Below are 57671 nucleotides of genomic sequence, written 5' to 3' on the forward strand. Positions count from 1 at the left end.
CGGACGCGTGGCCGAAACCGTGGCCGGCTCCGCCCGCGACTCGGCCGAGGATCAGAAGCTCGGCCGCAAGGCGAAGCCTGAACCGTGCAGGCTGCCAGCGAAAAAGGGCGCCGCGGGGGAAGTCTCCCCCGCAACCCCTCCAGAGTCGGAGCACGAGAGGCCCGGAGTCCAGCTGAGCAGAGGTCAGGGCTACTCATCAGGGGAAGAACGCAACACCACCCGGAAACCGACGAAGGGGTCGCTATCGGGATGTGCCACGCTGCGATAGGCGCAGCGCGCATCGCTGCGGTCGAAACCCCACGCGCCGCCGCGAACGACCCTGTCACCCTTGGCGGCTGCTTCGAGATCCTCGCGGCCATCGTCGGCCGGCAACCAGAAGCGCTCCTGGTCAAATCGCGGGTCACCCAGGGCCGAAAGCACATCTCCCGCACGCGCGCGAACAACCGGCCTGGCACCGAGCAGCGTCGACTCGTCGCCCAACAGTTCAACGATCCTCCGCGCGCAACCGCCGCGGGTCGCTTCGCCGCATTCGCGCCATTCCAGCGCCGCCGTGCCCGCCAGTTCGGCTGCCGAGAACTGCGCGTTCGGCTCGCCGCCGAACCTGGCCAGCGCTCCGAGAAAATCGCGCGCCGACTTGGCGGCATTGCTCGCCCGGTAGCCAGCCAGCAATAGAATTGGCTCGCGCCACCACGGATCGTCGAGGCGGTCGCCGAGCACGGCAAGGATCGCGTCACGGCCCTCGTCGCCGGTGACTTCGCGCAGGTAGCGCGCCACCAGGAATTCCTGAAAGGCCAGATGAATGAAGCGATAGGCGCCCTGTCGCTCCTCCAGCACGCTGCCGCGCTGACGGGCGTGGCTGAGGAAGCGGTCAATGTGCGGCCGAAATTCGGCCTCCTCACGCAAGACCTTCTGCAAGGCCCGCTCACCGATCTCGCGCCCCTGGTCACGCCCCTGCTGGTGCATGTGAAAAGCGAGATGCTGCGCCATGTCGCGAAACACCTTCCAGTCGCTGGCCAACTCGCGGATGTCGGCCTGCTCGCGTCCGTAGTCGACTTGCAGCAAGGCGCTGATCGCCTTGTCGAAGAGCTCGGCGCGCCCGTCAGGAAGCGTGCGGTTGTTCACCTGCACGATCAGCAACAGGCGCACCATCAGCGGACTATCGACCAGCACCTGCGCATCGTCGCCGAGGCGCGCACGGCGGTCGTCCTCGAGCCGCCGAATGCCACCCAGGAGTTCCTGCACCCGCTCGCTGCGCAAATCGGCGTCCTGCGGGTGAATACAGGCGTACGCCTGGCGCACCATCGGTACGACGTGTTGCTCGAAATCGAGCGGCTGCACGGCAATCTCACGGAACCTCACGCCCAGCGCAGTACCGCCGCTGCGGTAGGCGATGGTGCGACAGGTGACAACGACGCGCATGCGCTCCTGGCCACTGACCAATTCCTCGACCGACGCACGCACTTCGGCGCGCTCTTCTTCATTGGCGACCTCATCGAGCCCGTCGAGCAACAGGATCACCGGCCGCCCGTCCCTGAGGAGTTGTACGAAGAAATCGTCGGGCAGATCGACGTCGGCCTGCTTCCTGATCAGGTGATAGGAGATGAAGTGTGTCAGCGCCCTCTCGCGTGCCGGTGCGTTGGCCGGCAGCTCGCGGCGGAAGCGGGCGAACGACGCGAGCGGCACAAAGATCGGCAAGGGCAGTTCGCTGGTAGCGACCACCGCCAAACCGAGGCGCGACTGCGCCGGCTCTGCCTGCCCGGTGAGCAGCGAAGACGCCAGCGCCCACGCCATGTGCAGCAGTACCGTCGTCTTGCCCGATCCTGGCCCGCCGATGATCACCAGGCGATTACCGAGACCGAGCACCTGGTTGAGGTCAATATCGCTGTCGCGCTCGCGCTCATCGGGTTCTGTTTTCTCGCCAGCGTCACCGCGACTGCGGGGGCGAGGGAGAGACTGCGCTGCCATCTTGTCCTGCGCGTCACCGGGCCGCGGGATCGGTCGGGCACGCAGCGGCACATAGGCCGCCTCCAGCGGCAGGGACACCACCAGCGCGCCCCCCGCACGTTCGATGCCGCGCAGCTCGATGGACTCGGTATGGCTGCGCAGCCAGCGCAGATAGCCGTCGACCGGGTAGGCCCTGCCGGCCGTCGGGCCAGCGTCGACCTTGGGTGACTTTTGCGACTGCTCAGGCTAGTGCGACGCGACTCGGATCGAGCCGCTTGCAAGCAGCTTATCCAATTGTTGATTGAACTCATGCTTCAGCTGGTCGGTGTTCGTGTAACGCGTTGGGAAGTGCTCCACGACCTTCAGCTTGTCCTCGAACGCCCACAGGCTTGCCATATCAGCCCGGTTGACACTGGCAGAGCTGATCTGCACGTCCTTGAAATAGGTGAAGATCAAGGGCCTGCCGGTGGCCTTGAATTGCGCGTGGGCGGTCTCGAATTCTTCGTCGGTGTAGCGACCAGCCTTGCTCCCGACCAACGTTACAAAAAGGTCGCATTCGCGAATCGCCTGGTTGTACTCGTCCTGCAACCGGGTCTTCGACATGGCATTGAGGAAGTCTTCCCAGAGCACCACCTCGATGACGACACCCCGCGGACGTAAAGCCTTGTTCTTGCGGCTGATGCAGAGCTCAAACTCCTTCCGCTCCTCGCAGAATTCGGAGGACGAGGCAAGGAAGAGCTTCGTGGTGATCATCGTGACGGTTTCCAGAAGGCGTGTCGCCGAACAGTATAACCAAGCGTCCGCGAGAAACAGCGGCAACGCCGCCCGCCCACCCGGCGCTGCCGCTTTTGCCGTCTGGAAAGCACTCCCTTACCAAGCACGCTAAATCGCTGCGCCGTAAATCAAGGACAACGGCCATGGATCGCCACACACCCGCAAGCACGGCCAAACTGATTACCAGGATAATCGCCACAAGCTGCACGCCGGCACCCCGGACGCACGACACGGTGAGCACAGCCACGCGGCCCCGCCAACACGCGAGCAGCATGTTCGCCACAGCAAACCGACCACGCCGAAAGCAGCACTAGCCCCTCGCCCCTCGTGGGAGAGGGGTTGGGGAGAGGGGGAGAAAACCAATGCCCAAGCACGACTTCGTCAAATCCCTGCGCCAGAACATGACCGACGCCGAGAATCTCCTCTGGCGCCACCTGCGAGCGCATCGCCTGGGCGGCGTGAAATTCAGGCGCCAGCAGGCGATTGGCCCGTACGTCGTCGATTTCGTGCATTTCGGTGCTCGTGTCGTCGTTGAAGCGGACGGTGGACAGCACAATGAATCGCTGCCCGACGAGACACGCGATGCCTGGTTGACGGCTCAGGGATTCCGAATAATGCGCTTCTGGAACAACGACATACTGACTGACACCGCGGCGGTTCTGGAGGCGGTGATGGCGGAAGTTGAACGTGCTTCCCCCTCTCCCCCAGCCCCTCCCCCGCAAGGGGGAGGGGAGCAGGCAGGTAAATGGCCGCACTGCCGACAACGGCGGGCGCGATGGCCTGGCCGCGCCTTGCTTTGACTATCTGCCCGACGCTGCCGGGGACCCGTTCGCGAGTGCTGTAGTCGAGGCTGGCCAGCCATTCGTCGGGAACGAAGCCGATGATCAGGTCGCGCACCAGCTCCGGAGTGGAGAAGAGAAACTTGTAGCCGCTGTCGTGATCCTTGCGCATCGGCGGATGGCAGCAAGCCAGGACCGGTCGGAAACATCGACCAGAAGTGCCACGGCGAATCGTCGCCCTGAGCGGCTGATGCTCAAAGCTGATACTCCTCCCCCGGCCGCGCACCGGCAATGGCCATATCGACCGCTTTGCGCGTCAGCTGCGGCGCGAAAAGCTCAATGAAGTCGTACTCGAAGCGACGGATGTGATTGCCACGCCGCAAGCCGATGCGCGTGGTGTTCGAGCCAAAGAGATGTTCGGCAGGCAGCGCCTGCAGGCCGGCGTCGCGGGTGGCATCGAAAGCCATGCTGGCGATGATGCCGAGGCCGAGGCCGAGGCTGACGTAGGTCTTGATGACGTCGGCGTCGATGGCGGTGAGCACGACGTTGGGGGTCAACCGGGCGAGTTCGAAAGCCTTGTTGATGCGCGAGCGACCGGCGAAGGCCGAGTCGTAGGTGATCAGTGGCCAGCGCGCCAGGGCAGTCAGGGACAGGGGCTTCTCGCCGAGGATGGCATGCCCGTCGGGAGCGATCACGCAGTGCACCCATTGGTAGCACGGGAGCATCAGGAGCTGCGGGTACTGGTCGAGCGCTTCGGTGGCGATGGCAATGTCGGCCTCGCCTTTCAGCGCCCATTCGGCGATCTGCGTCGGATGCCCCTGGCGCAGCGACAGCCGCACCCGCGGATGGCGGTCGACGAAGCTCTTGACGACGCCGGGCAGCGCGTAGCGTGCCTGCGTGTGCGTCGTGGCGATGACCAGGCTGCCGGAGTCGCCACCGGCGTACTCCTCGCCGACGCGACGGATGTTCTCCGCGTCGCGCAGGATTCGTTCGGCGATTTCGAGCACCGCCCGGCCCGGCTCGGTGACCGCTGTCAGGCGCTTGCCACTGCGCTCGAAAACGATCACCCCCAGTTCGTCTTCGAGCAGCTTGATCTGTTTCGAGATTCCCGGTTGCGAGGTGTACAGCGCTGCCGCGGCTTCCGAAACGTTGAGGCCGCGCTGCGCCACTTCGACGAGATAACGCAGTTGCTGGAGCTTCATCGCCACCCTTAATCACCGTTGGTTATAACAATCTAACTGAATAGTCTTTTTCGATCAAACTCTGTGCTGCTACCATGCGCGCTCATTTTCGCTAGAGCGGATCCTTGATGGACTGGATGTTCACCTTGTCGGGCTTTGTCGTTGGCGCCATCGTCGGGCTCACCGGCGTTGGTGGCGGCTCGCTGATGACCCCACTTCTGGTGCTGGTCTTCGGCATCCACCCGGCAACGGCCGTCGGTACCGATCTCCTGTATGCGGCAATCACCAAGGCTGGCGGCACTTTCGTGCATGCCAAGAAGGACCATGTCGACTGGCGCATCACCCGTCTGCTGGCGACGGGCAGTATTCCCGCCGCGCTGCTGACCATCTGGGCGCTGTCCTTCCTGCCCAAGCAGAGCGACGAGGTTTCGCACGTGATCTCGGTCTCGCTGGGCATCGCCCTGCTGCTCACCGCCGGGGCGATCATTTTCCGCCACAAGCTGCAGAACCACGCCCTGGCCCACGCTGATGACAGCGCCCATACGCAGCTGCGAGCACCGATCACCATTGCCGTCGGCGCACTGCTCGGCGTCCTGGTCACCGTTTCATCGGTCGGCGCCGGGGCGCTCGGCGTCGCCGTGCTGTTCTACCTTTACCCGCGGCTGCCGACACTGCGCATCATCGGCAGCGACCTCGCGCACGCTGTGCCGCTGACCCTGGTCGCCGGCCTCGGGCACTGGCTGCTTGGCAGCATCGACTGGTCGCTGCTTGGCAGCCTGCTGCTCGGCTCGCTGCCCGGAATCTGGCTCGGCAGCCACGCCTCGGCGAAAATCCCGGACCGTATTCTTCGCCCCATCCTGGCCTGCATGCTGCTCGTCATCGGCGGCAAGCTGATCGCCCAGTAGATGCCCGTGCCCGGCCTGATCCAGGGAATGGCAGGCATGACTTCATTCTTATAAGGAGCGACCCATGTATCGCTACGACAGTACTGACCAACAACTGATTGACCAGCGCGTGAGCCAGTATCGCGGCCAGATGGAGCGCCATCTGGCGGGTGAACTCTCGGACGACGAGCTGCGTCCGCTGCGCCTGCAGAACGGCCTTTACATCCAGCGGCACGGTCCGATGCTGCGCATCGCCATCCCCTACGGCATGCTCTCGTCGGCGCAGCTGCGCAAGCTGGCCGAAATATCGCGCCGCTACGACCGTGCCGTCGGGCACTTCACGACCCGCCAGAACATGCAGCTCAACTGGCCGCAGTTCGAGGAAACGCCGGAGATCCTGGCCGAGCTGGCGAGCGTCGAAATGCACGCCGTGCAGACCTCGGGCAACTGCATCCGCAACATCACCAGCGACCACTTTGCCGGCGTCGCGCCGGACGAACTGGTCGACCCGCGCCCGTACTGCGAACTGCTGCGGCAATGGTCGACTTTCCATCCGGAATTCGCCTTCCTGCCGCGCAAGTTCAAGATCGCGGTGAATGCCGCGGCACAGGACCGCGCAGTGATCCGGGCGCACGACATCGGACTCGAGGTGGTCAGCGACGAGCGTGGCGAGATCGGCTTCAAGGTCCTCGTCGGTGGCGGTCTCGGGCGCACGCCGATCCTCGGCAAGGTGGTTCGCGAGTTTCTGCCGCGCCGGCACATCCTCTCCTACCTGGAGGCCATCCTGCGCCTGTATAACCGCTATGGTCGCCGCGACAACATGTACAAGGCGCGTATCAAGATTCTCGTGCAGGCGCTCGGCAGCGAGGAGTTTGCGCGCCAGGTCGAGGCCGAGTGGGCGCATCTGCGCGACGGCGAGACGACGGTCACCGACGCCGAGTTCGAGCGTATCGCCGGCCACTTCGAGCCGCCGGCCTGGGAGACGCTGCCTGCCGAAGACCCCGCGCACAACGCCCGCCTGACTGCCGACAAGGCTTTCGCCAACTGGGTCAAGCGCTGCGTGCACCCTCACAAGACGCCGGGCTATGCCGCCGTGACGCTGTCGCTGAAAGCGCCGGGAGTCGCTCCCGGCGACATCAGCGACACGCAGATGATCGCCGTCGCCGACCTCGCCGACCGCTTCAGCTTCGGCGAACTGCGCGTCAGCCATGAACAGAACCTGATCCTTTCCGACGTCAAGCTCGGCGATCTGCACGAGCTCTGGCAACTCGCCCGCGGCCAGCGCCTGGCGACCGCCAACATCGGTCTGCTGACGGACATGATCTGCTGCCCTGGCGGCGACCTCTGTGCTCTGGCCAATGCGCGCTCGCTACCGATCGCCGAGGCGGTGAACGACAAATTCGACGACCTCGACTATCTCTACGACATCGGCGACATCTCGCTCAACATCTCGGGCTGCATGAACTCCTGTGGTCACCATCATGTCGCCAACATCGGCATTCTCGGCGTCGACAAAAACGACGAGGAGTGGTACCAGATCACCGTCGGCGGCCAACAGGGCAACAGCGCGATCATCGGCAAGGTCATCGGCCCTTCCTTCTACGCCCAGGAAGTGCCGGAGGTCATCGAAGCCCTGATCGCCGTCTATCTCGAACAGCGCACCGCCAGCGAGCGCTTCATCGACACCTGGCAGCGCGTCGGTATCGAGCCCTTCAAGGCACGCGCCTACGCCGGCCGCGACCGGCGCCGCACGGCCAAGGTCGCCGGCAAGGAAAGCCAAGCAAAGGAAATCGTCAATGCCTAGGATCATCAAGAATACGCAGATCGTCGAAGACCACTGGCAGGTGCTGACGCTGGCCGAAGGAGAAACACCGGAAGCCGTCGCCCTGCCTGCCGCGCCGACGCTGCTGCCGCTGGCCGTCTGGCTGGCACGCCGGAACGAGATCGTCGCCGCAGGCCTGGCGCCTGGCGTCTGGCTGGACGCCGGCGAGGGCCCGGAAGCATTGGCCGACGACCTCGACCGATTGGCGGTGATCGGCGTCAATTTCCCGAAATTCACCGACGGCCGCAGCTACTCCAGCGCCCGCCTGCTGCGCGAGCGCTACGCCTACCGCGGCGAGATTCGCGCCCTCGGCGACGTGCAGCAGGACCAGCTGTTTTTCATGCGCCGCTGCGGTATCGACGCCTACGCCCTGCGTGCCGACAAGGACATCGACAAAGCGCTCGCCGGTTTGGCGGTCTTCAGCGACGCCTACCAGGCGGCGGTCGACCAGCCGCAACCGCTGTTCCGCCGGCGCACGGCACGCGGCCAGGAGGCGGCATGAAGCACCTCGGCACACTCGACGACCCCGCGCTGCTCGACGCGCTGGCCAGCAAAGTCGCTGGCGCGCGCCGCCTGTTGCGCGCAATCGCCGACGATTTCTCGCCGGCCGCTTTTGCCAGCAGTCTCGGTGCCGAAGACATGGTGCTCACCGATCTGATCGTCACCGAGCGGCTCGACATCGAGATCTTCTCGCTCGACACCGGCCGCCTGCCGGCCGAGACCTACGCGCTGATCGCCAAGGTCAAGAGCCACTACGGCCTGGCGCTGCGCCTGTATTATCCGCGCCACGATCTGGCCGAGGCATGGACGCGTGAGAACGGCATAAACGCTTTCTACGAGTCGGTCGAGCTGCGCAAGGGCTGCTGCCATTTCCGCAAGGTTGAACCTCTGCAACGCGCGCTGGCTGGCCGCAAGGCCTGGATCACCGGCATGCGCGCGCAGCAATCGGCGACTCGTGAGGACCTGCCGCTGCGCAGTTTCGACGTCGGCAGCGGTGGGCTCGAGAAATTCAACCCGCTCACAGCATGGAGCGAACGCGAAGTCTGGGCCTACCTCAAGCAGCAGCAGGTACCGTACAACGCCTTGCACGACCAGTTCTACCCGAGCATCGGCTGCGCGCCCTGCTCGCGCGCGATCACGCCGGGAGAAGATGTACGCGCCGGCCGCTGGTGGTGGGAGAATCCCGACTCGAAGGAATGCGGCTTGCACCTCAAGCGCACCTGAAACCCGCACCGACAAACAACCGATGAATCACACAGGTCAATCATGAGCAGCACAGCACTTTCTAGTGTCACCCTTTCCCATCTCGACTGGCTCGAATCCGAGGCCATCCACATCATGCGCGAGGTTGCCGGCCAATGCAGCAACCCGGTGCTGCTGTTCTCCGGCGGCAAGGACTCGATCTGCATGCTGCGTATCGCCGAGAAAGCCTTTCGCCCAGGCCGTTTCCCGTTCCCGCTGATGCATATCGATACCGGCCACAACTACCAGGAAGTCACCGACTTCCGCGACCAGCGCGCCGCCGAGCTCGGCGAGCGGCTGATCGTGCGTTCGCTCGAGGACTCGATGGCGCGCGGCACGGTGGTCCTCAAGTCCGCCGACGAACCGCGCAACAAGCACCAGTCGATAACCCTGCTCGAAGCAATCGAGGAATTCGGTTTCGACGCTTGCATTGGTGGTGCGCGCCGCGACGAGGAAAAGGCACGCGCCAAGGAGCGAATTTTTTCCTTCCGCGACGAATTCGGCCAGTGGGACCCCAAGAACCAGCGCCCCGAGCTCTGGGACCTCTATAACGCACGCAGCTTCAAAGGCGAAAACATTCGCGTTTTCCCGATCTCGAACTGGACCGAGATCGACGTCTGGCAGTACATCGAGCGCGAGCGACTGGCCCTGCCATCGATCTACTTCGCGCACCGCCGCCCCATCGTCCGGCGCAGCGGCGGCATGCTGCCGGTCACCGCGGTGACACCGGTCAAGCCCGGTGAGGTGGTGGAAGAAGTGATGGTTCGCTTTCGCACCGTCGGCGATATCACCTGCACGGCGCCGGTCGAGTCAGACGCCGACAGCGTCGCCAAGATCATCGCCGAAACGGCAATCACGACGATCACCGAGCGTGGCGCCACCCGCCTCGACGACCAGACCTCGGACGCGTCGATGGAGCAACGCAAGAAGGAAGGCTATTTCTGATGTCCGCAATCGACACCATTGAACCCATGCAAGCACTCCCCCTCGAAGATGCCCCCGACAACGGCCTGCTGCGCTTTCTGACCTGCGGCAGCGTCGACGACGGCAAGAGCACGCTGATCGGCCGCCTGCTCTACGACAGCAAGACGATTCTCGCCGACACCCTGCACGCCATGCAGCGCACGTCCGAAAAACGCGGGCTGGATGTTGTCGACCTGTCGCTGCTCACCGACGGCCTGCAGGCCGAGCGCGAACAGGGAATCACCATCGACGTCGCCTATCGCTACTTCACCACCGGCACGCGCAAATACATCATCGCCGACGCCCCAGGCCACGAGCAGTACACGCGCAACATGGTCACCGCCGCGTCGACGGCCGACCTGGCGATCATCCTCATCGACGCCCGCAGGGGCGTTCTCGCGCAGACCCGCCGCCACTCGTACATAGCGCACCTGCTCGGCATCCCGCAGGTGGTAGTGGCCGTAAACAAGATGGACCTGGTCGACTACTCGCCAGAAATCTTCGCCCGCATCAAGGCCGACTATCTGGCCTTTGCCGGCAAACTGGGGATCGCGAACATTCGCTTCATGCCGATGTCGGCGCTGCACGGCGACATGATCGTCGAGCGCGGCACGCGACTCGACTGGTACACCGGGCCGAGCCTCATCGAAACCCTCGAAACGGTGCCGGCAGTCCATAGCGCACACGCCGAGAAATTCCGCTTCCCGGTGCAATATGTGTGCCGTCCGCAGGATTCGGCCAATCCGGAACTGCACGATTATCGCGGCTTCATGGGCCGTGTCGAGTCCGGCGAGCTGGCCATCGGCGACGCGGTGACGGTGCTGCCCTCGGGGCTGGAGACGCGCGTCAAGGACATCCAGGTGCTCGCCGAGTCACTGCCCTGTGCCACCGCCGAGCAGTCGGTGACCCTCCTCCTCGAAGACGAGATCGACATCTCGCGCGGCGACATGATCGTCAAGAGCGGCGAACTGCCGACGCTCAGCAAACAGATCGACGCCATGCTCTGCTGGCTGGCCGAAGCAGCGCTCGATCCACGCCGCAAATACCTCATTCGTCACACCACCCGCGATAGCAAGGCGATGCTCGCCGGCATCGATTACCGGATCGACATCAACACCATGGAACAGCAGGCGTGCGAGCGGCTGGTGATGAATGACATTGCCCGCGTGCGCTTCAAACTGGCGCAGCCGATTTTTGCCGACCCCTACGCGGAAAGCCGCGGCACCGGCGCCTTCATCGTCATCGACGAATCTTCGAACAACACCATCGGCGCCGGCATGATTCTCTGATCGGCACGGCCTGCTGTGGTCATGGATATTCACGGAAAGCCAATCGCCGAACGCATAGCCTGGCTGTTCGGCCTGGCCGAGCGCCATGCAGCGATGTACCGCAGCCCGGAAGCCTGGCTGGCACGCCAGCGCTATCAGGCCGAGCACCCGACGGCGATTGCCGTCCTCAAGTGCATGGACGGGCGCATCAACATCCCGGTGGCGACCAACACCCCGGTCGGCCTGCTGATGCCTTTTCGCAACCTCGGTGGGATCTTCGACCTCGGCTGGCCGCACCTCGGCGAAGTGCTCGCGCACCATGTGCAGCGCGTCGTCAACGCCGGACGGCATGTGCTTTTCCTGGTCACCTACCACTACTCGCAGGGCGAGCCACGGCGCGGTTGTGCCGGCTTCGACTACGACACGGCGGCAGCCATCGCCCATACCTACGAGATACGCCGCCAGGTCGAACACATCTTCGGCAGCGACCACGGTACCGTCTATCCGCTGGTTTGCGGTTTCGAAACCGACGAAGACGCACTGGTGATCCACGGCACCACTGGCGAGCAGTTGCACCTGGCGAAACTGACCGCCGCCGACCGGGCAGCGCTCGAACAACGCCTCGCCGCCCTGCTGCCCGACATGCCGGCACAGATGCGCGCCGATCTGCTGCCGCTGCTGCACGGCAATCTCGAACATATCGAGAGCGTACGCTCGCAGATCCGCAGTCGCGAGCGCCTGCTGGACATCGAGCACCGCGAGTGGACGATTTGTCTCGGGCGTGGCTTCGATTTCCTGCACACGCCCAATGTCGCCTTGATCATCGGCCCCTACAGCCCCAATCTCGACGTCCCGATCCGCAAGGCGGCCGGGATCATCGAAGCGAACATGCAGGCCGGACGGATTCCGGATGATGGCTTTCTGCTCCTGGCGTCGGTACCGTACGAGGAAATCGGCGTAGACCGCGCGCGGGCGGAGCTCAAGTCGAGCTTCCTGTCGAGCTTCGCCGCCGACGTCATTCGCCGCGAATTTCCCCGCCTGGGCGAGCAGATGACAACGCGCACGGCGGTCCTCGACTGGCGCTCGCGAACCCTGGAGGCGATCGCCAGCAAGCAGTAGCCGCGTGCGCCAGGCACCTGGTGACAGCCAGCCAAGCGACAGGGCGTGGCGGCAAGCTGTTAGAATCGCGCCCTCTATCTACCGGCCTTGCCTATCATGTCCCAGAATTCACGCCTGATTTTCGGCTTCCATTCGACGCTCGCCAAACTGCGTCACGACCCCGGCGCAATACGTGAAATCTACGTCGACGCCGCGCGCCACGATGCTCGCCTGCGTGATCTGGTTCGCCAGGCGGAGTTCGCCACGGTGCGCATCCTTCCGGTGGACGGCGCGCGACTGCAGGCCATGGCGCCAGGCGCCCGGCACCAGGGAGTGATCGCCACGGTCGATGCGACGCCGCGGCACGTGACTCTCGACGACGTTCTCGACACCCTCGACGAACCAGCCTTCCTGCTGATCCTCGACGGTATTCAGGATCCGCATAACCTCGGCGCCTGCCTGCGGGTTGCCGATGCCGTCGGCGCGCACGCGGTCGTCGCACCCAAGGATCGTGCCGTTGGCTTGACACAGGCGGCCGTGAAAGTGGCCAGTGGTGCCGCCGAGACGGTCCCCTACGTCACGGTCACCAATCTCGCACGCACGCTGCGCGAACTGAAGGAAAGGGAAATCTGGATCGTCGGCACCGATGCCGACGCCAAGGACGATCTCTACAGCGCCCAGTGGCCCACGGCCTGCGCCTGGGTACTCGGCGCCGAAGGCGACGGCCTGCGCCGCCTGACGCGCGAGACCTGTGACCAACTGGTCAACATCCCGATGCTCGGCTCCGTCGCCAGCCTCAATGTCTCGGTCGCCACCGGCGTCTGCCTCTACGAGGCGCGACGACGGCGCGGGCCAGCCAGCAATTCCGGCAATTACTAATCCTTGTACGAGTAGCGGTAGACGTAGCCTTTGTAACCGTAGCGGTAGCGCTGGCGGCTGACATTGAGGTCGTTGAAGACGAAGCCCTTGACTTCGACACCCGCCTGATTGAGGCGCTTGACCGCTTGCTCGAGTTCGCGAATCGGGTGCTTTCCCGAGCGGGCGACCATCAGCGTGGCACCGACATGACGGCCGATGATCGCCGCATCGGAAACGGCCAGCACCGGCGGCGCATCGACGATGACCGTGTCGAAGCGTTCGCCGAGTTGCGTCAGCAAGGTGACAAAGCGCTCGTGCATCAGCAGTTCGGAAGGATTGGGCGGGATCTGGCCGGTAGAGATCACCCACAAGTTGGCGACCGAAGTCGTTTTCAGAATCGCGTCCAGCGAAACCTGCCCGGCAACGTACTCCGAGATTCCCGACGCACGCTCCCTGCCGAACTCTTTGTGGATATGCCCGCGGCGCAGGTCGGCATCGACGATCACCACGCGCTTGCCGACCTGCGCCAGCACGACACCAAGGTTCTTGGAAATGAAGCTCTTGCCGAGGCCGGGGCTCGAACCGGTGATCAACAGCGAGTTGCGTTTTGCGTCGAGCAGGGCAAAGTGCAGCGTCGTGCGCAGGCCGCGCAGGCTCTCGACCGCGTCGTCTTCCGGAAACCCGACGGCCAGCAGCTCGCCGACACCGGATTTTGCCTTGCGGTGCAAATCGACTTCGGTCTTGCTGTGCGGGACCGTTGCATAGACCGGCAGGCCGAGTTGCGACTCGATGATCTCGGGATCTTCGACAACCACACGCAGCGCCCGCAGCAGCCAAATGATGACCATGCTCAGCAATACGCCGAGAAGCAGGGCAATACCCAGAATCGCGGCCGGCCCGGTGCCGACGGGTTGGCGAGCGACTGCCGCCGAATCGATGATGCGCACGTCGCCAACCGTCCCGGCCTTTGACACCCGCAATTGCTGGGCGGTATTAAGCAACTCGGTATAGAGCCTGTTCGAGACTTCGACATCGCGCGCCAGACGTAGAACCGTCTGCTGCGTATCAGGCAAGGCCGCAACATCGGCGTCAAAAGCCTTGCGACGCTCAGCGAGACGCTGCAACTTGTTATCCATCGCCTGAATCCTGGGATGCTCGGGAGTGAAGCGCTGGCGCAATTCATCACGCTCCTGCTTGAGCAACACGGCGGCGTTCTCGACCTCGACCAGGGACTTCAGCACGCCCTGTGTCTCCAGGCTCAAGTCGAGCGAACCACGGCTTTGACGATAGTTGTTGTACGCCGCCTCGGCGCTATCGACCTGTGTTTTGAGAGCGGGAAGCTGGGTTTCGAGAAAGGCCAAGGTCTTCTCGGCTTCGGCCGAACGCCGTTCGACGTTCTGCCGAACATAGGTGTTCATGATGTCGTCGAGAACAATACCAATCTGCCCGGGATCTCCTCCCAAGAGGTTAAGCTCCACGAGGCTGGATTTCTTGCCGCGCTCCTTGACGGAATAGTTCTTGCGCAAACTGGCCACGGCTGTTTCGGCGGAAAGTCTCATCAGCCGAAACTGTGTTCCTGGCCGCGCCTGGAGCTGCGCGACAAAAATCGAGTAATCCTGGTTACTGGCACGCGTCCCCGCTTCACCCTTGAGGACCGGCTGATCCTCCCAATCCAGCACTTCGAAAGCGCCGTCGTCACCCGCGACCAGGGTGAGCCTCTGATCCAGAGCTGGTCGCGGAACGTCGAGCGAATCGACCTGAATGCGGTCACCACCCCATGCAAAACTCGACAGGCCCAGCCATGGCGAATTCGGTTCATCACCTTGGTAGCGCCGGCTGACCGCACCGCCAATCAAGGGCAGGGTTCTGGGAACGGCCACAATGTCCAGCTTCAGCTTGCTGACCACCCGTTCCAGGACCATCCGCGAGCTGAGGATTTCGAGTTCGGCTGAGACCGTTGTGTCGTCACCCAACAGCGGCTGCAGGGCCTTGAGGGAACCCATTCCGGAGCTTTTCTCCTCGACTTGCAAGAGACCATCGGCCCGGTAGACCGGCTTCGCCACCACCACCCAAGCCAGGCCAAGAACGAGTGCCAACAGGCTCACCGCGGCAATCAACCAGCGGTAGTCAATGAGCACGGCAATGATCTCGCCAAGCGCCAGGCCCTCGTCCTCATCTTCCGAGGACATCTGCTGCATCGGCTGCGCTTGCGCCTGAGCGTCTGACCGGCCGGCGACACCGGGCGCGTTGAAAGAGGTCTGTGACTGGTCGTTGTTCATGGATCGTCCGTGATTGCCGCCGCCAGAGTCATGGCTGGGCGGCTCAGCGTGTTAGGCAGGCGTTTGCGGGGGAGCTTAGCCGGCGGCTTGGTCAGCCCCCGACAGGCCTGCGGCGGAAAAAAAACTCGTCGAGATCAGTACGGCGGTTGTCTCGCGCCGAAAAGCGGATACTGCGTCTGGCTGGTAAGATTAAGCATCGTCGCCGTCGGCAGGATATTGGAGATCACGCGCTGCCAGCGAACGACTGCCGCCGCATCGACATAGACAACATCGCGCGGCCGCAGCGGAAAGCGATCGGCGAGCAACATGGCGTCGGGAAGACGGGAATCCAGATGGAAGAGCTCCGGAGTCTCGGTATCGCCGCGCATGACATAGATCCAGCGTGGGTCGGCAGTCGTCTGACTGATATAGCCAGCGTCGCTGAGCGCTTCGGCGAGCGTCGAGCGCTTCTTGTTCATTACTTGCGAACCCGGCCGAACGACTTCGCCGAGCACGAAGATCTTGTTGTAGCTGCGGTCCGCGACATTGATGATGTCGCCGTGCTCCAGCAAGGCATTCTGTGCCGTCGCACCGTAGTCGTACATTGCCTGGATATCGACCAGGTAGGTGCTGCCACGACGAGTCAGCAGCACTCGGCTGTAGTCGGCCTCCGGCGTGAAACCACCGGCGCGGTTGACCGCCTCGATTACCGTCATCGGAATATCGGTCACGGGCTGGATACCCGGTTTGCTCACCTCGCCAACGACATAGACCTGCTGGCTGCGAAAAGCCACCATGCGCACGTCGAGCTGCACCTGCTCGATGAATTTTGCCAACTTTACCGACAAAATCCTGCGCACTTCGCCGGTCGTCTTGCCCTGGACATTGACCACTCCGGCGTACGGAAAGTAGATCGTTCCATCATCGGCGATAACGGTGCCCGCCTGCTCAGCGGTACGGAAGCTGCCGGCCGGGATGGTCAGCTCGGGGTGATCCCAGACGATGATTGAAATGATGTCGCCCGGCCCAAGCTTGTACTCGGGCGTCGGTCCGGAACCCTTGCCGCCGGAACGCGGCGCGCTCTCCGTCGCCTTCCTGGCAACGCTGGTGCCGTCACCGATGGGCGGTCGGGCTGCCTTGAACATGTCGACGATCAGTTCGGCAGTAATCGGCTTGATCTTGATGTGTTCCGGTACCAGAGCGTCTCCCTGCTGGACCGGCAACATCACCGCAGACTCGTCGCGGTCGCTGTAGCTCTGGTTACCGGGCACAAGGCTGCAGCCTGCCAGAGCGCTGACGGCAAGAGCGATCAAGAGGTGCCGGATTCGACCAGGCACCACAGGCGACATTTCCATACTTAGCTCCTCGTTTCCATTCGTTCGTGCTCTCGTCAGCGTCCCTGGGGAACAAAACGCCAGGAAGTTTACATTCCGAACACAGGCACCGCAAATGCAGCCACCCGCTCGGCACCGTGCATAGCTATTGGAGACGCCACGGCCCTTTACACAACACGGCGCCGGAAGTGTTCTTGGTGCTGTGGGAGTCGCGAATCACACCCGCACGATAACGCCGCTCGGGGCGATTGCACGTGCGCTATTTCACGCCCCCGCGCAATAGCGAACGCGGCTTCTCGGCTAGTTCAGCCGAGCTTTTCGACCCAGGGCTTGACTGCGGCTTCGATCAGGCGCAACGCTTCCGCGTGCGCTTCGTCGCCGCGCCGATAGGGGTCAGGGATTTCGGTATTCGTCCAGTGCCCGAGCAGGAAGGTCTTGCCGCGGGCAGCGGGGTCCAGCGCCAGCACCGCGTCGCGATGATGCTGTTCCATCACCAGAACCAGCTCGGCCCAGCGCAGGCGCTCACGGACCAACTGGCGGCCTCGGTGCGCACTGAGGTCGACGCCGCGCGATTGCATCATCGCGCAGGTCGTCTCATCGGCGGGGTGGTTGACCAGCGCACCGATACCCGCTGACTGGGTCTCAACCGGTCGACCGAGGGCTTCAATCCGTTGCCGAAGAAAAAACTCGGCCGCGGGGCTGCGACAAATGTTTCCCGTGCACACGGTGAGAATTCTGTTGAACATCTCAGCGCTCCCTCACGTCGGAGGCACGCTGACTTCGAAGCCCACTGCGCCGCCGTTCATCATCCCGCCGCCGCGCTCCATGGAGTAGATCAGTGTGCTGCGCACGCTACGCCGCTCGTCGTGCCGACGTTGGCTGCCGATCGTCCCGCCTTCGAGCAGCGCATTGGAACGTAAGTCGTTCTCGTCCTGACGGCGTATGAAAAGGCGAACATCGACACCGTGCCACCGAAGGAAGTGTTTCTTCATTGCCGACACATCCCGCTGAACTTTGCCGATCAGGTGCTCATCGCCGTTCGCCGGAACATGCACCACACAATAGACGTTGCGGCCATCGGTCGCCGAGCAGTCAGTCTGGTACACGCTCAGCTGGTAGTCATAGCGGCTGCCACCCAAGCGCTCGCCTATCAAGCCAAGCAGATCAGGAAACTTCTCCCGACGCACGTAGCCAACAAAAATTCCGTGTACATGAACCGAGGGAAGGCCAAGCGCACGATTGATCCGGCGCAGTTCGGGCACCAACCGCCATGGGCGCAGAATCACCAGCAAATAAGCCCCAAAAACGATCAGGAAGAGCCAGAACATCAGATATTCGGGAACCCCCAGCAGCAGGCCAGCGACACCGATCAGACCCAGGGAAAGCTGCGCGAGCGCGGCAAACGCGACGATGTCACAGACCCGATATCCGGCACGAACGAAAAGGTGGTGCAAGTGGTGACGGTCGGCTCGGAAAGGCGACTTGCGCAGCCAGATGCGCCGCAGCATGACGCCAACCGTATCCATCAGCGGCAGCGCAAACAGCCACAAAGCGGTCACCGGGGTCATCGCCGGCGAGTCCCCCTGCGACAGGGCGATGAACAACCAGGCGAACACGAAGCCCAGCACCATGCTGCCGTTATCACCGAGAAACACCCGCGCCCGACATTTTCCCGCATAGCGCAGGTTGTAGTACAGGAAGCCTGCCAAGCCGGCGCCCAGCGCAACGACGAGAACGACATACGCACCCTGGCCCGCGAAAACAGCCACCAGGCCGGTAAGTGCCAGGCTCACCAAGCTTAGCGAGCCCGCCAACCCGTCGATCCCGTCGATCATATTCACCGCATTGATCAGTCCGACAGTGGCGAGAATCGTCAACGGAATGGACAGCCAACCGAGATCGAACCGCAAGCCAGGAAGAAGTTCTCCGAAAGACAGCAACTCGACGCCGCCGACAAAAACCATTGACAGGGCGACCATCGCCTGAACAGCGAAACGCAGCTTGAAGCTGAGGTGCACAATGTCATCGGCAAGACCGGTAACAAAAAGGATCAGAGCACCAATCAAAATGCCTTGCAGCGCGACAAGACCAAGACTGCCAAACAAGGGATCGAACGAAAGGAACAAGCTGAACAGAACGGCGAGGATTCCCACCCCACCGACGAATGGCGTACTGGCTTCGTGTTGCTTATGCCCACCGGGGCGGTCCACGACTCCCAAGTAGTTGGCCAGGCTCGCAGCGAGCCGGATGGCTACGCCAGAAATCAGTACACAGAGAGCAAACAACACGGCCAGTTCCATGGCCACCTCCAGCACTTGCTAGTATCAGCCGGTGTCTCGGCCTGCATCAACATCAGGATGCTCGTGCGGCAACGCCACAAACCTACCCGACCTCAGAAAAGAAGAGCCCTGTCGCGCGGCGCCCTCGCACTCATTTCACGAGCGTCTCTCGCCCTCTCCCGACGAGAGGCGCTCGACTTCCTTCTTTCAGGCGCGGCGACGGCCCAGGCACAGACCGAGCAGGCCGATCCCGAACAAGGCCAGACTTGCCGGTTCGGGGATCACAAGAGCGAAATTGCCACTGTAGGAGCCATCTCTGCTTGCAACATGCGATGGGGTAGCCCAGAACCCGTAAGCGTAGCCAGTCCTACCACCAAACTCGTACTTGACCACCTCGCTAACTTGCAGCCCCTCTTTCAAATCGACGCCAAACACGACCTCAAGAAATGGGGTGGCATTCAGGAACCCAGCCAAGCCGAGGTGCACCTTGGTCGGCAAGATATCGACGTAGGAGATGTTCGGGTCGCTAACCAGCTGCCAGGGGGCCATGCCACCGAGATTGGCATTCGGGGCAAAAAACACCGCAAGGGCATTGTCCATATCAACAGGAGTCAATGTACCCAGCTCAGCCCGATTCGCTGCGCCTTGGATATACTCCTTTGCAAGCGCCTGGTCGCCGCCCGGCTGCCCACCCCAATCGGTCAGCTGCATGCTCATCAGCTTGATGCCGTGGCCAAGCCCGTCGTCACCGGACAGGGTGGTGACAGGCCCAAAACCCGGCACGACATCGCCGCCGAACTTGTTCAGTTCGACGTTACCGTTGGGAGCGGCCGCATTGCCGCCGAGCGCCGCAATGGCGTTCGCCTGCGTGGGGGCTTGCGCCGTCAGAAGCGGAGCGCCGTTCCAAACCAGGAAGCCACCCGGCCCGACCACAACATTCTGAATGGATACAGCCGAAGCGCCGGTCGAAACCGCCAAGGCCGCAACAGCCAGGGCGATCTTTGTCTTGTTGCAAAATGCATTCATAGGAAACTCCTTTGACATCGAGTACCAGCCCTTGTCGGAAACCGGTTGATGAGAATTGAAATGGGCTTCACAAGTCTTGGTTTTTGGGATGCCACACGGGCCCATGCCCGCTTCCCTCAGCAAAACCTGACTCGACAACTTATAAGCAAAAACCATGCCAGAAATCGTAAACCCTTGTATATCATGAGCCAAATCAATCACCCTCGGGAAACCGAGGCGGGAGGTGTAAAAAAAACTCGACACTTTCCGAGTCGCAATGGCAGGGCAGAGGAGCCGAGTATAGCAGCCGACAGCGAAAGGCTTAAGCGAAAACCAGTTCGCCGGGCCCAGGCCCGCAAGTCACTGGCAGCCGTCACACCAATGCTCGAGCGCCGCAAATACAGCGGCAACCAGGGGCCAGTAAACACCGCCGGGTCACTGCACCACCTCCCGCGCCGGTCCGCTGCGCACTTGCGAGCACTGCTGCCAGCGCGCTATAGTTGCGGCGCGAATGGGAGAGGGCGGCAAAACCGCCGCCGAAGGCGCAATCCACCCGGAAACGCTCAGGCAAAAGGACCGTTCGTGCAATGAACTCTGGAGAGCGGCGCGCGCTTGTTTTTAAGTGCAGCGCCCACCGATGGGGCCTGCGGCTGCGATTCACTTTTCGCCTGCAAAATCTCTCAGGTACATGGACAGGGGGGGTGAACTCGATGCGAGTTCGCCCCTTTTTCGTTTCTGGAATCCACTTCAACAATCTCTCACAAAGGTCTGATACGATGCAGAAAACTGTCCTCAACGAAGACCATCGCCGGAGCGGCGCCCGGATGGTCGATTTCGGCGGCTGGGAGATGCCTCTTCACTACGGCTCGCAGATCGAGGAGCACCACGCGGTACGCCGCGACGCCGGCATGTTCGACGTTTCGCACATGTGCGTGGTGGATATCGCGGGAGTTGATAGCGCCGCCTTCCTGCGCCGCCTGATCGCCAACAACATCGACAAGTTGCAGGTCGCGGGCAAGGCGCTGTACAGCGCGATGCTCAACGAAGCCGGCGGCGTGATCGACGACCTGATTGTCTATTACCTCGACGAAAGCAGATACCGGGTGGTCATCAACGCCGGCACTGCGGCCAAGGATCTGCGTTGGATGGCTGACCGCCTCGCCGACTGGCAGCTTGCGGCGACGATCACGCAACGCCGCGAGGGAACTGGCGCCCTGGCGATGATCGCCGTGCAGGGCCCGAACGCCCGCCAGAAAGTCTGGCAGGTATTGCCCGACTGCCGTTCGGCATGCGAATCCCTGCAGCCATTTTTCGCCGCGCGCTGCGAGGATTTTTTTTGTTGCTCGCACCGGCTACACCGGTGAAGACGGTTACGAAATCACTTTACCCGCCGAGCAGGCGAGCAAACTATGGACAGCGCTCGCCGACACCGGCGTCCAGCCCTGCGGTCTCGGTGCCCGCGACACCCTGCGCCTGGAAGCGGGCATGAATCTCTATGGCCAGGACATGGACGAGGATATCTCGCCGCTCGACGCCGGCCTGGCGTGGACCGTCGACCTCGTCGCCCCGCGTGACTTCGTTGGCAAGGCGACGCTGCTCACCAGACCACAGCAGCACCAGTTTCTCGGTCTGCTGCTCAAGGACCGCGGCGTACTGCGTGCTCACCAGAAAGTCGTCACCGGCCAGGGGGCCGGGGAGATTACCAGCGGCAGTTTTTCGCCGACGATGCAGCAATCAATCGCCCTGGCCCGACTACCGCTCGCCGCCGCGATCGGTGACACGGTCGAAGTGTCGATTCGCGACAAGCTCCTCGCTGCCCGGGTGGTCAAGCCTTGCTTTGTGCGCAACGGAAGCATTCTGGTCTGATTCTTTATTGTCAATTTGTCAATTTGTCAATTGGCCGCTTTCATCTAATTTGTCAGGAGTAAAAATGAACATCCCCAGCGACCTCAAGTACACCCGGAATCACGAATGGGTCCGCGCCGAAGCCGACGGCACAATTACCGTCGGGATCACCGATCACGCTCAGGAGCTGCTTGGCGACCTCGTTTTCGTCGAACTTCCGGATGTCGGCGTCGAGTTTTCTGCCGATCAGGAGGTGGCAGTCGTCGAATCGGTGAAAGCAGCCTCCGATGTTTACGCACCGCTCACCGGCAGCATCGTCGAAGTCAATCCGATCGCCGTGGATAGCCCGGAAGTGGTCAATCAGGACGCCTACGCTGCCTGGTTGTTCAAGATGCAACCGGTCGCTGCAGCTGACGTGGACGCGTTGCTCGATGCCACCGCCTACCAGCAACTCGTAGACGCCGCCTAGGCAAATCGCATCGCCACCATCGCCACCGGAAAACGCCATGGACGCCACGCCCACACTGCAACCCGCACCGCAGCCTCACTGCCCAACGCTCGCCGAACTGGAACAACGCGACGATTTCATCGACCGCCACATTGGCCCCTGTGGCGGTGAAATCGCGGCCATGCTGGCCAGCATCGGTGTCGCCACGCTCGAGCAACTCATCGATCAGACGGTCCCGGCAGCGATTCGCCTGCGCTCGCCGCTGGCCCTCGCCGAGCCGCGTCCGGAGCACGAAGCTCTCGCCGCTCTGCGCGTGACAGCCATGCGCAACCGTGTTCAGCATGCAATGATCGGGCTTGGCTACGCGGATACGCTGACTCCGGCCGTCGTCCTGCGCAATGTCCTCGAGAACCCCGGTTGGTACACCGCGTACACCCCCTACCAGGCGGAGATCGCACAGGGCCGACTCGAGGCGCTGCTCAACTACCAGCAGATGATCGTCGACCTCAGCGGTCTTGAACTCGCCAACGCCTCGCTACTCGACGAAGCGACCGCCGCAGCGGAAGCGATGGCCATGGCCCGCCGCATCAGCAAGTCGAAATCCAATCGCTTCTTTGTCGACTCCGGCTGCTTCCCGCAGACCATCGACGTCATCAAGACGCGCGCCGCCTTCTTTGGCTTCGACCTCGTCCTGGGAACCCCGGACCTGGCTGCGCAACAGGAAGTCTTTGGCGCCCTGTTTCAGTATCCGAACGAACTCGGGGAAGTCTGCGACCTCAGCGGAGCGATTGCCGCCGCCAAGTCGCGCGGCGCCGTCGTCGCCGTCGCCGCGGATCTGATGGCCTTGGTCCTGCTGCGTTCACCGGGGGAAATGGGAGCCGACATCGTTCTCGGCTCCTCGCAGCGCTTCGGTGTCCCGCTCGGATTCGGCGGCCCGCACGCGGCCTTTTTCGCCACCCGGGACGAGTACAAGCGTTCGATCCCCGGCCGCATCATCGGCGTCTCGATCGACAGCCGCGGCAACAAGGCCCTGCGCATGGCGCTGCAGACGCGCGAGCAGCACATCCGCCGCGAGAAGGCCAACTCCAACATCTGTACTTCGCAAGTCTTGCTGGCCAACATCGCCGGCATGTATGCCGTCTACCACGGCCCGCAAGGGCTGCGCACGATCGCCGGCCGCATCCACCGGCTCACCGCCATTCTCGCCGAGAGTCTGCGGCGTGCCGGCATCAAGGTGCTGACCCGGCATTTCTTCGACACCCTGTGCGTCGACCTTGGCGGGCACGCCCTGAGCGCCTACAAGGCCGCCATCGATGCCGGTTACAACCTGCGCCAGGTCGCTCCCGGCATCCTCGGAATCGCGGTGAACGAAAAAACGTCGCAGGCCGACATCGCCCTGCTGATCAAGCTGATCGCCGGCATAAACGTCGACCTCGGCCCACTCGACGAGCAGTTGCGACACGATGACCCCAGCCTGCCGCCGTCCTTCCTGCGCAGTGACGCCATCCTCACGCATCCGGTGTTCAACACCCACCACACCGAACACGAAATGCTGCGCTATCTGAAGAAGCTGCAGAGCAAGGACCTGGCGCTCGACCACTCGATGATCTCGCTGGGCTCATGCACCATGAAGCTCAACGCCAGCAGCGAGATGATCCCGATCACCTGGCCGCAATTCGCCGACATTCACCCCTTCGCCCCGCTCGACCAGGCCGAAGGCTACCTGCAAATGATTGGCGAGCTCGAAGATTGGCTCAAGGCAATCACTGGTTTCGACGCCATCTGCATGCAGCCCAATTCAGGCGCGCAGGGTGAATACGCCGGTCTCGTGGCCATCGCCCGCTATCACGCCAGCCGCGGCGACGCCCAGCGCCAGGTCTGCCTGATCCCGCGCTCGGCACACGGCACCAACCCCGCCACCGCGCAGATGTGCGGAATGCGGGTGGTGGTGGTCAATTGCGACGACTCGGGCAACATTGACCTCGCCGACCTTGCCGCCAAAGCGGCACAGCACGCGGCCACCCTCGCCTGCCTGATGATCACCTATCCGTCAACACACGGCGTCTTCGAGGAATCGGTGCAGGAGATTTGCGCCACCGTGCACGCCCACGGCGGCCAGGTGTATATGGACGGAGCCAACCTCAACGCGCAGGTGGGCCTGACGTCACCGGCGCTGATCGGCGCCGACGTCAGCCACATGAACCTGCACAAGACCTTCTGCATCCCGCACGGTGGTGGCGGCCCGGGAATGGGTCCGATCGGCCTCAAAGCGCACCTGGCCCCGTTCATGGCCAACCACAGCGTGCAAAGCATCAGCGGCCCGCACCAGGGCCAGGGGGCAGTGGCGGCTGCGCCATGGGGATCGGCGTCGATCCTGCCAATCTCCTGGATGTATATCGCCATGATGGGCGGCAGTGGACTGACGCGCGCAACGCAGGTCGCCATTCTCAACGCCAACTACATCGCCAGTCGCCTGCGCCCGCACTACCCGGTGCTGTACACCGGCAGCCAGGGTCGGGTGGCGCACGAATGCATCCTCGACATCCGGCCGCTCAAAGTGGCCACCGGCGTTTCCGAGACCGACATCGCCAAGCGCTTGATGGACTATGGTTTTCACGCGCCGACGATCAGCTTCCCGGTGGCCGGAACGATAATGGTCGAGCCCACCGAATCAGAGTCGAAAGCCGAACTCGACCGCTTCATCGCGGCGATGACCGCCATCCGCGAAGAAATCCGCCAGATCGAAGTCGGCCACTGGCCGATCGACGACAACCCGCTCAAGAATGCGCCGCACACCCAGGCCGACATCGTCGACAGTGACTGGAAGCGACCGTACAGCCGCCAGCAAGCCGTCCTGCCCCTGCCCTATGTCGCCGAAAACAAGTTCTGGCCAAGCGTCAATCGGGTAGACGACGTGCATGGCGACCGCCACCTGTTCTGTTCCTGCGTTCCCATCGAAGAGGACCAAGAGGCGACGACCTGAAGTGGTGCCAAGCGCTCTGAACCAGGCATGGCCGCGAAGGGTCCGCTGCCGGCAATGGCATTCTGCAGCGCTGCATGAAGGCATCGCCTTATCGGCATCCGCCAGCGCTGCGGTTACGCACGCGCGGCGATTTCTGGCTACACTTTCCCCTCCCCTCTACCCCTCCCGAGGAGACAGACCATGAGTGCCCCCATCTATGAATTGTCCGCCGAGCGCCTGGAAGGCGGCGTCCAGTCACTTGGCGACTACGCAGGCAAGGTTCTGCTGATCGTCAACACCGCCAGCAATTGCGGCTTCACGCCTCAATACGAAGGCCTTGAAGATCTCTATATGCGCTATCGCCAACGCGACTTCGAGGTGCTCGGTTTTCCGTGCAACCAGTTCGGTGCCCAGGAACCGGGCGAAGCCGACGAAATCGCCAGCTTCTGTCAGAAGAACTACGGCGTCGCCTTCCCGATGTTTGCCAAGATCGAGGTCAACGGCGCGCACGCGCACCCGCTCTACCAACATCTGAAAAAGGCCGCTCCCGGCCTCCTCGGCAGCGAGGGCATCAAGTGGAACTTCACCAAATTCCTGGTCAACCGCCAGGGCGAGGTGATTGAACGCTACGCCTCGGCGACGGCCCCGGAAAGCATCGCCAAGGACATTGAAGCCCTCCTGTGACGCCCGACTTCAGCGCCATGTTGCGCTGGCCGAACGTGCCGGCCTGCTATGGTTGGCTATCGCTCGACCAGCGCGGTCGCTGGCGAATGCGCGGTGAAGCGGTCAGCCATCGCGGCCTCCAGGATTTCCTCAATCGCCAGTACGCGCACGACGAGGACGGCAATTACTTCGTGCAGAACGGCCCGCAACGGGTCTTCGTCGACCTCGACTACACGCCGTGGGTCTTGCACCTGGCGACGCCGGATTGCTTCGCAACGCAAGTCGGCGAAATGGTCAGCGAACTGCGCGGCGCGGCCATCGACGAGGAAGGCAATCTGCTGCTCGAAATCCCCGCCGGGATCGCCCTGCTCTGCGACCGCGACCTGCCCACTCTGCTGCCCTGCCTGTATCTGGCGAACGGCGAAGTCGCCGACGACGACGCCCTGCTCGCGGCCATCGCCCAGGCAGCTGACTGCGTGAACGCGGACATCAGCCCGCTGACCCTCGTTTGGCACGCGCAGCACCTTCCGGTACGCACACTGCGGCGATCGGATATCCCGAAACGCTACGGCTTTATTGCCTCACCGCAAGAAGCGCCGCCGGGAGTTCTTCCTTGACGCTACGGCAACTCGCTCTCGACGCCTTGCTGCTGAAAACCGCCGACGAAAAGTGCCTTGCGGTCGAACGTATCGCGCTGACCGCAGCCGCCGCGCTGGTCAGCGATGCCCAGATCGTCAGCGCGCCCGATAGCTGCCGCCTGGCCACGGAAACGCTCCCCGGCCGTAGTGCCCGGCCAGCGCTGGTACCACCAGCACAGCTCGCCAAGCGGCCGGTCACCAGCGTCGAGGGGCGCGCCGCGCTGATCCATTCGCTGGCTCATATCGAGCTCAACGCCGTCAATCTGGCGCTCGACATCGTCTGGCGCTTCGCCGCCATGCCAGCCGATTTCTATCGTGACTGGATCGGCGTCGCCGGCGAAGAAGCGCGCCACTTCGGCTTGCTGCGCGAACATCTCGAAACGATGGGCTACGCTTACGGCGACTTTCCCGCCCACGACGGCCTCTGGGCAATGGCCGAAAGAACCAGCGACGACCTCCTGGCACGCCTGGCGCTGGTGCCGCGGACGCTCGAAGCGCGTGGCCTCGACGCGGCGCCGCCGATTCGTGACAAGCTGCAAGGCGTTGGCGACCAGCGCGGAGCAGCGATCCTGGCGACCATCCTCGCCGACGAGATCGGCCACGTCGCCATCGGCAACCGCTGGTACCGCTGGCTCTGTGCGCAGCGCGGCCTGGATCCAGTGAGCAGCTACGCAGAGCTTGCGCATCGCTATCGCGCGCCCCGCCTGCGCGGTCCTTTCAACCTTGAAGCGCGCCGCGCAGCGGGCTTTGACGAAAGGGAGCTGGCAGCCTTGCAGGCGCCATGAAGCGGCACCAGAAGTGGGGACGGTGACGACCCTACCGCCCTCTTTCGGCCTGGCCGTGCTGCTGACGATGCTGGTCGCCCTGGGCCCCTTGTCCACCGACCTTTACCTGCCGGCACTGCCCACCCTGGCGCGGGCGTTCGGCAGCGATGCGGCCGGCGTGCAACTGACGCTGTCCGTCTTCCTGGTCGGTTTTGCCTTTGGTCAGCTTTTCTACGGGCCGCTTTCCGATCGCTTTGGCCGCCGGCCGCTGCTCCTCGGCGGACTGGCCGTCTATGGCCTGGCAACAATCGCCTGCATCGTGGCGCAGAGCATCGAGATGCTGATTGCCGCACGCTTCGTGCAGGCCCTCGGCGCCTGTGCCGGCCCGGTCCTCGGCCGTGCCGTCGTTCGTGACGTCTGGGGCGCGACCGAGTCGGCGCGCATCATTGCCTACATGGGCGGCGCGATGGCCATTGCACCACTGCTCGGACCAACGCTGGGCGGCTTTCTCACCGTACTTTTCGGTTGGCAATCGAATTTCGTCATCCTGCTGCTTATTTGCCTTGCCCAGATCATCGCCGTCGCCTGCCTGCTCAGAGAAAGCAATGTCCACCGACACCCGGGAGCAACGCAGCCACACCAGCTCATCGCCAACTTCCGCCTGTTGCTCGCCAACCGCAGCTATCTCGGCTACGTGCTGACTTTTTCCTTTTCCTACAGCGCGCTTTTCGCCTTCATCTCGGCTTCATCCTTCGTGCTCAGCGAAAGGCACGGGCTGACGCCCGAGGTATTCGGCATGAGCTTCGGTCTGGTCGTCGCTGGCTATGTCCTCGGCTCGCTTGCTTCCGGGAAACTTGTCCGGCGTTTCGGTGGCGACACCCTGCTCGCTTTCGGCGCCTGGCTCGGCGCTGTCGCCGGCTTGTGCATGGCGGCGCTGGAGTTCTCGGGAGCAAGCAGCATTGCCGCCATTCTCGGGCCGATGTTCTTCTGTACCGTGGCCACCGGCCTGGTCATGCCGAACGCCATTGCCAAGGCACTGGCGCCGTATCCGACAATGGTCGGGTCGGCTTCGGCACTGATGGGTTTCGTGCAGATGAGCCTCGCCGCAGTGGTCGGCGTCGCCGTCGGGCACGCACTGCCGGGTGGCGGCGGCGGCGCGCTCGCAGTGGGCGTGGCAATCTGCACGGCACTCGCGCCGCTGTCCTACATGACGCTGATCCGGCCCGGCCGCGACGCTTGAACAGGGCTGTAGCGCTGCCCGAACGCCAGGGCTGATTTCGGAATAAGATAGTTGCCTTCCGCAACCCTTCGTCGACTTTGGGGCCACCCGCTTGCTAGCCAGAGAAACCACGCCCAGCGCGATTGTCAAATACCTCGATCAATACGTCATCGGCCAGGAAGACGCCAAGAAGGTCCTCGCCGTGGCCGTTTACTCGCACTATCGGAAGATTGCCACTTTCGCACAGGACAAGGGCGCGATCGCCAAAAGCAATGTGCTGCTCATCGGACCTTCGGGAACCGGCAAGACCTTGCTCTGCGATACCCTGTCAAGGATGTTGAAGGTTCCCTTCGTCACCGCCGACGCAACTTCTCTGGCCCAGACCAAATACGTCAATGAAGAAATCGAGGCGATCCTGCAGCGCCTGCTCGACAAGGCCGACGGCAGTATCCAGAACGCCCAGCACGGCATCATCTTCATCGACGAAATCGACAAGCTGAAGGCGACCAACACGCAGTCGGGAGCGATCTCCGGCGAGAGCGTGCAACACGCGCTGCTGAAAATAATGGAAGGTTCTCCGGTCAAGCTCAAGGACAACCAGTACGTCGACACCAGCAACGTCCTGTTCATCTGTGGTGGCGCCTTTGTCGGCATCGAGAACATCATGGCCAAGACGCATGGTTTCGGATTCATCGCCACGTCGACCGACGACAACCAGAATATCCTCGATCGGCTGAACAAGCGGGTGAAGCCTACCGACCTCTTCGAATTCGGTCTGATCCCGGAGTTCACCGGCCGTCTGCCGGTGATCGCCAACCTGCATGAGCTGAGCAAGGCGATGCTGGTACGCATCATGAGCGTACCGAAGAACTCGATCTACCGGCAGTACATCGAGATCTTTCGCGGCGAAGGCGTCGACCTGCGCATCGGCCCGAAAGTCTTCGAACAGATCGCCGAAATCGCCATCGAGTACAAGACCGGCGCGCGCAGCCTGCGCGGAATTTTCGAGGAGCTGATCACGCCGATTCTCTACCTCGTCCCCGACCACCCGGAAATCGCCAGGGTTGAAATCGCCTCCCTGTTCGAGGACCCTCGCCTTGTCGGCAGGAAGTGAGCGCGCAATGGTGGTCTCGTCGCTGCCGCCTGCCGAACGCAGCACCAGCCGGGGGCAAGGCCGCGGCGGCGCCCGCGCCGCTTTGCGGATGGCTTTCCTTGCGCTTGCCGCCTTTTTGATTTTCCTGGCAGGAATCAGCATGTTCCAGGACCAGCTCCTGTACTTCCCCGAGCGGGCCAGCGTTGCCGAAATGGAGGGGGCGTCCGCTGGCCTGTCGCCCTGGCCGACGGCGTCCGACTTCCGCGGCCTGCTCGCCGAGCCCGATGGCGCAGTGCGCGCCACGGCGATCATTTTCCACGGCAACGCCGGCCATGCCGGCCACCGTCAGTTCTACGTCGGCGTGCTGACGCGGCTCGGCCTGCGGGTCATTCTCGCCGAGTATCCGGCGTACGGCCCGCGCCCCGGCGAACTCGGCGAGAAGAGCCTGGTCGCCGACGCCGAACAGACGATTGCGCTGGCGCGGCGCCACTACGACGGACCGCTGCTGATCATCGGAGAATCGCTGGGCGCCGGCGTGGCAGCGGCCGCCAGCGATGCGCAGCGCGAACTGATTGCCGGCCTGCTGCTGATCACCCCGTGGGACCGCCTCGAACAGGTCGCCGCCCACCACTACCCGCTACTGCCCGTGCAGTGGCTGCTGCGCGACCGCTATGACAGCGTCGCCCACCTGGCGACTTTCGGGCGCCCGGTCATGGTCGCCATCGCCGCCCGCGACAGCATCGTCCCTCCCCAGTTCGGGCAGGCACTCTATGCTGCCCTCAGCGAACCGAAGAGACTGGCAGTCATCGAGGGCGCCGAGCACAACGACTGGTTCACTCGCCTCGACGACCCCTGGTGGCAAGAGGCAGTGGACTTCCTGTTGTCCAGAGACGCCCAGCCGACAAGCACTCGCTAAGACCCCTGCCCAGAAACAGTCGCCGCGCGAGTCAAGCAACTCAACCCAATCTGCGTAATCTGCGTAATCTGCGGACTCAACAAGACGGGCCCTCCCTGACCGCTTGCGCCGCGCCACCCGCCACTGGCCCCGTCTTCGCTGTCAAGGCATTGATCAGATCGAGCGGCAAGGGCAGCACGACGGTGGTCGCGCGGTCGCCGGCGACCTGGGTCATCGTCTGCAGATAGCGCAATTGCATCGCCTCCGGGCGCTGCGCGAGCGTCGTCGCCGCCTCGAGCAGCGCTGCCGCCGCCTGTTTTTCCCCTTCGGCGTGAATCACCTTGGCGCGCCTTTCGCGCTCGGCCTCGGCCTGACGGGCGATGGCCCGGATCATCGATTCGTTGAGGTCAATATGCTTGATCTCGACGTTGGTGACCTTGACGCCCCAGGCGTCGGTCTGCGCGTCGAGGATTTTCTGCACGTCGATATTCAGCCGCTCGCGCTCCGCCAGCATCTCGTCGAGTTCGTGTTTGCCGAGAACGACGCGCAAGGTCGTCTGCGCGAGTTGCGAAGTCGCCATCAGGAACTGCTCGACCTGGATGATCGCCTTTTGCGGGTCGACGACGCGGAAGAAAACGACGGCGTTGACCTTGACCGAAACGTTGTCACGCGAGATCACATCCTGCGGCTCGACGTCCATGGTCACTACCCGCAGATCGACGCGCACCATCTGCTGAATGCCGGGAATGACGATCACCAGTCCCGGCCCCTTGACTTTCCAGAAACGGCCGAGCTGAAAAACCACGCCGCGCTCGTACTCGCGCAGGATGCGTAGCGAGGCGAACAGCAAAATCAGCAGCATCGGTACCAGGACGCTACCCAGGCCCAGATTGAGATCGAAGATCATGGCGTTGCTCCTTTCGATGAGGAAGAATCGTCGCTGGCCTGCACCTCGAGGATCAGACCGTCCATGCCACTGACCCGCACGCGCTGGCCTGCTGCCAGCGGGCCGCTGGCGCGCACGCGCCAACGTTCGCCGTGGACCTGTACCCAGACCTCGTCGCCGTCCACCAACTCGATTTCGCCATTGCTACCGATCATCGCCTCGCGGCCACTGACCACCAGCGCGCGGCGCGCGCGCAGCGCCATGCCGCCACCAAGCAAGACCAGTGCCGCGGAACTGGCGGCCAGGCCAAAGAGCAGCGGCAGCGGCACGCCCATGCCCGGCACATCGGCATCGAAGAGCAGCAGACCACCGGCGATGAAGGCTGCGATGCCGCCGACCCCGAGCACGCCAAAGGTCGGCGTCAACAATTCGGCGGCCATCAAGCCGATACCCAGCACGATCAGTGCCAGGCCGGCGTAGTTGACCGGCAGCATCTGCAGCGCAAACATCGCCAGCAGCAGGCAGATCGCACCGACCGTACCGGGGACGCCGAAACCGGGCGACGAGAACTCGAAAATCAGGCCGTAGATGCCGATCATCATCAGGATCAGCGCGAAACTCGGGTTGGCGATCACCGACAGCAGGCGGTGGCGGGCATCCGGCAGCAGTTCCAGCGTCGCCATATCGCGCGTGGTCAGCGTCAGCTTGCCGCTCTGCATCTGCACGCTACGCCCGTCGATCTGTTTCAGCAGGTCGGGCACGTCGGCGGCAACGACATCGATAACCTTCTCGCGCAAAGCTTCGGAAGCCGTCAGCGTTACCGCCTCGCGCACCGCACGCTCGGCCCACGCGGCGTTGCGACCGTGCTGCTGCGCCAGCCCGCGGATGAACGCCGCGGCGTCGTTGATTTGCTTGGTTTTCATCGTATCAGCCGATAACGGCGCCGACGCTGGAGCCGGCTCGGAAGCTGTGGCGGGTTTAGCGGCGGGCTCGGCAGCCGGATCGGACGCCGCGCCCGCCGGCGACGGCGGGGGCGACTCCGGACGGCTCGGCGCCGCACCCGGCAGCCCGATCGATACCGGCGTCGCAGCGCCCAGCGTCGTCGCCGGCGACATCGCCGCCAGGTGACTGGCATAGAGGATGTAGGTGCCGGCACTCGCCGCGCGTGCGCCCTGTGGGCTGACGTAGGAAACCACCGGCACCGGCGAGGCGAGAATGGCCTGGACGATCTGGCGCATCGCGCTATCCAGTCCGCCCGGCGTATCGATCCGCAAAACGACCAGCGGCGCCCGCTCGTCTTGCGCACGCCGCAGGCTGCGCACAACATAGTCGGCGCTGGCCGGACCGATTGCGTCCTGCACGGTGAGCACGATTACAGGCGCACTCGCTGGCACACTCGTCGCGGCGCGAAGCGCACCCGGCACGCCCCACATTGCCAAGAGCAGCGCCAGCAAAGCGAGCAAGCAGCGAGCCAAACGCGGCGGCTGCCCGTACTTGCCAGCAATGGACCGCCACCTTTCTGGACCACTGAACAGCGCGTTCATCTGTTCCCCCTTCAATTGGAAATAGCGGAGTCGAACACACCTCAAAATAGCCCAGGCAGGTCATCTGCGCTTTCTTTTTTCCACCGACGCGAACATCGCCAAACTTGCGCTACCATCGCAAAAGCCAAGCGACCTGGCGCTGCCCGGCCTCGCGTGGCGGCGACGATTCTCTTAGTGATAGAGGAGGATGCGGCAATGATTCTCGAACAAATCGCCACTGGCGGCTGCCAGTCCTATCTGATCGGCTGCGAGGACACCAGCACGGCAGCGCTGATCGATCCGGAAATCAGCCAGATCGACCATTACCTTGCGCTCGCCGCGCGTGATGGCTTGCGCATCCGTTACCTGATCGACACCCATACCCACGCCGACCATTTCTCGGCAACCCGGCAGCTGGCACGGAAGTTGGCCGTGCCGGTCGTGATGTACCGAACGAGCGCCGCGCCCTTCGTGGACATGCGCATCGGCGATGGTGAGATGCTGATGCTCGGGCGGCTGCGCTTGCAGGTGATGCACACGCCCGGCCACACCAGCGACTCGATGTGTCTGCAGATCGAGGGCAGCGTGTTCACCGGCGACACCCTGCTGATCGGTGGAACCGGCCGCACCGACCTGCCGAGTGGCAATCCGGAGGCTCTCTACGACAGCCTCTTTCAGCGCCTTCTGAAACTCGACCCCAGCCTTAGAGTCTTCCCGGCGCACGACTACAAGGGCCGGCAAAGCTCGACCATCGGCGAGGAGATCGCCAGCAACCCGCGCCTGCAGAAGCGCGACCGCGCCGCTTTCGTCGACATGATGCGCGAGCTCAACCTGTCGATGCCGACGCATGTCACCGAGGCACTGCGTACCAATATGAGCGGTGGGAAGTCGGTCGCGCAGTTGCTCGCCGAGGCCGCAGCCAGAGTACCGTTCATCTCGCTCGCCGAGCTCAAGGCGCGCGTCGAAGCCGGTGACCAGGACTTGATCGTCCTCGATGTGCGTGAGCGCGACGCTTACGAAAGCGGCCATGTTCCCGGCGCGCGCCTGCTGCCACGCGGTCAGATCGAGTTGCGCGTCAACCAGGAGCTGCCAGACCCGACGCGGCGCATTCTCACCTGCTGCGAGCTGGGGCAGGTATCGACCCTGGCCGCAGCCACCCTGCGCGAGATGGGCTTTCCGCACGTGGTAGCCCTCGACGGCGGTATGAAGGCCTGGCGAGCGGCGGCGTATCCGTTGAACTCGGGACAAGAACCCTAGGTCAACTGGCGTACGTAATTCAGCAATGCGTCCAGTGACGGCTTCTGCCGTTTTCCCCTTTCCCCACGCACCATATATAAGGAGCAAACGATGGGACTGCACATCGGCGACGAAGCGCCGGACTTCACTGCCCAGACCACCGAAGGCACGATTCATTTTCACGAATGGATCGGCGATAGCTGGGCCATCCTCTTTTCCCACCCCAAGGACTTCACGCCGGTCTGTACCACCGAGCTGGGCTACCTCGCCCGCCTCAAGCCGGATTTCGACAACCGTAACACCAAGGTCATCGGGCTGTCGATCGACAGCGTGGACGACCACCTGCGCTGGGCCGGCGACATCGAAGAAACGCAGGGCACGGCACTGAACTATCCGCTGATCGGCGATACCGATCTGGTCGTCGCCAAGCTCTACGACATGATCCACCCTAACGCCAGCGGCAAGGCGGCCGAGCGCACAGCGGTCGATAACGCAACCGTACGCTCGGTGTTCCTGATCGGCCCGGACAAGAAAATAAAACTGACGATGACCTATCCGATGAGCGCCGGACGCAATTTTTCCGAGGTCCTGCGCGCGCTCGATGCGATCCAGCTCAACGCCAGGCACGCGGTGGCCACGCCGGTGAACTGGCGACCGGGTGATGACGTGATCATCCCGACCTCGGTTTCGGACGAAGCCGCCAAGGCCAAGTATCCAAACGGCTGGAAAACGCTCAAACCCTACCTGCGCGTCATCACCCAGCCCGAGTAGTCAGTCGCTTGCACGGCGGCGGCCGGGAAGGCATCAAGCACGCCCGCGCCGCCAGCCAGCACCAGCAAAGCCTTCAGCCGCCTGGCGCAGCCAGCCAGCGGCGCAGCCACGCGCTGCCCGCGTCGACAGCAACCGAAAGCAGGAGCATGGCGGCGATCACCGTACTCGCCTGCGCGTAATGAAATAGCGACAGCTCGACATAGAGTAGCTGCCCAAGGCCACCGGCGCCGACGAAGCCGAGAATCGCCGCCATGCGGATGTTCATTTCCCAGCGGTAGAGCGAATAGGCGATGAGCTGCGACGAGACTTCCGGCAAGGTGCCGTAGAGAAAAGCGGCAGCGGCCGGCGCCCCGGCTTCGAGCAGCGCGTCGCGAGGCCGCGGCGGCGCGTTCTGCAAAGCCTCGGCGAAAAGGCGCCCGAGCACACCACTGGTATGCAGCGCCAGTGCCAGAATGCCGGCAAACGGCCCAAGGCCGGCAGCCAGGGCCATCAAGGTCGCCCACACCAATTCCGGCACCGAGCGCAGCGCGTTGAGTAGAAAGCGCGTCAGCTGCGCGCATGCCTGCCCGTAGCGCCCCGACGCCGGCAAGGCCAGCAGCAGGCCAGCCAGCGCGGCGAGCAGCGTCCCGAGAGCGGAAATGGCCACCGTCTCCAGTGACCCCCAGGCCACCTTCACCAACCAGACAGGCGAAAGATCGAGCGGGAAGAAAGCACCGAAGTAGTCGGCCATCGACGCCAGCGCCGCGCCCGTCAGCAAGGCGGCAAAGCCAGATCAAGCCAGACGTAGCTGGCCGCCAGCGCACTGCCGAGGAGCAGCAACCACAGCAGCGTCCGTGCGCCGAAGGCCGCAGCGACGGCGCGCCCAGTGGCCTCGCCGAGCTGCCGACGCAACAGACCCGAGAGCGCGTCGGCAGCCAGCACCAGGAGCAGGAAAGTGAGCAGGATGGTCGCCGCTTCGCCGCCATTGAGCATGCGCATCGACTGGTCCATCAGCTGGCCGAGGCCACCGGCGCCGACAAAGCCCATCACCACCGAAGCGCGCACCGCGCATTCCCAGCGATAGACGGTGTAGGAAGTCAGCTCCTGCGCGGCACCGGGAAGCAGACCGTAGCACAGGGCCTGCAAGCGGCTGCTACCGGCTTCGAGCAATGCCCGTGCCGGCCGGCTGTCGCCTGATTCGAGAATTTCGGCATAGACTTTGGCCAGCATGCCGCCGTAGGTCAGGCCAAGCGCCAGGACGCCGGCCGCCGGGCCAAGGCCAAAGACACGCACGAAAAGCAAAGCCCAGACCAGCTCGGGTAGGCCACGCAACACCACCAGAAGCATCCGCAAGAGCGCCCGCGACCACTCGGCACGGCGGCGCCCCGATCCCGGACCGATGCGTGAAACCGACAAGGCCTGCGTCGTGGCCATGGCCAGCGGCACGGCGAGGACGAAAGCCAGCGCCATGCCGGCGGTGGCAATCGCCAGCGTCTCGAGCGTCGCACGGCCGAGATAGGCGAGAAACTCGCCACTGCTTGCGGGCGGCAGAAAAGCTGCCAGAAAGCCACCCATCACACGCAGGTGATGGGCTTCGAAAAGCGCCCACGGACGAAATTCGCCGATGACCCCCAGCGGCCAGAGAACGACGATCGCCAGCAGCAGAGCGGCGGCCCGCCCGGGCGCTGCCGGGTCGCGCGGGTGTTTCACCGCCAGCAGGTGCCGCGCCGTGGCGCGCCGGCTGGCAAGGGCGGCTCGCTGGCGAGCAGCGGCAAGCCGCCACCTTCGGTCGCGTAGAGCTCGCTCAACAGCGCTTCGTCGACCGCGCCGACCGGCAGATCAAAAGCAATCCGCCCCGCGCGCATGCCGACGATGCGCGGAAAACACGCCAGCGCCAGGTCGACGGCGTGCAGACTGGCGACCAGCGTCGCTCCGCGCGCCGCGGCATCACTGCTCAGCACCTGGATGGTCTGCAGTGCCAAGGCCGGGTCGAGCGCGGAAACCGGCTCGTCGGCGAGGACCAGCTGCGCTTGCTGATAGAGCACACGGGCAATGCCGACCCGCTGCAGCTGACCGCCGGAGAGCCGGTCGCAGCGATCGAAAACCCGCTCGCCGAGCTCGAGCCGCGCCAGCGCCGCGCGCGCTCCGGCGATATCGACCGGATAGGCCAGCGAAGCGATTCCCTTCCACCACGGCCACTGCCCCAGGCGACCGGCGAGAACAGCGGTCACCAGCCGCTGGCGCGGCGGCAGCGGCGGCGCCTGATGCGCCACACCGATGCGCGCGCGCAAGCAGCGCAGCGCGGCCGCCGACAGCGCCCAGGGATCGCCACCGAGCACATCGATGCGCCCCTTGCTCGGGCGCAAGGCGGCGCTGATCAGACGCAGAAGCGTCGTCTTGCCGGCTCCCGAAGGACCGACGATGGCCAGCTGTTCGCCGGCCTGCACCGCCAGGGAAATGTCGCGCAGCGCGACAAAGCCGTTGCCGTGCGTCAGCTCGACGTCATGCAGACGAAACAAGCGGCCTACTTCAGCAGGCCAGCCGCCTTCGCCGCCTGCTCGATCCCGGCGTAGTTCTCTTTCTTCGTCGGGATGAATTTCGTGGCCCTTTGCAGAGACAGGATCTCGGCGTGCTCCGGATTGCCGGCGTCGAGCTTCAGGAAAGCGGCCTCGATCTTCTTGATCAGCAGCGGATCGAGATCGCCGCGCACGGTCCAGTTGTAGTCGAAATAAGGCGGCGTCGTGGCAATCACGCGGACTTTCTCATCGACTTTCTTCTGCTCGACCAGCTTGGCCCAGACCGAGGCATTGAGCACCCCGGCGTCGGCCTTGCCCGAAGCGACGAAAGCCACCGTGGCATCGTGAGCGCCGGAAAAGGCGACGTTCTTGAAGTCGCTGTCGGCGTTGATACCCTCCTCCATCAGGAAGTAGCGCGGCATCAGGTGACCCGAGGTCGACGACGGCGAGCCAAAGGCGAAGACCTTGCCCCTGGTGTCAGCCAGGCTCTTGATGTTCGGGTCGGCAGTAATGAACTTGGAGGTGAAGCGGGCATCTTCCTCGCGCTGAACCAGCGGGATGGCAGTGCCCTGGGTGCGAATGTTGGCCTGCACATAGGTAAAGCCACCGAGCCACGCCAGATCGAGCTTGTCGCTGGCCAGCGCTTCGACAACCGCTGCATAGTCGGAGACCGGAACGAAGGACACTTTCATCCCCACTTCTTTCTCGAGATACTTGCCGAGCGGCGCGAACTTGCGCTGCAGTTCGGTCGGCGCCTCGTCAGGAATGGCCGAAACGCGCAGCACAGTGTCAGCGTCAGCAGCCACCGCGGGAGGGAAGAAAGTGCTGGCGAGCGCACAGACAAGCGCGCCCTTGAGCGCCAGACGGCGCGAGAAGTGGACCATGAGAACTCCCTGTAAAGACCGGCCACGGCACGGAGTGGGCCGCAGCCTAAACGCGGCCAGGCGTCGAAACGCGGCGGCCGCTAGCAAGAATCGAAGCGGTACCCAGACCGCGGGCGGACTATAGCCGGGCCCAGCCGATCAATCAAGCAAGCGGGGGCATTTTGCCGCTGTCGTGACGAGGTATCGCGGCGGACTCGGAAGCAAGTGCCACGCAGCGGGCGGCCAGGATTTCGGTGGGGTCGAGCAGAGCAACTGCTTGACCGACGGCGACGTCGATGGCGATCAGCGGCAGCTCGGTACAGCCAAGAATGATCACTTCGGCGCCCTGCTCGGCGAGGTGGCGAATAGCGGTCGCCAGATGCTCGCTGCACAAGCCGGAAGTGAATCCGGCCTTGACTCCCCGCTCGCCGTAGATCGCCTGCATGATCAGCTCCTGCACGGCTGCGTCGGGAACGAGCAGTTGCAAGCCTGCCGCTTCGGCGACTTCGCGATAAACGCCGCTGGCCACTGTCCCCGAGGTGGCCAGCAGCCCGACTCGGCTGACGGCGGGCATCTGCGCGCGGATATGCTGCACCACTTCGGACAACATATTTACGATGGGAATGCTGAGATAGGGCTGGATGCGGTCGACGAAGGCGTGCGCCGTGTTGCAGGGAATGGCCACCGCGTGCGCGCCCCCCGCTTCGAGCTGCTTGCAAGTAGCGAGCAGGGCGATGGTCGGATCGGCGCCGCTACCGATCAAGTTGGCGGTTCGATCGGGAATCTGCGGATTCTGCTCGACCATCATCTTGATGTGATCCTGATCGCGCGCAGCGCCGGTGAGGCGCACGACTTTGTGCATGAAATCGACCGTCGCTGCCGGCCCGACGCCACCGACAACGCCGAGCTTGAACTCGCGCAGCGGCGGCGCCGCTTCGCAGCCCAGCGCATACTCGGCATAGACGAGATTGGAATCAACGACCGGAACGGCCACCAGCGAGCGCAGGGAGTCGATCAGCACCGGCACTTCGGACAGACCGGGAACGATAAGCTGCGCGCCCCTGGTGACCAGGCAGTGGCAGGCCTCAGCCAGCAGTTCGACACACTCGCCACCGTGGTGCCCGGCCCTGATGCCGCTGGGACCATAGATAGCGCGCATCAGCTTGTCGGACTGAACGGCCGCATCCGGATAAACGATCGCGTACCGGGCGCCCAACTCGCGCTCGAAGATCCCTGACTTCTGCACATAGGTCGAGGTCAATACGCCGATCGTGCGCAGCGCCGGATGCTCGCGCGCCAGCCAGTCGCGCAAGGCATCGAAGAGGCTGATCACGCGTATGTCGAGTTCCGGCGTGATCTCGCGCAGGAAGGTATGCGACACGAAGCAGGGCACCAGGGCGGTATCGATGCCGCGCGCCTCCATCTCCTTGAGGGTGTCATAGACGTAGAACTTGCGTCGGCTCGGATTGTAGCTCTCGTCGGCAATGCTCGGCCCACTGTCGAAGTGACGCTGTTCAAAAGCAATGCCAACGTCACGCATTTCCGGCCGCCGCTGCGCCGCGCCGATCATTTTCAGCAGCAGGTCGGCGCCGGCAATGACGCCGAGGCCGCCGACTACCCCGTATCTGTGCTTGCCCGGGGCCTTGCCGGCATGGGTCGCCGCGAATGGCTTCTTGCTCATCATGGCCTGACTTCTGGAACGAGCTTCAATTCATGTTGCGCCACTTGTGGCAGAAATGGCGTCGCTTCGCCTTTCACCCATGCTTCATGGCCGGCCAGGTAATAGGGCGAAAGCGGGTGCCCGCTTTGCCCCCCCCGGCATATGAAAAAATCGCGCGCTCTTCATGGCCGGGAGAAACAACCATACGTTCCGAGGAGCCAAACGAAGGCCCGGCGACTCGCGGCATGTTCACATCGCCATCGATGGCTTCAATCGGCGCGTCGAGGAATCTCCCGAGCGGTGGAATGAACTGACTCAGCGGGTGCTGAATCGCCGCCCTATTGCGCGCTCCCCAGGTGGCCTGCGCCAGCCGTTCCTGGCTGTCGATGCCCAGGGAATGCAAGCTCGTTTTCAAGACCTCGCGCTCGAACTCGCGCCACGAAGCAAACGGTGCCGGCAAGAGGTGAGCGGGCTTTTTCTGGATCACTTCCCACAGCACGCCCTCCCACTGGTTCGACAGCGATCCGATCTGGAGATCGGGTTGCACTTCATAGGCCGCCGCCAGCCAGGCCATGAACAGCGTGTCACGCAACAAGTAGCGATAAGCCCTGACGACGCGGTAGGCCACTGAATCACGGTGCGCCCGCAACTCCTTTTCGGAGCGCAATTGAACGAGCAAAGCCTTCGCCACGTCGTCCTGCGTATCGCCTTCGTCGGCCAGCAACTGTTCCAGATGAGCTTTCCAGCGCTCCAGCAACAAACCGCGATCATCGAGAGCGATGGCCAGAAAATCGCCTTCAGCGAAGGAATCACGGGCGAACAAGGCATCACGGATTTGTTTGGCGCGCGCGCCGAGGTCATAGCCAGCGTTGCCGATGCGCCTGAGCATCTCGCCCGAGGCAACGCGGTTGTTTGCGGTCCATAAGCGGCCGTCGGCCGGATTCATCAGCAGCGGGTATTCATCCGCGGCCAGATAGCCTTGCCACGAACACGAACCGTCCGCGAAGCTGACCGGTTCGTCACCATCACACCCGACGCGCTTGGGAATGGCGCCAATGATCGTCCATGCCAGATTGCCGCCGCTGTCGACCAGCAGGATGTTTTGCGACGGCAGGCGTGCCTTCTTGGCAACGCCGATCGCCTCGACGACATTCTCCGTTCTCTCCAGGCCAAGAATGCCCAAATTGACGGCTTGCGTGACGTCATGGGCCAACCATTTGAGCACGAACTTTCGACCATCCGCGCCGCGCTGGGCAACCGGCCCCCAGATCGTCTTTTCAATAGCCACCCGCTGCGCGGGCTCGCCTTTGACGTCGATGGTTTCGTAAACCGTTTCCAGGGGCACTTCGCCGTGCGCAGTCAGGTAGCTTCCAGGACTCTCCTGCTCAAGGACAATCACGTCGCTGAAGTCGCCGTAGCTATTGGTGTAGCCCCAGGCGATCTTTCCGTTGCTGCCGGCGACGACAAGCGGCACCCCTGGCAAGGAAACACCGGTCACCCGATGCGCGTAGCGCTTCCGCAACTGCTCATCTTCCCCATAGCGAATCTGAATACGAAACCAGATGTTCGGCACCCGCAACTTCAAGTGCATGTCATTCTGCAGAATCGCCGCACCGTTATCGCTCAAGTCACCCGACACAGCCCAGCTATTGCTCCCCGGCAGCGGTGGATCCGGACGCTCGCGAATTTTCAGCGGCAGTTCCAGCTTTGCGGACCAGTTCCCCAGGCTGGACGCCTCCGGAATGGCAGGCGGCAGCAGCGGCTCACCCCATAGTGGCGCGTCCCACTCGCTGCCTTTGCCGCGCACGAAAGCATAAAGCGACCCGGGAACCCGTTCCTTCACGTTCAGCCGGGTCAGCTTCTTCTCGGCTGTGGACGGCTGCAGGACCAGGTACATCGAGTACGCCGTCAGTATCGTGTCCTCGGCCGTCCAGTCGACGGGCTCTGCGCGCAGCACCCAGTATTCGAACGGCTTGGAAGCGAGGCGATGCAGGCCCTCGTTCACACCCGCCACATAGGCCAACAGAATCTCCGACTCGTCGCTGGCAAGCCCGGCAACGATGGCGCGTGCCCGCGTACGCAGTTGATGAATACGAACGCCCTTGTCGGCCGCCAGCGCCATGCCGCCAAACAACGCCGACAACTCGCCGGCCGCCTGACGGCGCATCAAATCCATCTGGAAAAATCGCTCCTGCGCGTGCACGAAGCCCATCGCCCTGGCCACGGCGGGACGGCTGTTCGCGGAAAGGGTCACCATGCCCACTTCGTCGCGCGTGACGCTGACCTCCTCATCCAGTTCGGCTAGCGCCACTACGCCATCGAGAGTCGGCAAGCTGGCACGCAGTTGCCGATAGGCCCACGAGGCGCATAACGCAGCCAGCAGCAGCCCCGCCAGGAGGAGCATGCACAAAACCCCGCGAGTGGAGAACTTCGATTGTTTCTGCATGGAACGAAGTCTTTGAGTTCGACCGACAAACCAGTCTAGCAAAACACCGCGAGAACAGTGCCGCATTGACGCGCATGCTCGGGTAGTCGGCGAGCGCGCATCTCATCCTCGCCGCCAATCTCTGACGAATTCAGACGACTGCAGACGACTGCAGACGACTGCCGACGGCTGCTGCCGTTTGGCATGCTGCTGCGCTACGAAGAGCGCGTGGGCGATCACCCGTGTGGACGAAAAACCTAGCTTCCGATAGGCTGCTTCGCGGTGCGTGTTTTCATCGCCTTGCAGGCCTGCCGGGGGTATGAAATAGTCGTATCGGCACGCGGCCACCAAGCAAGCGCCGAATAGCCGCCTTGGAGAAAGTACTGAGTGTGCCCATAGGGGAACATCCGGCTCCTGAAGTTTTCATCAAATTGCGAGAAAATCACTCATGAAAGCCCTCATCCTCGGCCTCACAGTGGCCATATTGCTTCTTGTCCAGGGCTGTTCGACGCCGCAGCGCCTGGCGGCAGTGCCCTACGAACTGACGGCAAAGGCCGAAATTCCAGGCATGCCAAATGTTCGTTTTGCTTTGGGAGGCGACATCACAGAGCTCTCCCGGACGGCGCAGGCATCCCTGCAACTGGAAAAGGATTACCTCGCAAAACAGGGGCATAAAGGTCCCTTTCCCCCGGCGTTCTTTTTGGCAATATCAGGTGGCGGCGATAACGGCGCGTTCACCGCCGGGCTGATCAATGCGTGGACGGCAACCGGGACGCGTCCGGAATTCAAAGTGGTTACCGGCATCAGTACCGGCGCCCTGATTGCGCCTTTCGCATTTGTCGGCTCAAAGTATGACGCCACGCTGAAGGAGGTCTATACCACGATCTCGCCGAAAGACGTCCTTACGCCGCGTGGTTTTCTGGCTGGCGTGATGAGCGACGGAATGGCCGATAACGCGCCACTGATGAGTCTGACGCGAAAATCCGTGACCGATGATTTTCTCAGGGAAGTCGCCGCGGAGTATGCAAAAGGTCGTTTCCTCCTGATCGCTACCGCCGACCTCGATGCGCGTCGTCCGATCATCTGGGACATGGGGAAAATCGCCACTTTCGGGGGCCCGAAGGCATTGGACCTGTTCGTGCGCGTCATGATCGCATCGGCCTCGATTCCGGGTGGCTTTCCTCCGATGATGCTTGATGTGGAAGTCGACGGCAAAACCTATCAGGAAATGCACGTCGATGGTGGCATCATGGCTCAGGTCTTCGCTTACCCGGCCGCGCTGCGCATCAACGAGTCGGCCGCCGCCGTCGGCATTACCCGTGCGCGCATACTTTACGTGATCCGCAATGCGCGACTCGATCCGGACTGGGCACAGGTTGAGCGCAGTACGATGAGTATTGCCGGTCGCTCAGTCGCCTCACTGATCCACAGCCAGGGCATCGGTGACCTTTACCGCATCTATGCCACCACCCAGCGCGACGGAGTGGACTTCAACCTTGGCTTCATTCCATCGAGTTTCAAGGCAGAGCACAAGGAAGAGTTCGACACCGAATATATGCGAGCACTGTACAAAACTGGTTACGAGATGATGCTAAATGGCTTCCCGTGGCTCAAGGTTCCCCCCCGGATTCAGTCCACCGAGCGCGCCAGTAGCTGGAAAATAGCAAGTAGCAAGCCAGACACAATGGGCCAAGAAACCCAGGAAAATCCCATTTCACGTCCGCCGGTGGCGACCAGTTTCAGCTTGGCCTCGACAGCCAGATGACAGGCAGCTAGTATTCAGTCCCTTTCGAAGATGACGGCGAGGCGCCCTGAAGGGATCGGGGCGCCTATCGCGTTACTTGTTGTCCTGGATAGTAGCAAAGCTGTTCATCAAATTGCGATAGTCCGGAATATGATTGGCGAACAAGGTGCCCAGACCCTCGACATCGTTGCGCCAGTCGCGATGCAGTTCGCAGGCGGCGCCAAACCAGGTCATCAGCTGTGCGCCGGCTACCGACATTCGATCCCACGCTGACTGACGGGTGACCTCGTTGAATGTGCCCGAAGCGTCGGTAATGACGAAGACCTCGTAGCCTTCCTGCAGGGCGGACAGTGCCGGGAAGGCGACGCAGACCTCGGTGACGATGCCGGCGATGATCAGTTGTTTTCTGCCTGTCGCCTTGACGGCCTTGACGAAGTCCTCGTTATCCCAGGCATTGATTTGGCCTGGGCGGGCGATGTAGGGCGCCTCCGGGAAGGCTTCCTTGAGTTCGGTCATCAGCGGGCCGTTAGGCCCGTTCTCGAAGCTGGTTGTCAGGATGGTCGGCAGCTTGAAATACTTGGCCAGGTCAGCCAGCGCCAGCACGTTGTTGCGGAACTTTTCCGGCTCGATATCGCGGACCAGAGATGAAAGCCCGGCCTGATGGTCGACCAGCAGGACGGCGGCGTTATTCTTGTCGAGGCGGATGTAGGGATTGCTCATAGTGGATCTCCTTTGCTTGAACAGGCTGTTGGGGCTAACGGTCATGACATGTCGAGACACCCCTGATGATGAAAGCCATGACCGTCCCCCTCTCACTTGCAGTGCGCATTCCGGCTTGCACGCCGGAATCGTTCGCCGGGCAGGGAGCATGCCCCCTGAATTCCCCGCCTCACCCCTGACCCTTCTCCTGCGAGGGGAGAAGGGAGTTTCGTGAGTCGCTTGCGCGACTTTCACATTAATGGCCGATCTGTCCGAAGTGGCCACTGTTGAAGTCATTCATTGCCTGGGCGATTTCCTCCTCCGAATTCATCACGAAGGGGCCGTAGCCGACGACCGGCTCAGCGAGCGGTTCGCCGTTGAGCAAGAGCAGAGTCGTGTCGTCGGCAACCTCGAATTCGAGATGGCAGCCTTCACGCTCCATGACGGCCAGTTCTGCGGCCCGCACCATGTGCCTCTCGCTGAGGCGAATGGCGCCGCGCAGCACGAAGAGCGCCGTGGTATGTCCGGCCGGCAGCTCGAACGCGACACGATGGCCGGCCTGCAGGCGCAGATCCCAGACGTTCATCGGAGTGAAGCTGCGGGCCGGACCGCTTGCGTCGCCATACTGGCCGGCGATGATGCGTGCAGTACCAGACTGGTCGGGAAGCGCCACTTCCGGAATCTGCCCGGCGTTAATGCCCTGATATCCCGGCGCCGACATTTTGTCCCGAGCCGGCAGGTTGACCCAGAGCTGGACCATCTCGAAGGCGCCGCCTTTTTCGGCGAATTCCGGGCTATGAAATTCCTCGTGGAGAATGCCGGAAGCTGCCGTCATCCACTGCACATCGCCCGGGCCGATGGTGCCGCCGCCACCCGAGGAGTCGCGGTGTGACACGCCGCCCGCGTAGACGATGGTCACCGTCTCGAAGCCGCGATGCGGGTGCTGGCCGACGCCAAGCTTGCGCGTGGTCGGCGGAAAATCGGCCGGCCCGGCGTAGTCCAGCAACAGGAAGGGCGACATTTCCTCGGCGATGTCGCTGTAGGAAAAAATGCTTTTGACCGGGAAGCCATCGCCGACCCAGTGTTTGCCGTTACTGCGCTTGATGAATGCCAGTTTTTTCATGACTGCTCTCCGTATGTGATTAGCTTCACTTTAGAAGGCAAACGATTCGCGCACTAGATGGTTAAATACGGAAACTTTTTTCAATGAGTTGAACAATGGATCTCAACGAAGCCGCCGTCTTCGTCAAGGTGGTGGACGCCGGAAGCTTTAGCGCTGCTGCCCGCCTGCTGGGCTTGCCGACCTCGACCGTCAGCACCCGAGTGGCGCGTCTTGAGAAGCGGCTCGGTGTAACGCTGCTGCAGCGAACGACGCGCCGCCTGCACCTGACCGATGCGGGCGAGTTGTATTACCGGCATGCGTCGACCGGAGTGAGCCATATGCTCGATGCCGAAGCGGCGGTCACGGAAGCTGATGGCGAGCCAAAGGGACTGTTACGGGTGACGGCGCCGGCGGATATCGGCGATCGCCTCCTGGCGGAGATCATCAATCAGTTGCGCCGGAATTGCCCCAAGGTCAGGTTGGAATTGATGCTGACCGATCGCTATGTCGACCTGGTGGCGGAAGGCGTTGATGTCGCAATCCGCACTGGCCATCTCAAGGATTCGACGTTGATTGCCAAACACGCCGGTATCGCCTGCTGGGCGCCCTTTGCCAGCCCCGACTACCTAAAATCGGCACCGCCGCTGGATTCTCCGCAGGCGCTGCTCAATCATTGTTGTCTGCAATTCACGCCCGTCGGCAAGGATGCCTGGACGCTGAACGACAGCAATGGCAGCGTGACCATTCCGATGTCCGGCCAGGTGATGGTCAACGATGTGCGGGTGATCCGTTCAATGGCGCTGGCTGGCGATGGCGTTGCCCTGCTGCCAGTCTATATGTGCCGTCCGGAATGCGAACATGGCAGACTAATGCGAGTCCTGCCGCAATGGCAGGCGAAAGCCGATCCGCTCCACATCGTCTATCCTCGCCAGCGCTTCATGCCACCCAAGTTGAGGGCGTTTGTCGATCTGGCGTCCCAGGCGTTGCGAAAGTGGCTGGAGGAGTGGTGATAATCGAGCGCTGCATACGTCTATCAACCGCGCAGCGCGAAGGCCTCGAAATCGTCTACCGGCAGCGCTTGGCTGAAGAAGTAGCCCTGATAGGCGTCGCAGCCGGCACTCGCCAGAAAGTCCCGCTGCGCTTCGCTGTCCACGCCCTCGGCGATCACCTCCAGCTCCAGGCTGTGAGCCAGCGCCACGATGCCCCTGGCGATAGCCGCGTCGGTGCTGTCGTCAAGGACATCACGCACGAACGACTGGTCGATCTTCACCTGGTCGAGCGGCAAGCGCTTCAGATAGGACAGCGACGAATAGCCGGTACCGAAATCGTCGAGCGCGAAGCCCACACCGCGGGCTTTCAGCCGCGATACCTTCTCGATCAGATCATCGACATCATGCACCAACAAGCTCTCCGTCAGCTCCAGCGTCAAGCGTTTCGGATTGGCGCCCGTCGCACCAAGGATCGCCAGAAGCTTGTCCGCGAAGTCCGCTTCGCGGAACTGCCGTGCACTGACGTTCACCGCCACCGCGAGCCGGTCCAGCGGCGGTCGCTCGGCCCATTTTGCCAGCTGGCTACAAACGTTTTCGAGAACCCAATCCCCCAGCGCCAGAATGAGCCCGGTCTGTTCGGCAAGCGGAATGAACTTCCGCGGGGGCGACGGTTCCGTGCACGGGGTGGCGCCAGCGCAACAGGGCTTCGCTTCCGATCAGCTTGCCGTCGCCCGCGAACTGCGGCTGATAGTGCAGCTCGAGCTGGCTCTCGCGGAGAGCGCCACGCAGGCTCGCCTCGAGTTCGGCACGCCTGAGCACCAGGATCTGCATCGCCGGGTCGAAGAAATGCAGTCTGGTGCGACCCGCTTCCTTGGCCTTGTACATTGCCATGTCGGCCTGTTTCAAGATGTTGTCGATCGACGTCTCATGCCCGCGGAACAAGGTCGCGCCAACACTCGCCGTGCCGCGATGATCGACGGCGCCAAGCAGGTAGGGGCGAGCCAGGGCGGCGAGAACCTTCTCGCCGACGACTTCGGTCTGCGTCGCCGCCTCGTCGATGTTGGCGCTGAGGTTCTCCAGGAGGATCACGAACTCGTCGCCACCCAGTCGCGCCACGGTATCGCCCTCACGTATGCCCGCGACGAGGCGTTGCGCGACGGCTTTGAGCAGCAGGTCGCCCGGGTCATGTCCCAGCGTATCGTTGAGCGTCTTGAAGTGGTCGAGGTCGATGAACAGCACGGCGCCGAAGGTCTTGTTGCGCTCGCTGACGGTCATCGCCTGTTTCATGTGATCGAGCAGAAGCGCGCGGTTCGGCACCCCGGTGACGATGTCGAAGAAAGCCATCTCGGCGATCTTCCGGTCCGCTTTCTTTCGTTCGGTAATGTCGAAATGCGTGGCCACGTAATGGGTCACGGTGCCGGCGCCGTCGCGCACCGGAGAAATCGTCAGCCAGGTCGGATAGACCTCGCCGCTCTTGCGCCGGTCAAAAATTTCTCCCTGCCAGATGCCGGTACTGTGAATGGTCTTCCACATCGTGCGGAAGAAGTGCGCGTCGTGCAGGCCGGATGACAGCATGCCGGGAGTCTTGCCGATGACTTCTTCGGCAGCGTAGCCGGTCACCTCCGTGAACGCCCGGTTGACCCGCAGGATCAGGTGGTGGGCATTGGTGACCATCATGCTGTGTTGTGATTCGAAAGCGACTGCGGCAATGCGCAGATCGGCGTCGGCCCGCTTGCGCTCGGTGATGTCGCTAATCACGATGCGCAGCACGGTCGCGCCATCGGCGTCCTGCGCCGTCGCGGTCTCCAGATGCGCCCAGAATGGCTGCCCGTCAAACTTCAGCATGCGCAGGTCGCAGCCTGGCGCCTGGCCTGTTGACAAGGCCTGTTTGTGGTGCAGGTAGACGACATCCTGGTCGGCCTTGCGAATGAAGCGGCTGAAGCGCAGCTTGAACAGGGCGCCGCGGTGAGGTTGGCTTCCAGGATCAGCCCGGCCTGACTCACGCTGCAGTAAGCGACCGGGGCCAGGTCATAGATGTCGAAATAGCGCGTCCGCGCGGCTTCCAGCTCAAGCTGTGTCCGACGCAGCTCTTCGTTCTGCATCTCCAGTTCGATCTGATGCACGCGCAGTTCGAGCAGCGCGTCGCGGATCGCTTCGCGTGACAGGCTTGCGTCTTCTTCCAGTGCGCGATCGGTTTGCTGGCGGAGCGCCTCCTCGGCACGCTGGCGAATGGCTTGCTCGGCGCTCGGCGCGTCGTTGGCCATGGGTGGCATCGAGGGGTGATGGCGCTGACTTTTGCGCTCCATGGCATCATCCCGCGGAGCCGTCGACCGCCACTTTGTTGGCCCGCTCGCTGGTCGCCACCGCGTACATTCGCCCGGTCTCGTCGACCAGCGCAGTGGCAGTCATCCATACGTCCAGCAGCGCACCGTCCCTGGTCAAGCGTTGCGTCCTGTGCGGTTCGAGCACTTCGGCACGGCTCAAGCGACGGATCCGCGTCAAGGCCTCCTCGCGCAGTTCCGGAGGGATGCGGTCGCGAACGTTCATCTGCAGCGCCTCGGCCTCACTCCAGCCATACATCTTCACCGCCGCCGGGTTCCAGGACAGGATGTGGCCTTCCAGGTCCTGGACGGTGATCGCGTCGGACGCGTCGTGGACAACGACGGCCAGGCGGCGAAGCTGCGCATTGGCCTGGGTGAGCGAGTCCTCCAGCCGTTTCATTTCGGTGATGTCGACAAAGGTGATCACTGCGCCGCCAATCACGTTGTCCAGGGTGCGATACGGTCGGATGCGCATCAGGTACCACAGGCCATCGACGGTCTGTACCTTGGCGTCCTGGAGTGTCAGGGTGTCGATGACCGTCTGCACGTCGCTCACCAAACGGTCGTAGCCGACCAGTTTGGCGGCGAAGTGCGCCACCGGGCGGCCAATATCGTTCGGGATGAGGTTGATGATCGACGAGGCGGCCGGAGTGAAGCGCAGGATGCGCAGTTGCGCGTCCACGAAGATTGTCCCGATGCCGGTGCCGGCAAGCAGGTTGTTCATGTCGTTGTTGGCCTGCGACAAATCGCCGACCTTGGCTTGCAGCTCGCTGTTGACCGTCGCCAGTTCCTCGTTGAGCGATTGCAATTCTTCCTTGGAGGTCTCCAGTTCTTCGTTGGTCGATTGCAGCTCTTCGTTGACCGACTGCATTTCCTCGTTCGACGAGCGGAGCTCCTCGTTGGCGGTCTCGAGTTCCTCCTGCATGCTCTGGAGGTATTCGTCCTTGGCCCGGAGTTCCTCTTCGATGGCCGCGATGCGGGCGTCGCTGTCCGCTTCGCTGTGCTCGCCTGCCGCTTCGGCGCGCCCGGCGCCGGCGCCGATCGGCAGGGCCGCCTGCGGCGGCACTTCGGGATCGGCCGCGGCGGCGTCCACGAAGAGGAGCAGGTACAGGGGCGCCTGCGCTGTCGCGGCCGGGCCGGTGGTCAGCGGGTGAATGCTCAGGTTGACACGCGTAAAATCGCCGTTGCTCTTGACCTGCAGCCCGGTGGCGCGGACGGCGGCCTTGCTGCAAATCGCCTGATGCAGGCCCTTGCTCAGTTCGTGTTGCAGCCCCTGGCGGGCCATCTTGATGACGTTGTTGACGCCAGATTCACCGGGCTGCGGCTCGAGGTAAGCGCCGCAGCGGCCGTGCAGGTAGAGAAGGTCGCCCTGCGCGTTGACCAATGCACAGGCCGGCGCGACGTGCTGCAGGATGGCTTGTTCGGTGACCTCGCGCAGCGGCACCTTCATCGGAAAGGCCGCCCGTGCAGCGCTACGGTAGCGTGCCGGCCGGGACGGCAGAAACCAGCCCAGGCCCGGGCGTGCCGCGCCAGTAAACCCCTCCTTGCGCTGGTAAAGCTTCGCCTTGCTGTCCACCACGGCAAACAGATCGGTGAAATTGCCGATGCTTTCCGACGTGCCGAGGAACAGGACGCCGTCGGGATTCAGCGCGTAATGGAACAGGGGAATGACTTTCTGCTGCAACTCCTGGCCGAAATAGATCAGCAGATTGCGACAGCTGATCAGGTCCAGCCGCGAGAACGGTGGATCCTGGCAGACGTCCTGCTCGGAAAAGATCAACAGGTCACGCACGCTCTTGTTGATCACGTAAGCACTGCCATCCGGTTCCCGGGTAAAGAAACGCGCCAGGCGCTCCGGCGACACGTCGCTGGCGATGCTCGCCGGATAACGGCCAGCGCGCGCGGTCGCCATCGCCCGGGCGTCGATGTCGGTGGCAAAAAGCTGCACGGCGTACCGGCGCTCGTTCGCTTCCATCTGTTCGAGCAGCAGGATGGCGATCGAATAGGCTTCCTCGCCGGTGGAGCATCCCGGTGCCCAGACGCGGACCACCTCGCCATCGGGCTTGTTGGCGAACAACGGCGGGATGATCCGTCCGGCAAGGACCTTGAAGGCCTCCGGATCGCGGAAGAAGCTGGTCACGCCGATCAGCAGGTCGGCAAACAGCGCCTCGATTTCTTGCGCTGTCTTCTGCAGGTACTGGACGTAGCCGTCGAGCGCCTCGATCTGGTGCAGGCTCATGCGGCGCAGAATGCGGCGGTGGATACTGCTCATCTTGTATTGCGAAAAATCGTGGCCGGTCTGCGCGCGCACCAGGACGAAGATTTTTTTTAAGCGCGTCCCGGATCTTGGGTGCCGGTTCGGCAAGCAGCGGAGCCAGCCGGCCAAAGGCGTGCGTCGCGTAACTGATGATCTGGGCAGGCATCTCGGCCGGCGGCAGCTGCCAATCCACCAGGCCGGTGGCGATGGCGCTGCGCGGCATGCCGTCAAAAGTGCTGGAGCCAGGCTCCTGGGCCATGACCCTCCCCCCCTTCCCCCCGGCCCTTCTCCCGCAGGGGGAGAAGAGAGGTTCGTGAGTCGCATACGCGACTTTCACATTAGGCGATTGCCGGAAAAGAACGTACCAGATTGCGCAGGATTTTCGGTCGGCTTCAAGGCGCGACAGCAGGCGCATAGTCGAACTATGTAACTGTTGTCGCAACACAGAAGACGGGCGAAAAGACAAGCAAGATGGTAGGTTCTTTGACAGAAATCGCCTTAAGCCCTGGTTCTTCTGCAAATCGCGCGGCATGAGGGCGATCCCGAACAGGCAGCACACAGTGCACGACAAAGCAGATTTGGTCGAATGCTGTCCGCTGCGACGCCATTGCCCGATGCTCGGGGCAGCGCGAGCAAACACCAGCCTGGGCGGATTGCGGGCCGGGATTGCAGTGGCGACGGCGACAAAACCGTGCAATGGTGATGACAGCGCACCAGGAACAGAGCCGCTCATAAAAATTCTTGATCAACCCGGGGTTGACGTGTTCAGAGATGCTGATCATCCTGCCCCTGACGCTCAGGATTACGGTGATTTGTCGGCAAGATGCGGCGGATAGACTGATTGGCCCAAAAGGCGGCAATGAGGAGTAGACAGAAGCAGATCGCCTCGAAGCGATCTGTCGATCCATTACCGGCGTTACCCATCGATGCGACTTCAACAGCCTGTTCAGGCTTGCCCCGCGTGGCCATTTTCTTCGCGATGATCTCGTGCAAGCACGTGCAGCCTGTGAAATCACAAGCCAGCAGCGTCGAGCGAGCCAACAGAGAGGTGCTGGAAGCGTCAGGGCCCTCCCCTGACCATAATGAAGACTCGTAGACGGTTCATGGTGCCCCTGGATTTGATGCTTTTCCGGGGCTGCTGCCGTAGGCCGGTTGTTCGGCTCGTTTTGACAGGATTTTCGCTCGCCATCCGCGTGGAGGAAAGACGATGAATTTCAAGGACAAGACCCCTGTCCAGTTCGCGAAGGAAGTGCTCGGTGGCCGCGAGATCTCGGTCGCCGAGTCGCGCAATCTGGTGAAGCAACTCAAGGACGAGCACGCCTTTGGGTACGCGCGCAAGGTCCTGGCGCGCGCGCGCAAGAGCCGGGTCGACGATGCGCAGCTGGCGATCTGGCTGCGCCAGCAACACGCCCTCTGCACCTACAAGGACCCCGACCTGCCGGCGTCGACGCGCTTCGACCTCGCACTCGAGATTCTCGCAACGGGCGAAGACCTCGGCGCGACGAAGGACCAGGAGACGCTGGGGCTTGCCGGTGCGATCCACAAGCGGATGTGGGAGGTCGACGGCCAGCGCGACCACCTCGAATGGTCACTCAGCTTCTACCGCCGCGGCTACGAGCTTGGCGTCGAGCCGGATGCAGGCTACACGGCGATCAACGCCGCCTACGTCGCCGACCTGCTCGGCGTGGAGTCGGCGGCGGACGCTAAAGGCGGGCTGACCTCGCAGGCCGCCGCGGCGTATCGCAAGTTGGCGCGCACCATTCGCGAGGACATCATCCAGACCCTCGTGCCGCTCGCGGAGGAGCCCGCAAACAAACTCATCACTGGGCAGTGGTGGTTCGTCTGCACCATAGCGGAGGCCTACTTCGGCCTTGCTCGCTACGACCAGGCGAGCGAATGGCTGCGCGAGGCGGCAGCGATCGAGAATGTCTCGGAGTGGGAGTTCCAATCGACGGCCCAGCAGCTCACGAAGCTGGCGCGGCTCCAATCCGCGGGCGAAGTGGACAGCGGCGAAACGTTCCGGAGTTCCCCGGCCGGCAGGACCTTGCTCGCCTTCCTCGGCAACGACGCGCTCGGCCTGCAATCGGCATACCTCGGCAAGTTCGGTCTCGCCCTCTCGGGCGGTGGCTTCCGCGCTTCCCTCTACCACATCGGAGTCCTCGCGCGGCTCGCGGAGCTCGATGTCTTGCGCAACGTCGAGGTCATCTCCTGCGTCTCGGGGGGTTCGATTCTCGGCGCCCACTACTACCTCGAGGTCCAGAAGCTGCTCGAGTCCAAGAACGACCTCGACATCACGCGCCAGGACTACATCGATATCGTCCGACGCGTGGCGCGGGATTTTCTGGCGGGTGTTCAACGGAACATCCGTTGGCTTGTCGCCGCGTCCTTTCTCACCAACCTGAAGATGATCTTCCGCCCGAGCTACTCGCGCTCCGACCGGCTGGGGGAACTCTACGAGGAGTGCCTCTACGCACGCATTCAGGACGGCAAGGGGGGGAGCGAACGCTTCATGAAGGACCTGTTCGTGAAGCCGAAGGGCTGCGCGACGGACTTCAACCCAAAACGCGACAACTGGCGTCGCAAAAACAAGGTGCCGACGCTGATCCTCAACGCGACGACGCTGAACACGGGTCACAACTGGCAGTTCACGGCGTCGTGGATGGGAGAATCGCCCTGGTCCGTCGACCCCGCGGTCGACGGGAACTACCGGCTGCGTCGGGTGTACTACGACGACGCGCAGGGCATCGAGATGAAGGATGGCGAGCGACGCGGCGTCCGACTCGGAACTGCGGTGGCGGCTTCGGCCTGCGTTCCCGGCCTGTTCGAGCCGATCGTGCTGCGCGGCGTCTACGCGAACAAGACGGTGCGACTCGTCGATGGCGGCGTGCACGACAACCAGGGTGTCGTCGGCCTGTTGGAGCAGGATTGCAATGTGCTGCTGGTGAGTGACGCGAGCGGGCAGATGGAGTCGCAGGATGAGCCGAGCAACAGCGTCATCGGCGTCCCCCTGCGCTCGAACAGCATCCTGATGTCGCGCGTGCGCGAAGCGGAGTACGACGATCTGGTTGCGCGCCGAAGCACGTCGCTGCTGCGCGGCTTCATGTTCGTCCATCTCAAGAAGGACCTCGACGTGGAGGCGGTGAACTGGGCTGGCTGCGACGAGCCGATCGAGGCTTCGGACGACGCCCGCCCGGCCGAGCTCCGCGGCCCACGCACGCGCTACGGTATTCGCAAGAGCGTGCAGCGGCGGCTGGCGGCCATCCGAACCGACCTCGATTCGTTTTCGGATAGCGAAGCCTACGCGCTCATGGTCAGCGGCTACCGGATGACCGAATTCGAGTTTCCGCGCACCGTGTCGGGCTGCGAAGCACCTGCGGAGGAAGCCGTGCAGTGGCCGTTTCTCGCGGTCGAGCCGGCGATGGACCGCGCCGACGACTCCGGCAAGCTGATGGAGTTGCTCTCGGTGGCTGACCAGGGAGCATTCAAGGTCTGGAAGCTGTACCCGCCACTGAGGATTCTCGCTTGGATCCTTGTTGCTGTCCTCGCTGCCTGCGCCGCGTGGTGGCTGTGGGAGAAGCGCGACGAGGCGGTGATCACCTACCAGACAATCGGCGTTTCGCTGCTGGTCCTGATTGCGAGCACGGTTCTCGGCAAGAGCGTCATGCGCATCGTGCGCTTCCGCGAGACGGTGACGAAGATTCTCTTCGGCATCGGGATGGCGCTCATCGGCTTCTTCGTGGCGAAGATACACCTGGCTTTCTTCGACAAACGCTTCCTGAAGCTTGGGCGCATCAAGCGCTTGCTGCCGTAGCCCGGATTCCTCACCAAGGAGTCGATCAAGCCTTTGCCAAGGAGAGGTCACGATGAGCCACGACAAGATCAACAAGTCCGACCCAAGCACAGGCCACGAAGCTTCACGGATCGAGGACCTCGAACGCACCTGCTTCGTCATCATGCCTTTTGGACTCAAGGAGGTCGCCGGACGAGAGGTCGATTTCACGGCGATCTACGAAAAGCTCTTCGAACCCGCAATCAACGCCGCAAGAACACCCGAAGGCGAGGCCTTGATTCCGAAGCGAACGGACATGGAGTCTTTTTCGGGCTCGATCAATCAGGACATGTTCGAGTACATCATGTACAGCCGCGTCGCCTTCGCGGACATCAGTGGCTTCAATCCCAACGTCTTCTACGAAATCGGCGCGCGGCACGCGACCCAGGAAGCGGGCACGGTCATCTTTCGACAGCAAGGACACTCGATTCCCTTCGACATCGCCACGATCAAGGTCTTCGAGTACTGCGACCCGACCATCCCCGGTGCCGACGAGTCCCGCGACTTGATCACCAGGGTGCTCACCAATACGCTCAAGCGAAATCGCCTCGACAGCCCGGTTCGCCTCGCTCTGCGCTGGCAATGGGGCGGCCAGCCGCAGCCACCCCGCGACAGCGGTGCACTGGCCTCTCCACCCGCTCAGTCTCACGATCCGCTGCGCCAGCAAGCTGCGACAAGCCAGGTTGCGCTGCAGGCGCTTCAGTCCGAGTGGCGAAAGCAGGAGGTCGAACACTTGCTGCGCGACGCAGAGGAAGCCGTTCGGGTCAACGAGTTGGAGACTGCCCGCATCCACTACTGGGCGGCGCTGCGCTTCGATCCCACGAATCTGTTGGCGCGCATGCGGCTGGGATTGGTTCTCAAGCAGCAGGGGCGCAACTATGACGCACTCGAAGAGTTCACGACCCTCAGCAAGCTGGCGCCGGACTACGCGGAAGCGTGGAAGGAGAAGGGGATCGCCGAGGGGCTGATCGCGCGGATGATTCCTGCGGAGGCGCGGAAGAAGGCGAGCTGGATGCCCGACGGCTCCGCGTCACTGCAGCGCGCGACGCGGCTGAACCCCAACGACTTCGACGCCTGGGCCTCACTGGGGGGCGTCGAGAGCAAGGTTCGAAAAGACCCCGACGCCGCGTATCGCATGTACATGAAGGCAGCGGAGGTGTCCGACGGACACCCCTACCCGCTGCTCAACGCGATCAAGCTCGAAGCAGGACGGACGGGCAAGATCGACTTGGGCCCCCTCGGCGACAGGCTCAAGCGCGCGGAATCGATGCGCAAGGCGCAGGCGCAAGCCACGCCTCCCGCAGATACGCCGTGGTGCTTCTACGACCTTGCCGAGATCCATTTGTACCGCTGCGATCGTGACGGCTTCATCCGGCAGGTAGTGGCAGGGATCGAGTACTCGACGGCGACCTGGCAGCTGGAGACCTTTCGGAACACGCTGCAAGGCACTCTGGTCGACAATCACATCAACCTGCCCGGGCTGTCGGACGGGATTCGGCTTCTGGAAAAAGGGATCGAGAACCGGAAAGAACGCGAGCGTGAACGTTCATGACCGAATTGACCTTGATGAGGCGGTGGCCGTCAACGACCAACTGATCGGCCAGCCGGGCAAAGAATGGCGAACAAACGCCGTGCAGAAACAGAACGTTTAGCGATCATGACATGTAGGGATACCCCAGATCATGAAAGTCATGACCGCGCCCTCTTCCCCCCGGCCCTTCTCCCGCGGGGGGAGAAGGGAGCTTCGTGAGTCGCTGGCGCGACTTTCACATTAACGATTCTCACTGTTGGCCGTTTCAATCCTTCCTGAACAAGCGGCCAATTATGCGCCGCCAGATGTTCAGAAAAATGCTGCGTTCCTGCCTCCAGGCCAGGAGTTCCTCGACAGCTCGCTCCGGAGTGGTGAATCGGCCCGTCTGCCGCGACAAATAGGCCGGATACATGATCAGTACGCCGGCGACGAGCTCATCGAGCGTTAGCGTGCGCGTGCGCCGAGGCGGCGGCATGAGGTCTACGGTCAGCCCCCAGCCGGCATAGAACGGCTGCCCGTAGCACACCACCTTCTTGCCACGCAACAGCGCTTCGAAGCCGGTCAGCGAAGTCAAGGAATGCACCTCGTCGACTTCATGCAGCAAATCACTCATGGCCACGTCCACCACCACTTCGTCACACCAACGAGCGGCATCTTCCTCGTCCTCCCCCCTGACGGCGCAAGCCAGCCGCGACGTCTGGATGCGGCTTGTAGATCACATAGGCATCGGGACTGGCCAGGCGTACGGCGCGAAGCAGATCCCGGTTCCGGCGAATACCTGGGGCACCATAAGCGAGAGAAGCGTCCGATTCCACTTGGCCGGGTACCAGAATCACTCGCGTAAAAGGCGACCCCGCCGAACGCCCAGCGAGGGCAGCTGGGGAGTAGGCGGACGACTGCGGCAGTGGCGCATGCTTGCGAGTGTGCGCTGGTCGACACCACCCTCCTCCGCCGACGTTGTACTTGGTCACCCCGGTCGAAACCAGGCGCTTCCGCAAGAGCTGCGCCCGCGCCAGCAAGTCCGCCTCGAAACTGCCGGTCTGCAACAGCACCTCAAGATCTGAAGGCCGCGTTGCATCGTAATAAATCCCTCGCCCGTCCATCACCCATGACAAGGGACGCAC

General features: G+C 63.1%; 48 protein-coding genes, 2 pseudogenes and 2 riboswitches (1 of these 52 cut by a window edge). Of the genes and pseudogenes, 24 read left to right on the forward strand and 26 right to left on the reverse strand.

What is annotated here, in order from left to right; all coding sequences use genetic code 11:
- Window positions 1–189: 189 nt before the first annotated feature.
- Both E4Q23_RS07440 and E4Q23_RS07445 read right to left on the reverse strand, forming a co-directional pair.
- Complete coding sequence (locus tag E4Q23_RS07440) at window positions 190–2043, reverse strand: NACHT domain-containing protein (protein ID WP_169066045.1); 1854 nt, start codon at window positions 2041–2043, stop codon at window positions 190–192.
- Window positions 2044–2190: 147 nt separating this feature from the next.
- Window positions 2191–2697 (reverse strand): hypothetical protein, encoded by a 507-nt coding sequence (locus tag E4Q23_RS07445; RefSeq protein ID WP_169066046.1) that lies wholly within the window; start codon window positions 2695–2697, stop codon window positions 2191–2193.
- A 383-nt stretch (window positions 2698–3080) separates the two neighbouring features.
- On the opposite strand from E4Q23_RS07445, the gene E4Q23_RS07450 reads away from it, so the two are divergent.
- Entirely contained in the window at window positions 3081–3518 is a 438-nt protein-coding gene (locus E4Q23_RS07450) for an endonuclease domain-containing protein (protein WP_169066047.1), read from the forward strand.
- Between the two features lie 233 nt (window positions 3519–3751).
- Here E4Q23_RS07450 and E4Q23_RS07455 read toward each other — a convergent pair whose 3' ends face one another.
- Window positions 3752–4699, reverse strand: coding sequence for a CysB family HTH-type transcriptional regulator (locus E4Q23_RS07455; protein WP_169066117.1), 948 nt, complete (start codon window positions 4697–4699; stop codon window positions 3752–3754).
- Window positions 4700–4806: 107 nt separating this feature from the next.
- Here E4Q23_RS07455 and E4Q23_RS07460 point away from each other — a divergent pair, with 107 nt between their 5' ends.
- From E4Q23_RS07460 to rlmB, 8 genes are all read left to right on the forward strand, one after another.
- Entirely contained in the window at window positions 4807–5583 is a 777-nt protein-coding gene (locus tag E4Q23_RS07460; RefSeq protein ID WP_169066048.1) for a sulfite exporter TauE/SafE family protein, read from the forward strand.
- A 64-nt stretch (window positions 5584–5647) separates the two neighbouring features.
- Window positions 5648–7366 carry a nitrite/sulfite reductase gene (locus E4Q23_RS07465; RefSeq protein ID WP_169066049.1) on the forward strand — a complete coding sequence of 573 codons (1719 nt, stop codon included), beginning with the start codon at window positions 5648–5650 and terminating at the stop codon, window positions 7364–7366.
- Window positions 7359–7886, forward strand: a complete 528-nt coding sequence (locus E4Q23_RS07470) for a DUF934 domain-containing protein (RefSeq protein ID WP_169066050.1) — start codon at window positions 7359–7361, stop codon at window positions 7884–7886. Before E4Q23_RS07465 ends, E4Q23_RS07470 begins: the two co-directional genes overlap by 8 nt.
- Window positions 7883–8608 carry a phosphoadenylyl-sulfate reductase gene (locus E4Q23_RS07475; protein ID WP_169066051.1) on the forward strand — a complete coding sequence of 242 codons (726 nt, stop codon included), beginning with the start codon at window positions 7883–7885 and terminating at the stop codon, window positions 8606–8608. Before E4Q23_RS07470 ends, E4Q23_RS07475 begins: the two co-directional genes overlap by 4 nt.
- A 42-nt stretch (window positions 8609–8650) precedes the next feature.
- The gene (gene cysD, locus E4Q23_RS07480; protein ID WP_169066052.1) at window positions 8651–9571 is read left to right on the forward strand and encodes a sulfate adenylyltransferase subunit CysD; all 921 of its coding nucleotides are present in this window, start codon (window positions 8651–8653) and stop codon (window positions 9569–9571) included.
- A complete protein-coding gene (locus E4Q23_RS07485) occupies window positions 9571–10878 on the forward strand; it encodes a sulfate adenylyltransferase subunit 1 (RefSeq protein WP_423753322.1) in 1308 nt (435 codons plus the stop codon). Before cysD ends, E4Q23_RS07485 begins: the two co-directional genes overlap by 1 nt.
- A gap of 21 nt (window positions 10879–10899) precedes the next feature.
- Window positions 10900–11976, forward strand: coding sequence for a carboxysome shell carbonic anhydrase domain-containg protein (locus E4Q23_RS07490; protein WP_211203672.1), 1077 nt, complete (start codon window positions 10900–10902; stop codon window positions 11974–11976).
- Between the two features lie 96 nt (window positions 11977–12072).
- Entirely contained in the window at window positions 12073–12834 is a 762-nt protein-coding gene (gene rlmB / locus E4Q23_RS07495; protein ID WP_169066054.1) for a 23S rRNA (guanosine(2251)-2'-O)-methyltransferase RlmB, read from the forward strand.
- Here rlmB and E4Q23_RS07500 read toward each other — a convergent pair.
- From E4Q23_RS07500 to E4Q23_RS07520, 5 genes are all read right to left on the reverse strand, one after another.
- Window positions 12831–15092, reverse strand: coding sequence for a polysaccharide biosynthesis tyrosine autokinase (locus E4Q23_RS07500; protein WP_169066055.1), 2262 nt, complete (start codon window positions 15090–15092; stop codon window positions 12831–12833). The genes rlmB and E4Q23_RS07500 overlap by 4 nt on opposite strands.
- A gap of 134 nt (window positions 15093–15226) precedes the next feature.
- On the reverse strand, window positions 15227–16426 hold the full coding sequence (locus tag E4Q23_RS07505; protein WP_169066056.1) for a polysaccharide biosynthesis/export family protein: 1200 nt from the start codon (window positions 16424–16426) through the stop codon (window positions 15227–15229).
- 284 nt (window positions 16427–16710) lie between these two features.
- Window positions 16711–17151 carry a low molecular weight protein-tyrosine-phosphatase gene (locus E4Q23_RS07510; RefSeq protein WP_169066057.1) on the reverse strand — a complete coding sequence of 147 codons (441 nt, stop codon included), beginning with the start codon at window positions 17149–17151 and terminating at the stop codon, window positions 16711–16713.
- Window positions 17152–17163: 12 nt separating this feature from the next.
- Window positions 17164–18705, reverse strand: a complete 1542-nt coding sequence (locus E4Q23_RS07515) for an MraY family glycosyltransferase (RefSeq protein ID WP_169066058.1) — start codon at window positions 18703–18705, stop codon at window positions 17164–17166.
- A 186-nt stretch (window positions 18706–18891) separates the two neighbouring features.
- Entirely contained in the window at window positions 18892–19866 is a 975-nt protein-coding gene (locus E4Q23_RS07520; protein ID WP_211203673.1) for an NF038130 family PEP-CTERM protein, read from the reverse strand.
- Window positions 19867–20191: 325 nt separating this feature from the next.
- Window positions 20192–20278, forward strand: a riboswitch (glycine riboswitch).
- Window positions 20279–20281: 3 nt separating this feature from the next.
- Window positions 20282–20387: riboswitch (glycine riboswitch) on the forward strand.
- Between the two features lie 78 nt (window positions 20388–20465).
- Here E4Q23_RS07520 and gcvT point away from each other — a divergent pair.
- The 9 genes and pseudogenes from gcvT (at window position 20466) to E4Q23_RS07565 (ending at window position 30237) form a co-directional block, all read left to right on the forward strand.
- Window positions 20466–21555: pseudogene (gene gcvT, locus E4Q23_RS07525) on the forward strand (glycine cleavage system aminomethyltransferase GcvT).
- A gap of 64 nt (window positions 21556–21619) precedes the next feature.
- Window positions 21620–22003 carry a glycine cleavage system protein GcvH gene (gene gcvH, locus E4Q23_RS07530; RefSeq protein ID WP_169066059.1) on the forward strand — a complete coding sequence of 128 codons (384 nt, stop codon included), beginning with the start codon at window positions 21620–21622 and terminating at the stop codon, window positions 22001–22003.
- 37 nt (window positions 22004–22040) lie between these two features.
- Complete coding sequence (gcvP, locus tag E4Q23_RS07535) at window positions 22041–24965, forward strand: aminomethyl-transferring glycine dehydrogenase (protein ID WP_169066060.1); 2925 nt, start codon at window positions 22041–22043, stop codon at window positions 24963–24965.
- Between the two features lie 180 nt (window positions 24966–25145).
- On the forward strand, window positions 25146–25628 hold the full coding sequence (locus tag E4Q23_RS07540; protein ID WP_169066061.1) for a glutathione peroxidase: 483 nt from the start codon (window positions 25146–25148) through the stop codon (window positions 25626–25628).
- Complete coding sequence (locus tag E4Q23_RS07545) at window positions 25625–26224, forward strand: DUF2946 family protein (protein WP_336511625.1); 600 nt, start codon at window positions 25625–25627, stop codon at window positions 26222–26224. The genes E4Q23_RS07540 and E4Q23_RS07545 overlap by 4 nt, the downstream gene beginning before the upstream one ends.
- Complete coding sequence (locus tag E4Q23_RS07550; protein WP_169066062.1) at window positions 26221–27030, forward strand: ferritin-like domain-containing protein; 810 nt, start codon at window positions 26221–26223, stop codon at window positions 27028–27030. The genes E4Q23_RS07545 and E4Q23_RS07550 overlap by 4 nt, the downstream gene beginning before the upstream one ends.
- A 22-nt stretch (window positions 27031–27052) precedes the next feature.
- Window positions 27053–28249, forward strand: a complete 1197-nt coding sequence (locus E4Q23_RS07555; protein ID WP_336511626.1) for a multidrug effflux MFS transporter — start codon at window positions 27053–27055, stop codon at window positions 28247–28249.
- 91 nt (window positions 28250–28340) lie between these two features.
- Complete coding sequence (clpX, locus tag E4Q23_RS07560) at window positions 28341–29342, forward strand: ATP-dependent Clp protease ATP-binding subunit ClpX (RefSeq protein ID WP_169066063.1); 1002 nt, start codon at window positions 28341–28343, stop codon at window positions 29340–29342.
- Between the two features lie 88 nt (window positions 29343–29430).
- Window positions 29431–30237, forward strand: a complete 807-nt coding sequence (locus E4Q23_RS07565) for an alpha/beta hydrolase (protein ID WP_169066122.1) — start codon at window positions 29431–29433, stop codon at window positions 30235–30237.
- 76 nt (window positions 30238–30313) lie between these two features.
- On the opposite strand, the gene E4Q23_RS07570 is transcribed toward E4Q23_RS07565, so the two are convergent.
- A complete protein-coding gene (locus E4Q23_RS07570) occupies window positions 30314–31123 on the reverse strand; it encodes a slipin family protein (RefSeq protein ID WP_169066064.1) in 810 nt (269 codons plus the stop codon).
- On the reverse strand, window positions 31120–32535 hold the full coding sequence (locus E4Q23_RS07575) for an NfeD family protein (RefSeq protein WP_211203678.1): 1416 nt from the start codon (window positions 32533–32535) through the stop codon (window positions 31120–31122). The genes E4Q23_RS07570 and E4Q23_RS07575 overlap by 4 nt, the downstream gene beginning before the upstream one ends.
- Window positions 32536–32841: 306 nt before the next feature.
- On the opposite strand from E4Q23_RS07575, the gene E4Q23_RS07580 reads away from it, so the two are divergent.
- Together E4Q23_RS07580 and E4Q23_RS07585 are read left to right on the forward strand one after the other, a co-directional pair.
- A complete protein-coding gene (locus E4Q23_RS07580; protein WP_169066066.1) occupies window positions 32842–33882 on the forward strand; it encodes an MBL fold metallo-hydrolase in 1041 nt (346 codons plus the stop codon).
- A 90-nt stretch (window positions 33883–33972) separates the two neighbouring features.
- Window positions 33973–34632, forward strand: coding sequence for a peroxiredoxin (locus E4Q23_RS07585; protein WP_169066067.1), 660 nt, complete (start codon window positions 33973–33975; stop codon window positions 34630–34632).
- 73 nt (window positions 34633–34705) lie between these two features.
- Here E4Q23_RS07585 and E4Q23_RS23660 read toward each other — a convergent pair whose 3' ends face one another.
- The 6 genes from E4Q23_RS23660 to E4Q23_RS07610 all read right to left on the reverse strand — a co-directional run bounded on the left by E4Q23_RS23660 (window position 34706) and on the right by E4Q23_RS07610 (window position 42054).
- Window positions 34706–35389 carry a PhnE/PtxC family ABC transporter permease gene (locus E4Q23_RS23660; protein ID WP_248595297.1) on the reverse strand — a complete coding sequence of 228 codons (684 nt, stop codon included), beginning with the start codon at window positions 35387–35389 and terminating at the stop codon, window positions 34706–34708.
- Window positions 35383–36321 (reverse strand): ABC transporter permease, encoded by a 939-nt coding sequence (locus tag E4Q23_RS23665; protein ID WP_336511627.1) that lies wholly within the window; start codon window positions 36319–36321, stop codon window positions 35383–35385. The genes E4Q23_RS23660 and E4Q23_RS23665 overlap by 7 nt, the downstream gene beginning before the upstream one ends.
- Entirely contained in the window at window positions 36318–37130 is an 813-nt protein-coding gene (locus tag E4Q23_RS07595; RefSeq protein ID WP_169066068.1) for a phosphonate ABC transporter ATP-binding protein, read from the reverse strand. The genes E4Q23_RS23665 and E4Q23_RS07595 overlap by 4 nt, the downstream gene beginning before the upstream one ends.
- Before the next feature lie 5 nt (window positions 37131–37135).
- A complete protein-coding gene (locus E4Q23_RS07600; protein WP_169066069.1) occupies window positions 37136–38011 on the reverse strand; it encodes a putative selenate ABC transporter substrate-binding protein in 876 nt (291 codons plus the stop codon).
- Window positions 38012–38153: 142 nt separating this feature from the next.
- Window positions 38154–39671 (reverse strand): amino acid racemase, encoded by a 1518-nt coding sequence (locus E4Q23_RS07605; protein WP_169066070.1) that lies wholly within the window; start codon window positions 39669–39671, stop codon window positions 38154–38156.
- A 73-nt stretch (window positions 39672–39744) separates the two neighbouring features.
- Window positions 39745–42054 carry a penicillin acylase family protein gene (locus E4Q23_RS07610; RefSeq protein ID WP_169066071.1) on the reverse strand — a complete coding sequence of 770 codons (2310 nt, stop codon included), beginning with the start codon at window positions 42052–42054 and terminating at the stop codon, window positions 39745–39747.
- A 469-nt stretch (window positions 42055–42523) separates the two neighbouring features.
- Here E4Q23_RS07610 and E4Q23_RS07615 point away from each other — a divergent pair, with 469 nt between their 5' ends.
- Window positions 42524–43840: a patatin-like phospholipase family protein gene (locus E4Q23_RS07615; protein WP_248595298.1), complete on the forward strand. Its 1317-nt coding sequence runs from the start codon at window positions 42524–42526 to the stop codon at window positions 43838–43840.
- Window positions 43841–43912: 72 nt separating this feature from the next.
- On the opposite strand, the gene ycaC is transcribed toward E4Q23_RS07615, so the two are convergent.
- Complete coding sequence (gene ycaC / locus E4Q23_RS07620; RefSeq protein WP_169066072.1) at window positions 43913–44539, reverse strand: isochorismate family cysteine hydrolase YcaC; 627 nt, start codon at window positions 44537–44539, stop codon at window positions 43913–43915.
- Between the two features lie 235 nt (window positions 44540–44774).
- On the reverse strand, window positions 44775–45641 hold the full coding sequence (locus E4Q23_RS07625) for a pirin family protein (protein WP_169066073.1): 867 nt from the start codon (window positions 45639–45641) through the stop codon (window positions 44775–44777).
- Window positions 45642–45736: 95 nt separating this feature from the next.
- On the opposite strand from E4Q23_RS07625, the gene E4Q23_RS07630 reads away from it, so the two are divergent.
- Window positions 45737–46630: a LysR family transcriptional regulator gene (locus tag E4Q23_RS07630; protein ID WP_169066074.1), complete on the forward strand. Its 894-nt coding sequence runs from the start codon at window positions 45737–45739 to the stop codon at window positions 46628–46630.
- Between the two features lie 23 nt (window positions 46631–46653).
- On the opposite strand, the gene E4Q23_RS25130 is transcribed toward E4Q23_RS07630, so the two are convergent.
- The 6 genes and pseudogenes from E4Q23_RS25130 to E4Q23_RS07650 form a co-directional block, all read right to left on the reverse strand.
- Complete coding sequence (locus E4Q23_RS25130) at window positions 46654–47259, reverse strand: EAL domain-containing protein (RefSeq protein ID WP_423753326.1); 606 nt, start codon at window positions 47257–47259, stop codon at window positions 46654–46656.
- Complete coding sequence (locus E4Q23_RS25135; protein ID WP_423753323.1) at window positions 47192–48454, reverse strand: putative bifunctional diguanylate cyclase/phosphodiesterase; 1263 nt, start codon at window positions 48452–48454, stop codon at window positions 47192–47194. Before E4Q23_RS25135 ends, E4Q23_RS25130 begins: the two co-directional genes overlap by 68 nt.
- Entirely contained in the window at window positions 48448–48915 is a 468-nt protein-coding gene (locus E4Q23_RS07640; protein WP_169066075.1) for a hypothetical protein, read from the reverse strand. Before E4Q23_RS07640 ends, E4Q23_RS25135 begins: the two co-directional genes overlap by 7 nt.
- Window positions 48916–48919: 4 nt before the next feature.
- Window positions 48920–51202, reverse strand: coding sequence for a CheR family methyltransferase (locus tag E4Q23_RS07645; RefSeq protein ID WP_248595299.1), 2283 nt, complete (start codon window positions 51200–51202; stop codon window positions 48920–48922).
- Between the two features lie 193 nt (window positions 51203–51395).
- A pseudogene (locus tag E4Q23_RS25140) lies at window positions 51396–51920 on the reverse strand (hypothetical protein); the annotation flags it as partial.
- A gap of 32 nt (window positions 51921–51952) precedes the next feature.
- Window positions 51953–52180 carry a hypothetical protein gene (locus E4Q23_RS07650; protein ID WP_169066076.1) on the reverse strand — a complete coding sequence of 76 codons (228 nt, stop codon included), beginning with the start codon at window positions 52178–52180 and terminating at the stop codon, window positions 51953–51955.
- A gap of 214 nt (window positions 52181–52394) precedes the next feature.
- Between E4Q23_RS07650 and E4Q23_RS07655 the strand changes: the two genes are divergently transcribed.
- Together E4Q23_RS07655 and E4Q23_RS07660 are read left to right on the forward strand one after the other, a co-directional pair.
- Window positions 52395–54998 carry a patatin-like phospholipase family protein gene (locus E4Q23_RS07655; protein WP_169066077.1) on the forward strand — a complete coding sequence of 868 codons (2604 nt, stop codon included), beginning with the start codon at window positions 52395–52397 and terminating at the stop codon, window positions 54996–54998.
- Between the two features lie 52 nt (window positions 54999–55050).
- Window positions 55051–56568 (forward strand): tetratricopeptide repeat protein, encoded by a 1518-nt coding sequence (locus E4Q23_RS07660; protein WP_169066078.1) that lies wholly within the window; start codon window positions 55051–55053, stop codon window positions 56566–56568.
- A gap of 244 nt (window positions 56569–56812) precedes the next feature.
- Here the strand turns inward: E4Q23_RS07660 and E4Q23_RS24530 are convergent, their stop codons facing one another.
- Both E4Q23_RS24530 and E4Q23_RS24535 read right to left on the reverse strand, forming a co-directional pair.
- Complete coding sequence (locus E4Q23_RS24530) at window positions 56813–57160, reverse strand: hypothetical protein (protein ID WP_272873649.1); 348 nt, start codon at window positions 57158–57160, stop codon at window positions 56813–56815.
- A gap of 22 nt (window positions 57161–57182) precedes the next feature.
- Window positions 57183–57671, reverse strand: partial view of a hypothetical protein gene (locus E4Q23_RS24535; RefSeq protein ID WP_336511628.1) — the 3' portion only. 21 nt of this gene lie beyond the right edge of the window; only the last 489 of its 510 coding nucleotides appear in the window; its start codon lies off the right edge, out of view — the gene reads right to left on this strand; it ends in the stop codon at window positions 57183–57185.

The organism is Candidatus Accumulibacter phosphatis (genome assembly GCF_012939955.1).
In the GTDB taxonomy this organism is placed as follows: Bacteria; Pseudomonadota; Gammaproteobacteria; order Burkholderiales; family Rhodocyclaceae; genus Accumulibacter; species Accumulibacter delftensis.

Bases quoted from the DNA above. Each gene is read 5' to 3' on its own strand.
- E4Q23_RS07445 (WP_169066046.1), bottom strand. From the start codon at position 2,697: ATGATCACCACGAAGCTCTTCCTTGCCTCGTCCTCCGAATTCTGCGAG.
- E4Q23_RS07450 (WP_169066047.1), top strand. From the start codon at position 3,081: ATGCCCAAGCACGACTTCGTCAAATCCCTGCGCCAGAACATGACCGAC.
- E4Q23_RS07455 (WP_169066117.1), bottom strand. From the start codon at position 4,699: ATGAAGCTCCAGCAACTGCGTTATCTCGTCGAAGTGGCGCAGCGCGGC.
- E4Q23_RS07460 (WP_169066048.1), top strand. From the start codon at position 4,807: ATGGACTGGATGTTCACCTTGTCGGGCTTTGTCGTTGGCGCCATCGTC.
- E4Q23_RS07465 (WP_169066049.1), top strand. From the start codon at position 5,648: ATGTATCGCTACGACAGTACTGACCAACAACTGATTGACCAGCGCGTG.
- E4Q23_RS07470 (WP_169066050.1), top strand. From the start codon at position 7,359: ATGCCTAGGATCATCAAGAATACGCAGATCGTCGAAGACCACTGGCAG.
- E4Q23_RS07475 (WP_169066051.1), top strand. From the start codon at position 7,883: ATGAAGCACCTCGGCACACTCGACGACCCCGCGCTGCTCGACGCGCTG.
- cysD (WP_169066052.1), top strand. From the start codon at position 8,651: ATGAGCAGCACAGCACTTTCTAGTGTCACCCTTTCCCATCTCGACTGG.
- E4Q23_RS07485 (WP_423753322.1), top strand. From the start codon at position 9,571: ATGTCCGCAATCGACACCATTGAACCCATGCAAGCACTCCCCCTCGAA.
- E4Q23_RS07490 (WP_211203672.1), top strand. From the start codon at position 10,900: ATGGATATTCACGGAAAGCCAATCGCCGAACGCATAGCCTGGCTGTTC.
- rlmB (WP_169066054.1), top strand. From the start codon at position 12,073: ATGTCCCAGAATTCACGCCTGATTTTCGGCTTCCATTCGACGCTCGCC.
- E4Q23_RS07500 (WP_169066055.1), bottom strand. From the start codon at position 15,092: ATGAACAACGACCAGTCACAGACCTCTTTCAACGCGCCCGGTGTCGCC.
- E4Q23_RS07505 (WP_169066056.1), bottom strand. From the start codon at position 16,426: ATGGAAATGTCGCCTGTGGTGCCTGGTCGAATCCGGCACCTCTTGATC.
- E4Q23_RS07510 (WP_169066057.1), bottom strand. From the start codon at position 17,151: ATGTTCAACAGAATTCTCACCGTGTGCACGGGAAACATTTGTCGCAGC.
- E4Q23_RS07515 (WP_169066058.1), bottom strand. From the start codon at position 18,705: ATGGAACTGGCCGTGTTGTTTGCTCTCTGTGTACTGATTTCTGGCGTA.
- E4Q23_RS07520 (WP_211203673.1), bottom strand. From the start codon at position 19,866: ATGGTTTTTGCTTATAAGTTGTCGAGTCAGGTTTTGCTGAGGGAAGCG.
- gcvH (WP_169066059.1), top strand. From the start codon at position 21,620: ATGAACATCCCCAGCGACCTCAAGTACACCCGGAATCACGAATGGGTC.
- gcvP (WP_169066060.1), top strand. From the start codon at position 22,041: ATGGACGCCACGCCCACACTGCAACCCGCACCGCAGCCTCACTGCCCA.
- E4Q23_RS07540 (WP_169066061.1), top strand. From the start codon at position 25,146: ATGAGTGCCCCCATCTATGAATTGTCCGCCGAGCGCCTGGAAGGCGGC.
- E4Q23_RS07565 (WP_169066122.1), top strand. From the start codon at position 29,431: ATGGCTTTCCTTGCGCTTGCCGCCTTTTTGATTTTCCTGGCAGGAATC.
- E4Q23_RS07570 (WP_169066064.1), bottom strand. From the start codon at position 31,123: ATGATCTTCGATCTCAATCTGGGCCTGGGTAGCGTCCTGGTACCGATG.
- E4Q23_RS07575 (WP_211203678.1), bottom strand. From the start codon at position 32,535: ATGTGGGGCGTGCCGGGTGCGCTTCGCGCCGCGACGAGTGTGCCAGCG.
- E4Q23_RS07580 (WP_169066066.1), top strand. From the start codon at position 32,842: ATGATTCTCGAACAAATCGCCACTGGCGGCTGCCAGTCCTATCTGATC.
- E4Q23_RS07585 (WP_169066067.1), top strand. From the start codon at position 33,973: ATGGGACTGCACATCGGCGACGAAGCGCCGGACTTCACTGCCCAGACC.
- E4Q23_RS07600 (WP_169066069.1), bottom strand. From the start codon at position 38,011: ATGGTCCACTTCTCGCGCCGTCTGGCGCTCAAGGGCGCGCTTGTCTGT.
- E4Q23_RS07605 (WP_169066070.1), bottom strand. From the start codon at position 39,671: ATGAGCAAGAAGCCATTCGCGGCGACCCATGCCGGCAAGGCCCCGGGC.
- E4Q23_RS07610 (WP_169066071.1), bottom strand. From the start codon at position 42,054: ATGCTCCTCCTGGCGGGGCTGCTGCTGGCTGCGTTATGCGCCTCGTGG.
- E4Q23_RS07615 (WP_248595298.1), top strand. From the start codon at position 42,524: ATGAAAGCCCTCATCCTCGGCCTCACAGTGGCCATATTGCTTCTTGTC.
- ycaC (WP_169066072.1), bottom strand. From the start codon at position 44,539: ATGAGCAATCCCTACATCCGCCTCGACAAGAATAACGCCGCCGTCCTG.
- E4Q23_RS07625 (WP_169066073.1), bottom strand. From the start codon at position 45,641: ATGAAAAAACTGGCATTCATCAAGCGCAGTAACGGCAAACACTGGGTC.
- E4Q23_RS07630 (WP_169066074.1), top strand. From the start codon at position 45,737: ATGGATCTCAACGAAGCCGCCGTCTTCGTCAAGGTGGTGGACGCCGGA.
- E4Q23_RS25135 (WP_423753323.1), bottom strand. From the start codon at position 48,454: ATGCTGAAGTTTGACGGGCAGCCATTCTGGGCGCATCTGGAGACCGCG.
- E4Q23_RS07640 (WP_169066075.1), bottom strand. From the start codon at position 48,915: ATGGAGCGCAAAAGTCAGCGCCATCACCCCTCGATGCCACCCATGGCC.
- E4Q23_RS07645 (WP_248595299.1), bottom strand. From the start codon at position 51,202: ATGAGCAGTATCCACCGCCGCATTCTGCGCCGCATGAGCCTGCACCAG.
- E4Q23_RS07655 (WP_169066077.1), top strand. From the start codon at position 52,395: ATGAATTTCAAGGACAAGACCCCTGTCCAGTTCGCGAAGGAAGTGCTC.
- E4Q23_RS07660 (WP_169066078.1), top strand. From the start codon at position 55,051: ATGAGCCACGACAAGATCAACAAGTCCGACCCAAGCACAGGCCACGAA.
- E4Q23_RS24530 (WP_272873649.1), bottom strand. From the start codon at position 57,160: ATGAGTGATTTGCTGCATGAAGTCGACGAGGTGCATTCCTTGACTTCG.